General features: G+C 70.0%; 51 protein-coding genes and 2 pseudogenes (1 of these 53 only partly in view). 25 read left to right on the top strand and 28 right to left on the bottom strand.

Annotated features, from left to right (window positions below; translation table 11 throughout):
* Positions 1-130, bottom strand: the 5' end (the start) of a protein-coding gene (locus ACWD6R_RS19855) for a WhiB family transcriptional regulator (RefSeq protein ID WP_030927001.1). The gene continues 134 nt to the left of window position 1, outside the view; 130 of the gene's 264 nt are visible here — the first part of the coding sequence; the start codon lies at positions 128-130; its stop codon lies beyond the left edge, outside the window.
* Between the two features lie 735 nt (positions 131-865).
* On the opposite strand from ACWD6R_RS19855, the gene ACWD6R_RS19850 reads away from it, so the two are divergent.
* From ACWD6R_RS19850 to ACWD6R_RS19840, 3 genes are all read left to right on the top strand, one after another.
* Positions 866-1405, top strand: coding sequence for a cysteine dioxygenase (locus ACWD6R_RS19850; protein ID WP_451819878.1), 540 nt, complete (start codon positions 866-868; stop codon positions 1403-1405).
* A 91-nt stretch (positions 1406-1496) separates the two neighbouring features.
* Positions 1497-2453 carry a 2-phospho-L-lactate transferase gene (cofD, locus tag ACWD6R_RS19845; RefSeq protein WP_451819877.1) on the top strand — a complete coding sequence of 319 codons (957 nt, stop codon included), beginning with the start codon at positions 1497-1499 and terminating at the stop codon, positions 2451-2453.
* Positions 2450-3772, top strand: coding sequence for a coenzyme F420-0:L-glutamate ligase (locus ACWD6R_RS19840; RefSeq protein WP_451819876.1), 1323 nt, complete (start codon positions 2450-2452; stop codon positions 3770-3772). The genes cofD and ACWD6R_RS19840 overlap by 4 nt, the downstream gene beginning before the upstream one ends.
* Positions 3773-4341: 569 nt before the next feature.
* On the opposite strand, the gene ACWD6R_RS19835 is transcribed toward ACWD6R_RS19840, so the two are convergent.
* The 3 genes from ACWD6R_RS19835 to ACWD6R_RS19825 form a co-directional block, all read right to left on the bottom strand.
* Positions 4342-5340: a DNA-3-methyladenine glycosylase family protein gene (locus ACWD6R_RS19835; RefSeq protein WP_451819875.1), complete on the bottom strand. Its 999-nt coding sequence runs from the start codon at positions 5338-5340 to the stop codon at positions 4342-4344.
* 58 nt (positions 5341-5398) lie between these two features.
* Positions 5399-6490: a sugar phosphate nucleotidyltransferase gene (locus ACWD6R_RS19830; protein ID WP_451819874.1), complete on the bottom strand. Its 1092-nt coding sequence runs from the start codon at positions 6488-6490 to the stop codon at positions 5399-5401.
* 113 nt (positions 6491-6603) lie between these two features.
* Entirely contained in the window at positions 6604-7950 is a 1347-nt protein-coding gene (locus ACWD6R_RS19825) for a peptidoglycan recognition protein family protein (RefSeq protein ID WP_451819873.1), read from the bottom strand.
* Between the two features lie 138 nt (positions 7951-8088).
* Here ACWD6R_RS19825 and ACWD6R_RS19820 point away from each other — a divergent pair, with 138 nt between their 5' ends.
* From ACWD6R_RS19820 to ACWD6R_RS19805, 4 genes are all read left to right on the top strand, one after another.
* Complete coding sequence (locus tag ACWD6R_RS19820; protein ID WP_451819872.1) at positions 8089-8853, top strand: TIGR03089 family protein; 765 nt, start codon at positions 8089-8091, stop codon at positions 8851-8853.
* A 165-nt stretch (positions 8854-9018) separates the two neighbouring features.
* Positions 9019-10287 carry an LCP family glycopolymer transferase gene (locus ACWD6R_RS19815; RefSeq protein WP_451819871.1) on the top strand — a complete coding sequence of 423 codons (1269 nt, stop codon included), beginning with the start codon at positions 9019-9021 and terminating at the stop codon, positions 10285-10287.
* Positions 10288-10510: 223 nt separating this feature from the next.
* Positions 10511-12286, top strand: coding sequence for an LCP family glycopolymer transferase (locus ACWD6R_RS19810; protein ID WP_451819870.1), 1776 nt, complete (start codon positions 10511-10513; stop codon positions 12284-12286).
* A 49-nt stretch (positions 12287-12335) separates the two neighbouring features.
* Positions 12336-14009: an LCP family protein gene (locus tag ACWD6R_RS19805; RefSeq protein WP_451819869.1), complete on the top strand. Its 1674-nt coding sequence runs from the start codon at positions 12336-12338 to the stop codon at positions 14007-14009.
* A 70-nt stretch (positions 14010-14079) separates the two neighbouring features.
* Here the strand turns inward: ACWD6R_RS19805 and ACWD6R_RS19800 are convergent, their stop codons facing one another.
* The gene (locus ACWD6R_RS19800; RefSeq protein ID WP_451819868.1) at positions 14080-15093 is read right to left on the bottom strand and encodes a glycosyltransferase family 2 protein; all 1014 of its coding nucleotides are present in this window, start codon (positions 15091-15093) and stop codon (positions 14080-14082) included.
* A gap of 177 nt (positions 15094-15270) precedes the next feature.
* On the opposite strand from ACWD6R_RS19800, the gene ACWD6R_RS19795 reads away from it, so the two are divergent.
* The gene (locus ACWD6R_RS19795; protein WP_451819867.1) at positions 15271-16731 is read left to right on the top strand and encodes an LCP family protein; all 1461 of its coding nucleotides are present in this window, start codon (positions 15271-15273) and stop codon (positions 16729-16731) included.
* 70 nt (positions 16732-16801) lie between these two features.
* On the opposite strand, the gene ACWD6R_RS19790 is transcribed toward ACWD6R_RS19795, so the two are convergent.
* Complete coding sequence (locus ACWD6R_RS19790) at positions 16802-17350, bottom strand: acyl-CoA thioesterase (protein ID WP_451819866.1); 549 nt, start codon at positions 17348-17350, stop codon at positions 16802-16804.
* Between the two features lie 120 nt (positions 17351-17470).
* Here ACWD6R_RS19790 and ACWD6R_RS19785 point away from each other — a divergent pair, with 120 nt between their 5' ends.
* Positions 17471-18757, top strand: a complete 1287-nt coding sequence (locus ACWD6R_RS19785) for an LCP family protein (protein WP_451819865.1) — start codon at positions 17471-17473, stop codon at positions 18755-18757.
* Between the two features lie 413 nt (positions 18758-19170).
* Here ACWD6R_RS19785 and ACWD6R_RS19780 read toward each other — a convergent pair whose 3' ends face one another.
* Both ACWD6R_RS19780 and ACWD6R_RS19775 read right to left on the bottom strand, forming a co-directional pair.
* The gene (locus ACWD6R_RS19780) at positions 19171-19380 is read right to left on the bottom strand and encodes a DUF397 domain-containing protein (RefSeq protein ID WP_451819864.1); all 210 of its coding nucleotides are present in this window, start codon (positions 19378-19380) and stop codon (positions 19171-19173) included.
* A complete protein-coding gene (locus ACWD6R_RS19775) occupies positions 19377-20255 on the bottom strand; it encodes a helix-turn-helix domain-containing protein (protein WP_451819863.1) in 879 nt (292 codons plus the stop codon). Before ACWD6R_RS19775 ends, ACWD6R_RS19780 begins: the two co-directional genes overlap by 4 nt.
* A gap of 163 nt (positions 20256-20418) precedes the next feature.
* Here ACWD6R_RS19775 and ACWD6R_RS19770 point away from each other — a divergent pair, with 163 nt between their 5' ends.
* From ACWD6R_RS19770 to ACWD6R_RS19755, 4 genes are all read left to right on the top strand, one after another.
* Entirely contained in the window at positions 20419-20856 is a 438-nt protein-coding gene (locus ACWD6R_RS19770; RefSeq protein ID WP_451819862.1) for an ATP-binding protein, read from the top strand.
* A gap of 278 nt (positions 20857-21134) precedes the next feature.
* Positions 21135-22172 carry a helix-turn-helix domain-containing protein gene (locus tag ACWD6R_RS19765; RefSeq protein ID WP_451819861.1) on the top strand — a complete coding sequence of 346 codons (1038 nt, stop codon included), beginning with the start codon at positions 21135-21137 and terminating at the stop codon, positions 22170-22172.
* 33 nt (positions 22173-22205) lie between these two features.
* Positions 22206-23090, top strand: a complete 885-nt coding sequence (locus ACWD6R_RS19760; protein WP_451819860.1) for a hypothetical protein — start codon at positions 22206-22208, stop codon at positions 23088-23090.
* Positions 23091-23190: 100 nt separating this feature from the next.
* The gene (locus ACWD6R_RS19755) at positions 23191-23385 is read left to right on the top strand and encodes a phospholipase D-like domain-containing protein (RefSeq protein WP_451819859.1); all 195 of its coding nucleotides are present in this window, start codon (positions 23191-23193) and stop codon (positions 23383-23385) included.
* 86 nt (positions 23386-23471) lie between these two features.
* Here ACWD6R_RS19755 and ACWD6R_RS19750 read toward each other — a convergent pair whose 3' ends face one another.
* On the bottom strand, positions 23472-24629 hold the full coding sequence (locus ACWD6R_RS19750; RefSeq protein WP_451819858.1) for an acyl-CoA dehydrogenase: 1158 nt from the start codon (positions 24627-24629) through the stop codon (positions 23472-23474).
* A 189-nt stretch (positions 24630-24818) separates the two neighbouring features.
* On the opposite strand from ACWD6R_RS19750, the gene ACWD6R_RS19745 reads away from it, so the two are divergent.
* Positions 24819-26162, top strand: coding sequence for a UDP-glucose dehydrogenase family protein (locus ACWD6R_RS19745; protein ID WP_451819857.1), 1344 nt, complete (start codon positions 24819-24821; stop codon positions 26160-26162).
* A 52-nt stretch (positions 26163-26214) separates the two neighbouring features.
* On the opposite strand, the gene ACWD6R_RS19740 is transcribed toward ACWD6R_RS19745, so the two are convergent.
* The 3 genes from ACWD6R_RS19740 to ACWD6R_RS19730 are packed head-to-tail and all read right to left on the bottom strand — an operon-like array spanning position 26215 to position 29172.
* Positions 26215-27447 (bottom strand): dipeptidase, encoded by a 1233-nt coding sequence (locus ACWD6R_RS19740; RefSeq protein WP_451819856.1) that lies wholly within the window; start codon positions 27445-27447, stop codon positions 26215-26217.
* A gap of 49 nt (positions 27448-27496) precedes the next feature.
* Positions 27497-28036, bottom strand: coding sequence for a 5-(carboxyamino)imidazole ribonucleotide mutase (purE, locus tag ACWD6R_RS19735; protein ID WP_266984915.1), 540 nt, complete (start codon positions 28034-28036; stop codon positions 27497-27499).
* Positions 28033-29172 (bottom strand): 5-(carboxyamino)imidazole ribonucleotide synthase, encoded by a 1140-nt coding sequence (locus ACWD6R_RS19730; RefSeq protein WP_451819855.1) that lies wholly within the window; start codon positions 29170-29172, stop codon positions 28033-28035. The genes purE and ACWD6R_RS19730 overlap by 4 nt, the downstream gene beginning before the upstream one ends.
* A 175-nt stretch (positions 29173-29347) precedes the next feature.
* Here ACWD6R_RS19730 and ACWD6R_RS19725 point away from each other — a divergent pair, with 175 nt between their 5' ends.
* Positions 29348-29866: a GtrA family protein gene (locus ACWD6R_RS19725; RefSeq protein WP_451819854.1), complete on the top strand. Its 519-nt coding sequence runs from the start codon at positions 29348-29350 to the stop codon at positions 29864-29866.
* Positions 29867-29923: 57 nt separating this feature from the next.
* Here the strand turns inward: ACWD6R_RS19725 and ACWD6R_RS19720 are convergent, their stop codons facing one another.
* Positions 29924-31189, bottom strand: a complete 1266-nt coding sequence (locus ACWD6R_RS19720; protein ID WP_451819853.1) for an ATP-binding protein — start codon at positions 31187-31189, stop codon at positions 29924-29926.
* Between the two features lie 15 nt (positions 31190-31204).
* A complete protein-coding gene (locus ACWD6R_RS19715) occupies positions 31205-31882 on the bottom strand; it encodes a response regulator transcription factor (RefSeq protein ID WP_389669823.1) in 678 nt (225 codons plus the stop codon).
* Positions 31883-32373: 491 nt separating this feature from the next.
* Between ACWD6R_RS19715 and ACWD6R_RS19710 the strand changes: the two genes are divergently transcribed.
* Positions 32374-33864: an oligopeptide:H+ symporter gene (locus tag ACWD6R_RS19710; protein ID WP_451819852.1), complete on the top strand. Its 1491-nt coding sequence runs from the start codon at positions 32374-32376 to the stop codon at positions 33862-33864.
* A gap of 72 nt (positions 33865-33936) precedes the next feature.
* On the opposite strand, the gene ACWD6R_RS19705 is transcribed toward ACWD6R_RS19710, so the two are convergent.
* The 6 genes from ACWD6R_RS19705 to ACWD6R_RS19680 form a co-directional block, all read right to left on the bottom strand.
* Entirely contained in the window at positions 33937-35283 is a 1347-nt protein-coding gene (locus tag ACWD6R_RS19705; protein WP_451819851.1) for a hypothetical protein, read from the bottom strand.
* A gap of 14 nt (positions 35284-35297) precedes the next feature.
* The gene (locus ACWD6R_RS19700; RefSeq protein WP_451819850.1) at positions 35298-36425 is read right to left on the bottom strand and encodes a hypothetical protein; all 1128 of its coding nucleotides are present in this window, start codon (positions 36423-36425) and stop codon (positions 35298-35300) included.
* Positions 36422-37420 (bottom strand): COG1470 family protein, encoded by a 999-nt coding sequence (locus tag ACWD6R_RS19695; protein WP_451819849.1) that lies wholly within the window; start codon positions 37418-37420, stop codon positions 36422-36424. The genes ACWD6R_RS19700 and ACWD6R_RS19695 overlap by 4 nt, the downstream gene beginning before the upstream one ends.
* Positions 37421-37490: 70 nt before the next feature.
* The gene (locus ACWD6R_RS19690; RefSeq protein WP_451819893.1) at positions 37491-38150 is read right to left on the bottom strand and encodes a peptidase; all 660 of its coding nucleotides are present in this window, start codon (positions 38148-38150) and stop codon (positions 37491-37493) included.
* Positions 38151-38339: 189 nt separating this feature from the next.
* Complete coding sequence (locus ACWD6R_RS19685) at positions 38340-38843, bottom strand: ATP-binding protein (protein WP_451819848.1); 504 nt, start codon at positions 38841-38843, stop codon at positions 38340-38342.
* A 236-nt stretch (positions 38844-39079) separates the two neighbouring features.
* Positions 39080-39448 (bottom strand): STAS domain-containing protein, encoded by a 369-nt coding sequence (locus tag ACWD6R_RS19680; protein ID WP_451819847.1) that lies wholly within the window; start codon positions 39446-39448, stop codon positions 39080-39082.
* Between the two features lie 306 nt (positions 39449-39754).
* Here ACWD6R_RS19680 and ACWD6R_RS19675 point away from each other — a divergent pair, with 306 nt between their 5' ends.
* Entirely contained in the window at positions 39755-40717 is a 963-nt protein-coding gene (locus ACWD6R_RS19675; protein WP_451819892.1) for an RNA polymerase sigma factor SigF, read from the top strand.
* 253 nt (positions 40718-40970) lie between these two features.
* Here the strand turns inward: ACWD6R_RS19675 and hutI are convergent, their stop codons facing one another.
* The 4 genes from hutI to hutU form a co-directional block, all read right to left on the bottom strand.
* Positions 40971-42143 carry an imidazolonepropionase gene (hutI, locus tag ACWD6R_RS19670; protein WP_451819846.1) on the bottom strand — a complete coding sequence of 391 codons (1173 nt, stop codon included), beginning with the start codon at positions 42141-42143 and terminating at the stop codon, positions 40971-40973.
* 32 nt (positions 42144-42175) lie between these two features.
* Positions 42176-43561 (bottom strand): formimidoylglutamate deiminase, encoded by a 1386-nt coding sequence (locus tag ACWD6R_RS19665; protein ID WP_451819845.1) that lies wholly within the window; start codon positions 43559-43561, stop codon positions 42176-42178.
* Positions 43552-44766: an allantoate amidohydrolase gene (locus ACWD6R_RS19660; RefSeq protein WP_451819891.1), complete on the bottom strand. Its 1215-nt coding sequence runs from the start codon at positions 44764-44766 to the stop codon at positions 43552-43554. The genes ACWD6R_RS19665 and ACWD6R_RS19660 overlap by 10 nt, the downstream gene beginning before the upstream one ends.
* 107 nt (positions 44767-44873) lie before the next feature.
* Positions 44874-46532 (bottom strand): urocanate hydratase, encoded by a 1659-nt coding sequence (gene hutU / locus ACWD6R_RS19655; RefSeq protein ID WP_451819844.1) that lies wholly within the window; start codon positions 46530-46532, stop codon positions 44874-44876.
* 266 nt (positions 46533-46798) lie between these two features.
* Between hutU and ACWD6R_RS19650 the strand changes: the two genes are divergently transcribed.
* The 4 genes and pseudogenes from ACWD6R_RS19650 to ACWD6R_RS19635 all read left to right on the top strand — a co-directional run bounded on the left by ACWD6R_RS19650 (position 46799) and on the right by ACWD6R_RS19635 (position 48535).
* Positions 46799-47227: a hypothetical protein gene (locus tag ACWD6R_RS19650; RefSeq protein ID WP_451819843.1), complete on the top strand. Its 429-nt coding sequence runs from the start codon at positions 46799-46801 to the stop codon at positions 47225-47227.
* An 87-nt stretch (positions 47228-47314) separates the two neighbouring features.
* Positions 47315-47619: pseudogene (locus ACWD6R_RS19645) on the top strand (hypothetical protein); the annotation flags it as partial.
* On the top strand, positions 47619-48083 hold the full coding sequence (locus ACWD6R_RS19640; protein ID WP_451819842.1) for a roadblock/LC7 domain-containing protein: 465 nt from the start codon (positions 47619-47621) through the stop codon (positions 48081-48083). The pseudogene ACWD6R_RS19645 and the gene ACWD6R_RS19640, both read left to right, overlap by 1 nt.
* Before the next feature lie 77 nt (positions 48084-48160).
* Positions 48161-48535, top strand: coding sequence for a hypothetical protein (locus ACWD6R_RS19635; protein ID WP_451819841.1), 375 nt, complete (start codon positions 48161-48163; stop codon positions 48533-48535).
* Positions 48536-48551: 16 nt separating this feature from the next.
* On the opposite strand, the pseudogene ACWD6R_RS19630 reads toward ACWD6R_RS19635, so the two are convergent.
* The 3 genes and pseudogenes from ACWD6R_RS19630 to ACWD6R_RS19620 form a co-directional block, all read right to left on the bottom strand.
* Positions 48552-48809: pseudogene (locus ACWD6R_RS19630) on the bottom strand (hypothetical protein); the annotation flags it as partial.
* 131 nt (positions 48810-48940) lie between these two features.
* Positions 48941-49792 carry a MurR/RpiR family transcriptional regulator gene (locus ACWD6R_RS19625; RefSeq protein WP_451819840.1) on the bottom strand — a complete coding sequence of 284 codons (852 nt, stop codon included), beginning with the start codon at positions 49790-49792 and terminating at the stop codon, positions 48941-48943.
* A 9-nt stretch (positions 49793-49801) separates the two neighbouring features.
* Positions 49802-51361 (bottom strand): aromatic amino acid ammonia-lyase, encoded by a 1560-nt coding sequence (locus ACWD6R_RS19620; protein ID WP_451819890.1) that lies wholly within the window; start codon positions 51359-51361, stop codon positions 49802-49804.
* 141 nt (positions 51362-51502) lie between these two features.
* On the opposite strand from ACWD6R_RS19620, the gene ACWD6R_RS19615 reads away from it, so the two are divergent.
* From ACWD6R_RS19615 to ACWD6R_RS19600, 4 genes are read left to right on the top strand one after another with little or no spacing between them, the layout of a single operon-like run.
* Complete coding sequence (locus ACWD6R_RS19615; protein WP_451819889.1) at positions 51503-52633, top strand: ABC transporter ATP-binding protein; 1131 nt, start codon at positions 51503-51505, stop codon at positions 52631-52633.
* Complete coding sequence (locus ACWD6R_RS19610) at positions 52630-53271, top strand: ABC transporter permease (RefSeq protein ID WP_451819839.1); 642 nt, start codon at positions 52630-52632, stop codon at positions 53269-53271. Before ACWD6R_RS19615 ends, ACWD6R_RS19610 begins: the two co-directional genes overlap by 4 nt.
* A gap of 1 nt (position 53272) precedes the next feature.
* The gene (locus ACWD6R_RS19605) at positions 53273-53935 is read left to right on the top strand and encodes an ABC transporter permease (protein WP_451819838.1); all 663 of its coding nucleotides are present in this window, start codon (positions 53273-53275) and stop codon (positions 53933-53935) included.
* Between the two features lie 11 nt (positions 53936-53946).
* The gene (locus tag ACWD6R_RS19600) at positions 53947-54903 is read left to right on the top strand and encodes an ABC transporter substrate-binding protein (protein WP_451819837.1); all 957 of its coding nucleotides are present in this window, start codon (positions 53947-53949) and stop codon (positions 54901-54903) included.
* An 80-nt stretch (positions 54904-54983) separates the two neighbouring features.
* Here the strand turns inward: ACWD6R_RS19600 and ACWD6R_RS19595 are convergent, their stop codons facing one another.
* Positions 54984-56651 (bottom strand): IS200/IS605 family accessory protein TnpB-related protein, encoded by a 1668-nt coding sequence (locus tag ACWD6R_RS19595; RefSeq protein WP_451819836.1) that lies wholly within the window; start codon positions 56649-56651, stop codon positions 54984-54986.
* Positions 56652-57171: the final 520 nt, after the last annotated feature.

The raw sequence follows: 57171 nt of genomic DNA, 5'->3' as shown, positions 1-57171 counted from the left end.
CCTCGCGGGTCGATCCGCCCTTCTCGGGGAAGAAGGACTCGGGATCGGTCTGGGCGCACAGTGCGCGCTCCTGCCAGCCGAGTTCCTCGTCCGCGTCCTCGACCAGCAGTTGCTGGAACAGCTCGGTCATGTGCGCCCCTCGTCTGTCTCTTGCGTCCCCGTGATGCAGCCGTTATCGATTCGGCCGAACGACACGAGTGAAATTACAAGTGTGTGGATCCGAGCCAGTCAAGCGGAGATCTGCTATTGGGCCCGGTATTCACTCTGCGGAACCAAGCCTATGCGGAAAGTGTGCAAATCACCAAAAACCTGACATATGCCATGGGCTTCATCACGCCCCCGTCCATCGCAGAGTCAGACTCCCGGGAGGGCGGCCATGTTTCGATTCGATCACCGAAGCGATCAAGATCACAGTCGGATCACGAGGCCGCTACGACGTTTGGGGGCGCCGTTGTTGCGCCACATCTCCGGCGCGGTGGGTGCGCAAACCTTTCCCCGACCGGAGTAACCGGATGAGGTGAAACATTACCGCCAAATCGGGCATCAGGTTGACAACGGGAGCTTTGCTCGGTTCCCTTGCTGTCATGCCAGCGACCTCCGTGATGCGCGTGACCCACCTCCGTGGGTTCCGCACCGCTGTCCAGGCTCGCTGTTGCTGTTCCAGCTGTCTCAGCTGTTGAGGCCTTCGCGCTCCAGCTAGTCGCAGCTCTTCTCCGGACCTCGACCTTCTCCGGACAACCCCGTCGAACGGCTTCTCGCCCGGCGACTGCCCGGTCCCTCCCCGGTCCCCGGTCCTCGCGACACCCCTGGATCTCTGCATCTGCACTCTTGCCCTGCACTCACTTGCCGAGGAACCACCGCACCCATGAACAGCGACAGCGACCTCCAGATCGCCGGCGACATCCTTGAGGTCCAGCACCTCCTCCGCCCTGCCCGCCAGCACCCCTCCACGGTGGCCGAGTTCGTCGGGCTCGCCCGCAGCATCGCCGGCGACCGCTCGCAGTGGGCGCCGCTCGTCCAGTACGACGCGACCACCCGCTGGTACCACCGGCTCCGCACCGTTCCCCAAACTCTCGGCTCCGCTCGAGCAGGGGAGACCCCACTCGGTTACGAGGTGTGGCTTCTCAGCTGGGTCCCCGGTCAGGGCAGCGGGCTGCACGACCACGGGCTGTCGTCCGGCGTACTGACCGTCCTGGAAGGCGAATTGACCGAGCGTACGGAGCGCGGCATGCGGTCGCTGGACCCCGGCGCTCAGCGCGTGTTCGCGCCCGGATACGTCCACGAAGTGGTCAACGACTCCCTCGAACCGGCCGTCAGCCTGCACATCTACTACCCGGGGCTCACCGAGATGCCCATGCACGCGGCGCAGTGCGCCTCGGAGACTGCCGACGCCGTACACGCCTGACAGCACAACGATCAGGCTGCGCCTGACAGACCCACCCGTCGCCCACCACCACCCCCACAACGATCAGGCTGCGCCTGACAGACTGGTCTGCATGCGCATTGTGGTTCTGGCCGGCGGTATCGGTGGTGCTCGTTTTCTGCGTGGCCTCAAGCAGGCCGCGCCCGACACGGACATCACGGTGATCGGCAATACCGGCGACGACATCCATCTGTTCGGACTCAAGGTCTGCCCCGACCTCGACACCGTGATGTACACCCTCGGCGGTGGCATCAACGAGGAGCAGGGCTGGGGCCGTACCGACGAGAGCTTCCACGTCAAGGAGGAACTCGCGGCGTACGGCGTGGGACCCGAATGGTTCGGGCTCGGCGACCGTGACTTCGCGACCCACATCGTCCGTACGCAGATGCTGGGCGCCGGCTACCCGCTGAGCGCCGTCACCGAGGCGCTCTGCGCACGCTGGAAGCCCGGGGTCCGGCTGCTGCCGATGTCCGACGACCGGATCGAGACGCATGTCGCCGTCGACATCGACGGCGAGCGGAAGGCGATCCACTTCCAGGAGTACTGGGTGAAGCTGCGCGCCTCGGTCCAGGCGCAGGCGATCGTGCCCGTCGGTGCCGAGCAGGCGAAGCCGGCGCCCGGTGTCCTGGAGGCCATCGCCGACGCCGACGTCATCCTCTTCCCGCCGTCCAACCCCGTCGTCTCGGTCGGCACCATCCTCGCCGTGCCCGGGATCCGGGAGGCGATCGCCGAGGCCGGGGTGCCGGTCGTCGGCATCTCCCCCATCGTCGGGGACGCGCCGGTACGCGGCATGGCGGACAAGGTGCTCGCCGCGGTCGGCGTCGAGTCCACGGCGGCCGCCGTCGCCCGGCACTACGGCTCCGGGCTGCTCGACGGCTGGCTCGTCGACACGGTGGACGCAGGCACGGTCGACGAGGTGGAGGCCGCGGGCATCCGTTGCCGCGCCGTGCCGCTGATGATGACGGACGTGGACGCGACCGCCGAGATGGCGCGGCAGGCGCTGGCACTGGCCGAGGAGGTACGGGCGTGAGCGGCGCGGCCGCCGGTGGGACGCCCTCGTACCGGGTGTGGGCGCTGCCCGGGATGCCCGAGGTACGGGCCGGTGACAACCTCGCGAAGCTGATCGCCGCCACCGAGCCGGGGCTGGCCGACGGTGACGTCCTGCTCGTCACCTCGAAGATCGTCTCCAAGGCGGAGGGCCGGATCGCCGAAGCCACCGACCGGGAGGCGGCGATCGACGCCGAGACCGTACGGGTGGTGGCGCGCCGCGGCACGCTGCGGATCGTCGAGAACCGGCAGGGACTGGTCATGGCCGCGGCCGGGGTCGACGCCTCGAACACCCCCGCCGGGACGGTGCTGCTGCTCCCCGAGGACCCGGACGCCTCCGCGCGGACGATCCGGGACGGGCTGCGGGACACCCTCGGCGTCGAGGTCGGGGTCCTGATCACGGACACCTTCGGGCGGCCGTGGCGCAACGGGCTGACCGATGTCGCCATCGGGGCGGCCGGGGTCCGGGTGCTGGACGATCTGCGGGGCGGGACGGATGCGCACGGCAATCCGCTGAGCGCCACCGTGGTCGCCACCGCGGACGAGCTCGCCTCGGCCGGTGATCTGGTCAAGGGCAAGACGGAGGGGCTGCCGGTCGCGATCGTGCGGGGGCTCTCGCATGTGGTGGACCCGGCGGACGCGGAGGCCGGGGCCCGGGCGATGGTGCGGGTCGCCGCCGAGGACATGTTCCGGCTCGGGACGTCCGAGGCGGTGCGGGAAGCCGTGACGCTGCGGCGTACGGTCAGGGAGTTCACGGACGAGCCGGTGGACCCGGCGGCGGTACGGCGTGCCGTGGCCGCGGCGGTGACGGCGCCGGCGCCGCATCACACGACACCGTGGCGGTTCGTACTCCTGGAGTCCGAGGAGTCGCGGACCCGGCTGCTCGACGCGATGCGGGACGCGTGGATCGCGGATCTGCGCCGCGACGGCAAGAGCGAGGAGTCGATCGCCAAGCGGGTACGGCGGGGCGATGTGCTGCGCCGGGCGCCGTATCTGGCGGTGCCGTGCCTGGTGATGGATGGCGCCCATACGTACGGGGACGCGCGACGGGATGCTGCGGAGCGCGAGATGTTCGTGGTCGCGGCGGGCGCGGGCGTTCAGAACTTCCTGGTGGCGCTGGCCGGTGAGCAGCTCGGGTCGGCGTGGGTGTCGTCGACGATGTTCTGCCGCGATGTGGTGCGTGAGGTGCTGGATCTGCCGGCGGAGTGGGATCCGTTGGGTGCGGTGGCGGTCGGGCGTCCGGCGGTTGCGCCGGCGGCCCGGGCGGAGCGGGGTGCGGAGGGGTTCGTCGCGGTGCGGTGAGGTGGGCCGGGGTGGGATTTCCCCTGCCCGCCCCTTCCCGGGGCCCGGGGGCGACCCCGGGGCCCCCGTTGTCCTCGATCGCCGGACGGGCTCAACAGTGGTGCGGCTTGTCGCGACCCGCGGGCTCGGTTCGTCCTCAGGCACCGGACGCGCTCGCATGTGACGCGGCTGGTCGTGGAGTGCGAGGCCGGGTCGGGTGTTTGAGGGGGTTGACAGCTGCTTGGCTGGGAGCATGCACGAGGTCGTTTTAGCTCGATCGTGTGAGGGTCGGTTGATGGGCTTGCGGTGGGCCGGGAAGACCGCGCTAGCCTGACTGGGCGAGCTGGGACACCGGGTGCGGTGCCGGCGTGCGGGGCCCTTGCTCCACCAGCGAGATGGTTCAGGGCCTCCCCGTCGCCACTGACCGCACCCATCTGGCCAGGTCGTGAGGGACTCCGCCCTTCCGGGACCGGACCACGGACAGGATCCGTGTCGCCGCCCGGAGGTGAAAGCGGACGACCAGTGCGCCCAAGACCGTTCGGGGCGCGCCAGTGCGCGGACTCACTTCCGCTCACTGCCAAGGAACGGTCTCAGAGGCGGGCGATGTCGCCTCTTGTCATGCGCGGAGCTCTGCGCGGCGGGGTGTGGCCCGAGAGCAGGATGAGGCGTGTGGCTCGGTGGCGCTGGCCCTCGTAGGGGGTGAGGAGCGTCAGCATTTCCGCGTCGTCTGCGTTTCTGTCGCCTGCCAGGGCGTGCCCGATGATGCCGGGGAGGTGGAGGTCGCCCACGGTGACCGCGTCGGGGGCACCGTTGGCTCGTTGGAGGGTTTCCGCCGAGGTCCAGGGGCCGATGCCGGGGATCAGTTCCAGGCGGGCAGTGGCCTCGGGGAGGGGCATCGTCGCCGCTTCCTCCAGGCGGCGGGCGACTCGTACCGCGCGCAGGATCGTGGCCGAGCGCTTGGCGTCGACGCCGGCGCGGTGCCACTCCCAGGACGGGATCAGCGACCAGGTGCGCGGGTCCGGCATGACGTGCAGGCCGTGCGTGCCGAACAGGGCCGCTGCCGGACCGGGGGCCGGAGTGCCGTACGTACGGACCAGGAGGCGCCAGGCACGGTAGGCCTCGTCGGTGGTGACCTTCTGTTCCAGGATCGACGGGATCAGCGACTCCAGCACCAGACCGGTGCGCAGCAGGCGCAGTCCGGGGCGGCGGTGCCGGGCCGCGGCGACCAGGCGGTGGCGGGGGCGGAATGCTTCCGGGTCGTCCTCCGCGCCGAGCAGGGTCGGGAGCTGGTCCAGCAGCCAGGACGCGCCGGGGCCCCAGGCCGTCGCCTCGATCCGGCCGCCCCGGTCGGTGATGTGGAGCGTGCCGGGGCCTGCCGGGGTGCGGGTGGCCCGCCAGACCGAGCCGTCCCGGTCGATGCGGAACGTGGGGTCGGCGGGGCCGCGGCGCAGCGGGCCGAGGACGAGGCGCAGGTCGAGCGGGCCCGGCGGGGTCCAGTCCCGGGTCAGTGCCTCCGGTGCAGGACCGGTCAGCGCCTGGCATGGGACGGGCGTGCGCGGGGCGCTGCGGGGAGCGAATCGTCCTGCCACGGGTGAGGTCCTCGGTCGTCGGGGGTGCCTTTCGAGGGTACGCGCCGCAGCGAGCCCGTCATTCGTCCGACGAGAAACGGACCGACGCGTCCGGCAGGACCGCACCGCACCAGACACGGACGCCGTCTCGCAGTTCGTTGTCGGCGCCGACGTGGGCGCCGTCGCCGATGACGGCGCCCACCAGGACCGTACGGCTGCCGATCCGGGCACCCGCTCCGACCAGGGAGTCCGTTATCACGGCGCCGGGTTCGACAACCGCTCCGGCCAGTACCGCGGAGCCGTCGATCCGGGCGCCCTCGCCGATCAGGGCGTCCTCGCCGATGACCGTACCGCCGGTGAGTTTGGCGTCGGCGGCGACGGATGCGGTCGGCAGGACGAGCCGGTCGCCGCACCGGCCGGGGATGGCCGGGGACGGGGCCCGGCCGAGGACGAGGTCGGCGGAGCCGCGTACGAATGCCTGCGGTGTGCCGAGGTCCAGCCAGTACGTGGAATCGACCATGCCCTGGAGGTGCGCGCCGGAGGCGAGCAGTCCGGGGAAGGTCTCGCGCTCCACGGAGACCGGTCGGCCGGCCGGGATCGTGTCGATGACCGAGCGGCGGAATATGTACGTTCCCGCGTTGATCTGGTCGGTGACGATCTCCTCGGGCGTCTGCGGCTTCTCCAGGAACGCGGTCACCCTGCCCGCGGAGTCCGTCGGTACGAGTCCGAAGGCACGGGGGTCCTCGACCCGGGTGAGGTGGAGCGAGACATCCGCGCCGGAGGTGGCGTGCGAGGTGACCAGCGCCCGGATGTCGAGGCCGGTGAGGATGTCGCCGTTGAAGATGAGCACGGGTTCGTCCGGGCCCGAGGTGAGGCGGGACGCCACGTTGCGGATGGCGCCGCCGGTGCCGAGCGGTTCGCGTTCGGTGACGTACTCGATGTGCAGGCCGAGCGACGAGCCGTCGCCGAAGTACGGCTCGAAGACCTCCGCCAGGTACGAGGTCGCGAGCACGATGTGCTCGACCCCGGCGGCCCGCGCCCGCGCCAGTTGGTGCATGAGGAACGGGACACCGGCCGCCGGAACCATGGGCTTGGGGGTGTGCACCGTGAGCGGGCGCAGTCGGGTGCCCTTGCCGCCGACCAGGAGAATCGCTTCTTTTGCCTCTGTCACGGCACGTCTCTGCTTCCTGCTGGGGCCGGGCCTGGTTTTGGCCGGCCAGTGTATGCAGACCGGGCGGTTCACCACCGTCCGGCAGCCCCGCAGGAGTCCGCAGCGGCGGGTCGTCAGCGGCCTTGCAGACGGGCGGAGCTGGTCCGGGCCGTGCCGAGCTTCTCGTAGAGGCGTTCTCCCGGGCATTCGGTGACGAAGCCGTCCCGGTGGCCGGAGATGACGTTGAGTTTGACCTTCGCTCCCTTCTTGAACCGGTTGCCGCCGCCGGAGACGAGCGTGGTGCTGCCCCTGGGGTCGGCGCCGAACAGGCCGAGCTTCCAGGCGGTGAGCTCGGCGACGGCGTTCACCACTGCGGTGGGCGGCTTGGACGTGGTGAAGGTTCCGAGCACCGCAATGCCCATGCTGTCGGCGTTGAAACCGAGAGTGTGCGCGCCCTGGACGGCCTTCGTCACGCCTCCGGCGCGTCCTTCGTAGATATTTCCGCACTTGTCGACGGCGAAGTTGTAGCCGATGTCGCGCCAGCCGCTGCTCTCGACGTGGTAGCGGTAGATACCGCGAAGGACCGAGGCCGCTTGCGAACACGTGTAGCTGTTGCCCGTGGCGGAGTGGTGGATGAAGGCGGCCTTGACGGACTTTGTGTACACGAAGGTGCTCTCGCGGAGCTCCTCGTCGGCGCCCCAGCCCTTGCGGGTGATGATGCTCGGGCGGGGGCCGATGTACGGCTTGGAGCCCGGGGCGACGTCGTCCTCGGCCTCGCTCTCCGCCTCGGTCTGCGCCTTGCTCAGCGCGGGGAGAACCAGGGCTTCGGAGGACGGGGCACGGCTGTCCCCGCCGCCGGCTTCGGCTCCCGGGCCGGCTGCGGGGAGTTGTTGAGGGTCCTTGCCCGGGTCGACGAGTTCGAGCCGCAACCCATCGGGCAGCGGGACGCTGGCGCCGCTGCCCCGGTCCCGTACGTCGGTCACTTCGGGGCTCACCCGGACCTCGACCCCGTCGGAGTCGCCGACCCAGAGCGGAGCGGTGGAGCCGCGGACGGTCCCGGAGTCGCGCTCGGCGGTGCCGGGGTCGGCGCCGTGCTCGGCGTTGTGGGTCTCCAGCTCCTGCCAGTCCGACCAGTGGGTGGTGCCGGTGGCACGGGTGCGGACCTGGACGGTGCCGTTGAGTTCCACGTCGGCGTCGTCCCAGACGACACCGACCAGGGAGAAGGGGTGGACGTCGCGTCGCGGCAGGCCCTGTTCGGCGGTGGCGGCGGCCTCGGTGGGGGCGCCGGTCACCCGCGTGGACGCGGTGGGCAGCGCAGTGAGTGGCAGGGACTGGGTCGACCCGGGCACCTCGACGGGGTCGGCGGCCTCGGTCTCTGCGGTGACGGTGGTGTCGGGGGCGGCGCCCGCAGGCGCGGCGAGCGGCAGTACGAGGGCTGCCGAACAGGTGACACCAATGGCGGATGCAATGAAGGCACGCATACGAACGATCCTGGGCACAATCCGATAACTCCGGCTACTGGGGCATCTCCCCACAATTGACGAGCCGTCTGCCGAACCGGTGTACGCGACACCTGTGACACCCGGTCCCGTCCGGCGCGGCCGCGTAGCCTTGCGCAGATGAACGCCAGCGACCGCACCCCTGCCGACCTGCTGCGTTCCGCGCTCGCCGCGGACCCGGCCCGCCCCATGGTCACTTTCTACGACGACGCCACCGGAGAACGGGTCGAACTGTCGGTGGCCACCTTCGCCAATTGGGTGGCCAAGACAGCCAATCTGCTGCAGGGCGACCTGGCCGCGGAACCCGGCGACCGGCTCGCCCTCCTGCTGCCCGCGCACTGGCAGTCCGCGGTCTGGCTGCTCGCCTGTTCCTCGGTCGGCGTCGTCGCCGATGTGCAGGGCGACCCCGCCGCCGCCGACCTCGTCGTGACCGGTCCGGACACGCTGGACGCGGCGCGCGCCTGCCGCGGCGAGCGCGTCGCGCTGGCCCTGCGTCCGCTGGGCGGCCGGTTCCCGCAGCCGCCCGAGGGCTTCACGGACTATGCCGTGGAGGTGCCGGGCCAGGGCGACCGGTTCGCGCCGTTCGCACCGGTGGACCCGGACGCGCCCGCGCTGACCGTCGGCGGTGTCGCGCTGACATCGGCGCAACTGGTCGCGCGCGCCCGCGAGGACGGAGCGGAGCTGGGTCTGACGCCCGGGTCGCGGCTGCTGACGGGGCACACCTACGACACCTGGGAAGGGCTCAGCGCCGGGCTGTACACGCCGCTGGCCACCGGTGGCTCGGTGGTGCTGTGCCGGCATGTGGACCGGCTGGACGAGGACGGGCTCGCCAAGCGCATCGAGAGTGAGCGGGTCACCAACACCGTGGTACGACCGGCACTCTGAGAGCACTCGTACGGCCCACAGCAGGCCGAGCCCCCGGGCCTGCGCCTCAACTCCGGTACATGATCAGCGGTACAGGCCCTGGGCACAACCAAGCGTGGGGTTCAGCCGTCTACTCCTGCGACCGGCGGCCCAGCGCGCTGCCGAACGTGAAGGATGGACGCAGACGTGACCGAAAGTGCCGGCACGCCGCCGGACCCCGACCACTCGGCCGCGGACAAGGACGAGGACACGTCGAGGGGCGAGTCGCAGGACAAGTCGCAGGACGGGCCGGACGGGGAAGCCACCCGCGCGCGGTGGCGGGCCGGGGCCGTCCCCGCCCGGCGCAGGCGCCACTGGCTGCGCTGGGCCGCGCTCGCCGCCTCGTTCCTCGTCCTGGTGGCCGCCGGCGTCGGCTGGTGGCTGTACCGGAAGCTCGACAGCAACATCAGGACGGACACGTCCGCGGCCGCCGAACTGCGCGCGTACGAGAAGGAGCGCCCGCCGTCCGTCGTGCACAAGGCGCAGAACATCCTGCTCATCGGCTCCGACAGCCGCGCCGGTGACAACCGCAAGTACGGTCGCTCCTACGGTGGCAGCCAGCGCTCGGACACCACGATCCTGCTGCACCTCCCCGCGGACCGGAAGAGCGCCACCGCGATGTCCCTCCCGCGCGATCTGATGGCAGAGATCCCCAGGTGCCGCACATCGGACGGGAAGCGGACCAACAAGCAATTCGCCCAGTTCAACTCGGCCTTCGAGTTCGGCGGCACTGCCTGCACGATCCGTACGGTCGAGCGGATGACCGGGATCCGCATAGACCACTACATGGTCGTCGACTTCAACGGCTTCAAGGACATGGTCGACGCGGTGGACGGTGTCGAGGTCTGTCTCAAGGAGCCGATCGACGACCCCGACGCGCACCTGAAGCTGCGCGCGGGACGCCAGAAGCTCGACGGCGAGGCTGCACTGGGTTACGTACGGGCCCGCAAGTCCCTCGGCAACGGGAGCGACACCGACCGGATGGACCGCCAGCAACGTTTCCTCGGCGCGTTGGTGAACAAGGTGCAGAGCGACGGCGTCCTGCTCAACCCGACCCGCCTCTATCCGGTGCTGGACGCGGCCACCAAGTCGCTGACCACGGACCCCGGCCTGGACAGCCTCAAGGACCTGTACGCGCTGGTGCGCGGCGTGCGCAACGTACCGACCGACAAGGTGCAGTTCCTGACCGTGCCACGGCAGCCGTACGCCGCCGACCCGAACCGGGACGAACTCGTCCAGCCCGACGCGGCCAAGCTCTTCAAACAGCTGCGCCAGGACGCCCCTGTCACGGTGATCCCGGCGGACGAGCTGGCACGCAGGAAGAACGGGAAGGGGCACGCCTCGGAGTCCACGAGTCCGACCCCCACACCCACCTATTCGGGCAACAACGCGGCCGCGGACCTGTGTCAGCAGTAAAGCAATGGCCAAGGAGTTGTCGACGATCGGCGTGCAATGAGCAGAATGACCGGTTGTAAGGTCCGTGGAATTTGTCACGCCCGTCGCTCAACGCCGAACTTGGCGGATAGTGTGACGCGATCCGGTGCTTCCGGCCGTCAGGTCGCGCACTGCTGGAGCGAAAGAACGAGCGCCTTGTCGGGGGAGGCGCCTCGCGTGGCACCGACGGAGGACTCAAGCAACCGTGGATGCGCAAAGCCGTGGACGGGCGGACGAAATCGATCCCGCAGACCAATGGGTTCTCAACCCGCAGACCGGCGATTACGAATTGCGACTGACCCGATCCGGAGGGGAATCGAGCCACATGCCGACCCCTCCGGGGCAGCGTGGTTCCAGGCGTGCAGGTGCAGTTCGTGAGGGCGGTGGCGAACGCAGAAGCGGTGCGCGTGACGACGGCGGGCGGGGCAACGGGCCGCGCCGCGAGGTGCCGGCACAGCGTGGCCGCCGTGCGGCCAATGGCCCGCGCGGGCCGGAAGATTCCGGTCCGGACACCGCGGGCCGGCGCAAGCGCAAGCAGCCCAAGTCCCGCCGCAGGAAGGCGCTCATCTGGACGGGCGGCGTGATGGCCTTCGTACTGGTCGGCCTGTCGGTGGGCGGATACGCGCTGTACCAGCACTTCAACAGCAACCTCAACACTGTCGACGTCGGTGACGCCGGAAACAAGAACGTCACCTCCGACGCCCCCCTCAACATCCTGATCATCGGCACCGACAAGCGGACCGGTAAGGGCAATGAGGGGTACGGCGACAAGGGCAGCACCGGCCACGCCGACACCAACATCCTCTTCCACGTCTCCAAGGACCGGACCAACGCGACGGCGCTGAGCATCCCCCGCGACCTGATCACCAACATCCCGGACTGCGAAACCACGCTGCCGGACGGTACGAAGAAGGTCATTTCGGGGACGCAGAACATCCGGTTCAACGTCAGCCTGGGCCAGGACGGGCGCGACCCGGGCTGCACCATGCGTACCGTCGAGGAGATCACCGGCCTGAAGGTCGACCACTTCATGATGGTCGACTTCAACGCGGTGAAGGAGCTGTCCACGGCGGTCGGCGGTGTCAAGGTCTGCCTGGCGCACGCGGTCAAGGACAAGGACTCGCACCTGGACCTGCCGGAGGGTGAGAGCACGATCCAGGGCGAGGACGCTCTCGCGTTCGTCCGCACCCGGCACAGCTTCGGCAACCAGAGCGACCTCGACCGAATCAAGGTGCAGCAGCAGTTCATCGGCTCGATGATCCGGCAGATGAAGTCGGACGACACCCTGACCAGCCCGACCAAGCTGTACAAGCTGGCGAACGCGGCGACCAGGGCGCTCACGGTCGACAAGGCCATCGGCTCGGGGACGAAGCTGGTGTCGCTCGCCAAGGAGCTCAGCAAGGTCGACACCAAGAACATCACCTTCGTGACGGCCCCGGTGATAGACAACCCGGCCGAGCCGAAGCCCATCACGGTGGTGCTGCGTCCGGAGAAGGCGGACCAGCTCTTCGCAATGATGCGCGAGGACACCTCGCTGACCGAGGTGAAGAAGCAGAAGCAGGCCGCCAAGAGCAAGCAGGACGCGCTCCTCAAGGGCTCCAAGGCCGCCGCGGCCGACGTACGGGTCGATGTGTACAACGGCGGCGAGATCGACGGTGGCGCGCAGAAGACCGTCGCCTGGCTGCAGAACAACCAGGGCGTGCTCAAGTCCACGAACAAGGCCAACGCCCCGGCGAAGCTCGACAAAACGACGCTGGAGTACGCGCCGAACCAGGCGGACCAGGCCCGCGCACTCGCCGCCATGATGGGGCTGCCCGGCTCGGCCCTGAAGAAGGGCACCACCGACGCAGAGGGGCTTCAGGCGATGGTCCTGACCCTGGGCGCGGACTTCAAGGGCGTGGGTGTGCCCATCACCGGACCGGCAAAGGCGCCGGCAGACATACCGCTAGCAAACGCCGCCAAGGCAGAGTGCGCCAAGTGACACCGGGTCACTGCGCCAAACCACGAGTCTGAGCAGCAGGGGGGTCCTGGTGGGACGGAGCAGCACGCCCGGGGAGGGGACGCGACCACGTGTCCGGCATGCCGGCCAACTCGGCTGGGACGACGACCTGTACACGGACGGCCCGGCCCCAGGCCGGGACGGCCAGGGCGCCGGTGCGGGCCGGGAGGGGCCGGGTCACGGCGGGCGCCGCCGCAGCACGTCGCACCGGCACGGGAAACGCGGAAAGCGCCGCATACTGCGCTGGGTCGCGTACGTACTCGCACTTTTCATACTCGGCGGCGCGGGCGCCGGATACCTCTATTACGAGCACCTCAACGGGAACCTCAAGAAGGCGGACCTGACGCTCGGCGACAAGAAGATGGCCGATCACAAGGCCAATGCCGCCGGTCAGACCCCGCTGAACATCCTGCTCATCGGCTCGGACGCGCGGGACTCCAAGGAGAACCAGAAGCTCGGCGGGGCCAAGGACACCTTCGGGGCGCCGCCCCTGGCCGATGTGCAGATGCTGCTCCACCTCTCCGCGGACCGCAGCAACATGTCCGTGATCAGCATGCCGCGCGACACACTGCTGAAGATCCCGAAGTGCACCGACCCCAAGACGGGGCACGTCTACCCCGCGACCACGGGCGTGGCGATGACCAACGAGACGCTCGGTCGCGGCGGTCCTGGGTGCACCGTGGCCACCTGGTACGAGCTCACCGGCATCACCATCGACCACTTCATGATGATCGACTTCGCCGGTGTGGTCTCGATGGCCGACGCGATCGGCGGCGTCCCGGTCTGCGTCAAGGGCAACGTCTACTCCCACACGCGCAACGGCAAGGGTTCCGGGCTGAAGCTGGAGGAGGGCACCACGAAGGTCAAGGGCAAGCAGGCCCTCCAGTGGCTGCGGACCCGCTACGGCTTCGGGGACGGCACCGACCTCGGCCGTACGCGCGCCCAGCACATGTACATGAACTCGATGGTCCGTGAGCTGCGCAAGGGCACCAAGCTCACCGACCCGGGCAAGCTGATGGGCCTCGCCAACGCGGCGACCAACGCGCTGACGGTCGACAAGGGCCTCAACACGGTCAAGAAGCTCTACGACCTCGCAGGCGAGCTCAAGAAGGCACCCACCAAGCGCATCACGATGACGACGATGCCGAACGTCTACGGAACGGGTGTGAACAAGGGCCGGGTGTTCCCCATGCCCGTCGACGCCGATCAGCTGTTCCAGATGGTTCGCGACGACATCCCGCTCGACGGCAAGGCGTCCAAGCGCAAGGCCCCTACGGCCAAGGAGCCCACGTCGCCCGTCGCCGAGATCCCGGTCAGCGTCCGCAACGGAACGCGCACCGACACCGAGTACCCGGTCAAGGGCCGCGCCACGGCGGTCCAGGAGCTGCTGGCCGGGAAGGGCTTCACGCAGGCCACGGTCGACACGCAGAACACCGACGCGACGGCGAGGACCGGGGTGCTCTTCCCCAGCGTGGACATGGAGGGCAATGCCCAGGCCGTCGCCAAGGCACTCGGTATCCCGCTGACGGCGGTGAAGAAATCGACCGCGGTCTCGGGCATCACGCTGACCGTGGGTGCTGACTGGCGCGAGCGCGGGGACTACCCCGCGTCCAGCGCCGATGGGAAGACTCCGAAGACCGCACGCGCCCTGAATGGCGACGACGAAACGGCCTGCATGGACGTCCAGCCGGGCTTCGGCTGGTAGCTCCGAAACGGGCACAACGCACTGTGGGGGCCTTCCGGCACATCGGAAGGCCCCCACACCGTGTCGGCTGCTACACCGTGACGGCCGGGCGCCGGCTGGCGATGACGTTCTTCGCCAGCGAGCGCGGGCTGGTCAGGAAGCCGTACCCCCACGACATGTGCATGGTCGCGAGCGCCACCGGGATCTGGGCCCGCGCCTTCAGCGACAGGCCCTTGCCTGCCGGGAGGGACCCGGCAACGATGGCGGCGACATAGCCGGCCGGGACGACGAACGCCCACGGGATGACGGCCGCGCCGACCACGAGGCCCGCCGCGATCGCGCAGACGGCGGTCGGCGGGGCGAGGTAGCGCAGGTTGATCGAGCCGGAGTGGTAGCGGGCGACGACATGGCGCCAGCGGCCGTAGTCCTTGTACTGCTTGGCCAGCGCCTTCACCGAGGGACGCGGCCGGTACTGCACCTTCAGCTCCGGCGAGAACCAGATCAGTCCGCCCGCCTCGCGGATCCGGAAGTTCAGCTCCCAGTCCTGGGCGCGGATGAACTCCACGTTGTACCCGTCCGCCTTCTCCAGCGCCTCGCGGCGGAACACGCCGAGGTAGACGGTCTCCGCGGGGCCCGCCTGGCCGCCGGTGTGGAAGGCCGCGTTGCCGACGCCGATCTTCGATGTCATGGCCGCGGCGACGGCGTCCTCCCAGGCGTTCTCGCCCTCGGCGTGCATGATGCCACCGACGTTCTGCGCGCCGGTCTCCTCCAGGAGGCGGACGGCGGTCGCGATGTAGTTCGGCGAGAGCATGCCGTGGCCGTCGACCCGCACCACGACGGGGTGCGAGGAGGCCTTGATCGCGGCGTTGAGCGCTGCCGGGGTGCGGCCGGTCGGGTTCGGCACGGTGTGGACCCGGGAGTCCTCCCGTACCAGTTCGGCGGCGATCTCGTCCGTACGGTCCGTGGACGGGCCGAGCGCGATCACGACCTCCATCTCGCCGGCGTACTCCTGCTCCAGGATGTGCCGGACGGAGTTCCTGAGATGGCGTTCCTCATTGAGCACCGGCATGATCACGGAGACGGCGGGGTACTGCGCGGCAGACATGTAGTCCTCGGGGGGTCCTCGGGGGCGCCGGGGGTTCTCACCCCAGGAGGCGGCGTTTCGGCCGCCACGTTACCGCGAATGGGGGACACGGGCGCGCGCCGCAAGGCCGCTTCCCGGTATGGAGATCGTACGGGCCTACTGTGCGAACGATCCCCCTTGCACCGCGGAGGTCCCCCCGTGCCCACACCGCACCGCTCCCCCCGTCCGCCGCGCCCCCGCGCCGCTCCCCCGCAGCTCAGGTCGAGAAAGCGGGACGAGAGGCCCCGCTGGGGCATGCGGGTCGCGACCGGTCTGTCCGTGCTGGTGCTCGGCGCCGGCGGGATCGGTCACGCGGTGGTGACCAATCTGGAGACCGGGATCGACCGCATCGATCCGTTCAAGGACATGAAGAACCGGCCACGGGCCGGGAACGGCACGAATCTGCTGCTCGTCGGCACCGACGGCCGCGACAGCATCAGCAAGGACGAGAAGAAGAAATACCGGCTGGGCGGTGCGCCCTGCTACTGCACCGACACGCTCATGCTGGTGCATCTGTCGGCGGACAAGGAACGCGCGAGCATCGTCTCCCTGCCGCGCGACAGCTACGCCGAGATCCCGGAACACCGCGACCGGAACACCGGCGCCGAGCACGCCGCCCACCCGGTGAAGCTGAACGCCGCCTACGCGGAGGGCGGGCCGAATCTGACCGTGCGGACCGTCGAGGACATGACCGGCATCAAGATCGACCACTATCTGGAGGTCGACTTCACCAGTTTCATGAAGACGGTCGACACCCTGGGCGGGGTGCAGATCTGCACCACCCGGCCGATGAAGGACTCGTACACCGGTCTCGATCTCGCCGCGGGCACCCACCGGCTGAACGGCGGGCAGGCGCTCCAGTACGTGCGCTCGCGCCATGTCGACGCGGCCGCGGACCTGGGCCGGATGCAGCGCCAGCAGCGATTCCTCGCCTCGCTGATCAAGCAGACGACCAGCAGCGGTGTGCTGCTGAACCCGGTGAAGTTCCGGGACATCGCCTCGACGATGCTCCATTCGGTCCGGGCCGACGAGGGGTTCGGCACGGAGCAGATGCTGGACCTCGGCCAGGCGATGCGCGGCTTCACCGCGGCGTCGTCCGAGTTCACCTCCGTACCGATCAGCGATCCCTCCTATCCGGTCAAGGGCATCGGCTCGACGGTCAAGTGGGATCCGGAGAAGTCGACGAAGCTTTTCCAGGCGCTGCGTGACGACAAGCCCCTCGCGGCGAAGCGGCCGGAGCAGGCAGCTGCGAAAACCGTCGATGTCGCGCCGCAGCAGATTCGGGTCCAGGTCTACAACGGGACCCCGATGGACGGCCTCGGCAGGACGGCCGATGACGCGCTGCGCGCCACCGGGTTCCGTACGACGCGGGCCCCGCTCGACGGGGCACCGCGGGAACTGAAACACACCCTGGTCGAGTACGACCCGAGGTGGGACCAGTCGGCGAAGTCGCTGGCGGCGGCGCTGCCGGGGGCCGAGCTGCGGGCAGTCAAGGGGCAGGGCGCGACGATGAAGGTGACGACGGGCACGGACTTCGGCAAGGTCGAGCGGGTACGGGCCGAGGACACGCACCGGGGCGCGTTCGCCGCGGTCACGGGCGACCAGGTGGCCTGCCCGTAGCGAGGCGCCCCGCCGACGGAGCCCCGGGGCGGTGGTCCGCCCCGGGGCGGCCGGGGAGGACGCCCTGCCGTCAGTCCTCGATGCCGTCCGCCGCGCGCTTCTCGCGCAGTTCCTTGATCGCGCGGCGCCGGGCCAGCCGGTGCGTGCGCCGGATCTGCGCCTCCTGGTAGCGCCGCTTGTCGCGCTCCGTCTCGGGGATCACCTGCGGTACGGGGCGCGGCTTACCGTCCCCGTCGACCGCCGCGAACACCAGATACGCGCTGCCGACCTGCTGGGCCGGGGTCGATTCGTTCCACCGCTCGGCCATGACCCGGACGCCGACCTCCATCGAGGAACGGCCGGTCCAGTTCACCTGGGCACGGACATGAACAAGGTCACCGACGCGTACCGGCTCCAGGAAGACCATCTCGTCCATCGAGGCCGTGACCGCGGGTCCGCCGGAGTGCCGGCCGGCCACGGCGCCCGCCGCGTCGTCGACCAGCTTCATGATCACGCCGCCGTGCACCGTACCCAGCAGATTGGTGTCGCTGCCGGTCATGATGTGACTGAGGGTGGTCCGGGACGCCGCAGTCGGCTTGCCGGGAATGTCGCCCTCTGGGCGTGGGGCCTGATCTGTCATACCGTCCACCTTATGCGGGGGGCCCTGGGCCACGGACATTGCATCAGCTTCGCAACATCCCAGGCCCGATAGCTCACACCCCCTGTAATACCGGCACGCCCGGACTGCACACTGGACCGCATGAGCGACAGGCCCGGTGGATGGACCGACGACGACCGCAACGACCGCTACGGGCGGGGCAGTGACAGCGCCCAGCCCGAGGGCGCCCGCGCCATGCGGCACGTCCAGCGGCGCCCCGCGCCGCCGCAGCAGCGACCGACGACGCCGCGACAGCGTCAGCCCGAGGCACCGCAGTACTCCGGCGGCTATGACGACGGCGCAGGGTACGACGGCAGTTACAACACGGGACGGGTCTACGGCGGCGGCAACGGCGGTGGCTACGGTCACGGCGGCGGCCGGGGTGACGGCGGTTACGTCCAGGGCAGGCCCGCGCCGGACTGGCGCCGCCGGATAAAGATAGGCACCCTGACCCTCGTGGTCGTGGTGCTGGCCGTCTCCATCGGCACGTACTTCTGGGCCGACTCCAAGCTCAAGCGTGAGGTCGACCTCTCCCAGGTGATCGAGCGACCGCACGCGGGCGACGGCACCAACTATCTGATCGTCGGCTCCGACAGCCGCGCGGGCATGACGGCCGAGGACAAGAAGAGGCTCCACACCGGCTCGGCCGAGGGCAAGCGGACCGACTCGATGATGATCCTGCACGACGGCTCGAACGGCCCGACGCTGGTCTCGCTGCCGCGTGACTCGAACGTCGAGATCCCCTCGTACAAGGGCTCCGACTCCGGCAAGCTCTACCCGGCCAGGGGCCGCTTCACCAAGCTGAACGCCGCGTACGCCGAGGACGGGCCCGAACTGCTGGTCCGTACCGTCGAGTTCAATACCGGGCTGCACATCGACCACTACGTCGAGATCGGCTTCGGCGGCTTCGCCAAGATCGTGGACGCGATCGGTGGCGTGGAGCTCGACATCCCCAAGGCGTTCAAGGACAAGTACTCCGGCGCCGACTTCCAGGCGGGCAAGCAGACCCTCGACGGCCAGCAGGCCCTCGCCTTCGTCCGCACCCGGCACGCGTTCACGTCCGACCTGGACCGTACGAAGAACCAGCAGAAGTTCCTCGCGGCGCTGGCGAGCCAGACGGCGACGCCGTCCACGATCCTCAACCCGTTCAAGCTGTACCCGACGATGGGCGCCGGTCTCGACACCCTGGTCGTCGACAAGGACATGTCGCTGTGGGACCTGGGCCAGATGTTCTTCGCGATGAAGGGCGTCACGGGCGGTGACGGCACGTCCATGAACATGCCGATCTCCGGCTCCACACGCGGGAATCTGGTCTGGGACAAGGCCAAGGTCAAGCAGCTGGTGGAGCAGCTCAACAACGACGAGAAGGTCACCGTCTCCGGTAACTGACGGCAGGCCGCCAGGAAAGGTCCGGACGGTGAACCGTCCGGACCTTTCCATTTCTCCGGCGCCCCTGTTTTCTCCCCTTAAGCTTCCCGGAGGAGTTGGCAGCGTGGCGCACTCGCCCGCAGCCGAGGGACGAGAGCAGGAGTGCCATTTTTCTTGGAGCTGAACCTCAGGCGGTACGAGGAAGAGGCGCAGCGCGGCATGCACACTACGGAAGCCAAGAAACAGCGGGCGGCCGCACGGAAGGCGAAGGCCAAAGCGCGGGCCGTGGCGCACGTCCGAGTGGGCGACGCGGAAACGGACTCGTCGGCAAGCGGGGACTTCACGGACGGGCTCTTCCCTCAGCCTGACGCTCTGTTCTCAACCCACCGCACAGCGCGCCCGAGCCTGGACCAACTGGGCGCGCCCACCAGGAATCAGCTCCTGGACGCGTACGTCACGAAGTCAACCCACGCGCCCGGCGCGAACCCAAGCAGCGGCCCCCGCGCATCCTTGGAGTCACGGACGTGGACCGAACCGGGGGCGGACGCGACCTCGATGCAGTCGTTCCCGTCGCCACTGCTGCTGTAGCTGCTCTTGAACCACTCCAACTCGGAAGCGTCCCCGGCAGAGGGCTTGTGGATCATGTCTCTCCCAGAACTTGCTCGATGAAGGCCAGCGACTCCCGTGGCGTAAGAGCCTGGGCCCGGATCATCCCATAGCGCAACCCAAGGATTCTGAGCTGCTTCGGGTCGGAGACCGGACGGCCGCTGAACGCGCCCTCGGAACGCCCCACCGCACTGCCGTCGGGGAACTTCAGAACCTCGATCAGCCCACCCGTCCCGGGATGCTCCTCGCGATGCGTCGGCATCACCTGGATCACCACATTCCGCAACCGCCCTACTTCCAAGAGGCGTTCGAGCTGTCGACGCAACACCATTGTGCCTCCGACCGGACGGCGAAGCGTCACCTCTTCCTGGACAAAACTCAGCGACGGGAGAGGATCCCGATCGAAGATGGATCGTCGGGCCATGCGAGCAGCCACCACTCGGTCCATCTCGTCCAGCGTGTAAGCCGGCAGCCACGAGGCGAACAGGGCCCGCATATGTTCTTCGGTCTGCAACAGGCCGTTGATGTTGTGGTGGTGGTATGCCTCCAGCTCGACGACCTTGGCCTCCAGCTTCGCCAGATCCCGCACCTTCTTCGGGTACCGGACCTCCGCCACATCCCGCTTCATCGCGGCAAGTTTCCCGCCCGCGCCCAGCACATCGTCCGCCCTGTCCAGGAACTCCGGCCGGGGGATGCGCCGCCCGCCCTCCACCTTGTAGACCAGGTCCTCGCCGTACCCGATCGCCGCCCCGAACTCGCCGGCCCGCAGCCCCGCCGACTCCCGCCACGCCTTGATCTGACGGCCCACCGCGGCGACCACCGCAACCCCCGACTCGTCGTCGGGATCGACGTCCCAGCCGGGCTCGTCCGCCCCGCCGCCCCCGCGCTCCGTACCGGTCCCATCCACGCTCATCCGTGCCCCACTTCCGACGCGCATGTCGTTCCTGCTCAACCCTGGTCATCCCCAGCACGTCACCCCGGACAGCCGGGACAGCACTGGACAAGCACGGGACAATGACCGTACGTAAGGGCCTCGTCACCGTTCACGGTACGCACGCGCAGCCACGCTGAGTGACGTGACCCAAGAAATCACTCGAACCGAACGTTCCGCTCCCACCCGGCAGTTCACCGTGCTGCTCTCCCCCACTCGCCGAGGTGCCAGGCTTGCCCGTCTCCTCACCACGGCGCATCTGGGCGACTGGGGCCTGCCCACGGAGCACGCCGCGCACATCGTCGCCGAACTGGCCACCAACGCCACGGTCCACGGCCGCGTACCGGGCCGGGACTTCCAACTGCGCCTCGCCGTCCGCCGCGACGCACTCCTGCGGATCGAGGTGACCGACGCCCGGGGCGAGCAACTGCCTCCCACGCCCGGCACCACGTCCGCCCCCGCCGACGACGCGGAATCAGGGCGCGGCCTGCTGATCGTCGAGGCACTCGCCGACCGCTGGGGCATCGACCTCGGGCCCGTCCCGCGCAAGACGATCTGGGCCGAACTCAGCCTCGTACCGTGACCGCTCCACCGGGTCGCGGAGACCCACGACCCGGTGGATCACGTCGCCGCGTCCTACGACGCATAAAGCTTTAAAGAACCTGGGGAAATTACCTTCCCCACCCAAACCCGACCCCACCCGCCCCCGTCACTCGCGCGGGTGACATAGGGCAACTGGGCTGGATTTCATACGGGTTGGCAGGCATATGCTCGCCGCGACAACTACAGACATGCGACGGCCCCCGACGAGACGCCAATCTCGGCCGAGGGCCTGACCACCGAGGAAGAGACACCTTCCCGATGGATACCCAGCAGATTACCGCGCGCCCGTGCGCCCCGCCCTCCACATCCGGGGGCGCCGCACCGTCGTCTGGTGTCATCCACATCAACGTCCGGCACGCCGCACGCTTCACGGTCCTCGGCAACCACCTCACCCAGCACCGCGGACTCTCCCTCACCGCCATCGGGCTCGCCGCACACATCCAGTCACTGCCCGCCGGAACGAAGATCGGCATCAAGGTTCTCGCCGAACGCTTCCCCGAGAGCGAGACCCGCATCGCCGCCGCCCTGCGCGAACTCGAAGCAACCGGCTACCTCCACCGCAGCCGCGTACGCCTTCCCAACGGCCGCGTCGTGACGCGCACGGTCTCCTACAACCAGCCGGGAGCCACCGCGTCCACCGTCCCGGCACCCGAGCCGCGGACCGGGCGCAGCAAAGCGGGAGCCCTCCTGCCCACACCGCCGCCACCGGCATGCGGGACCGCTCCCGAACCGCGCCCCAACCCGTCCCCCGTACCGCACTCCCCCACCGAGGCGCCGCAGCCGCCCGCGCCCCAGCCGGCGCCCGCATCACCCCCGACACCCGCACCGCAGCCGCAGCCCGCCCCCTCTCTCGTACCGGCTCCCACCGCGCACAGGACGCCGCCCCCGCCACTCCCTCAGCCGCGGGCGCTGACCCCGGAGCTTCAGCACACGGCCTCCGCGCTCCTCGCCGATCTGCGCCGCCACGCGCCCCTGCTCGTCCTCTCGGAGCACGACATCCACACCCTCACCCCCGGCGTCGCCGTCTGGCTCGAACGCGACGCCCACCCCGACACCATCCGCCACACCCTCACCACCGACCTCCCGAACCCCCTGAAGCACCCGGCCAAGCTCCTGCGCCACCGGATCACGACGCTCCTGCCGCCGCCGCTGCCGGAAGCCCAGGACCTCGCACTCGCACGCCCCGGCGCCATCGTCATCCCGCTTCGGAACTGCGACCGCTGCGACCGCGCCTTCCGCTCCCGTGACCCCGGCCACTGCCGCGACTGCCACACCGAACTGCACACAGCCGCCTGACCGGAACATCACCCACAACCCGAACGGACCTCCATGGTCAGCTCGCCCCACGAGGCAATGCACCGCATCTTCCAGGAGTACCCGGGCCTCTTCTCCCGCGTCTCCGAAGTACTCGGAGTCGACATCCCACCACCCACCTCAGCCACCCTTATGCCCACCGACCTCACCGAGGCCCGGCCGGTCGAACGCCGCGTGGACACCCTGCTGCGGATCGAAACCGAGGACGACGGACCCTTCCTTCTCGCCATCGAGGCCCAGGGCAAGAAGGACCCCGACAAGACCGTCAGCTGGCCGTACTACGTCACCTACCTCAACAACAAATACCGGCTGCCCACTCTGCTACTGGTCGTCTGCCAGGACCACGCCACCGCCGAATGGGCCGCACGCCCGATCTCCATCGGCCTCCGCCAATGGCAGACGTTCGCCCTGTACCCCCTCGTCGCGGGACCGCACAACATGCCGGTGATCACGGACGTGGCCAAGGCCCGCAAGGACCTCGCGCTCGCCACCCTGGCCGCCATCACACACGCCGACAATCCGGACGTCGGTGCCATACTGAAGACCCTGTCCGCCGCGCTGCGGGACACACCGGAAACCATCGCCGACCCCATCGTCGAACTCACCGCACAGGGCTTGGGCAACCGCCCGGCCGCACAACAGTGGAGGAACCTGGTGGCCGTGGACCTTTCTTTCTACAAGTCGCCCCTCTCGGAAGAAATCCGGGACGAAGGCCGTGCCGAAGGCCGAGCCGAAGGCCGAGCCGAAGGACTCCTGCTCATCCTCGACGTGCGCGGTATCGCCATCACCGACGAGACCCGCGAGAAGATCACCGGCTGCGACGACCCCCAGCTCCTGCACCAGTGGCTCAACCGTGCCGCCACCGCCGCCTCCGCCGAGGAAGTCTTCGCCGGGGAGTAACCCCGCCCCGGTGGCTGCGCCCCCTCCTGTCCACAGGCCCGCATCCCGTTCACGGCTCCCCCACGTCCGAGGGGCCAGAGCAGGACGCGGGCCGCGGTGCGTGAGCCTGCACGCCAAGGTGATAGCCGCCGATCGGCAGATCGCATTGCTGGGCAGTGCCAACCTCACCGGCCGCGCCCTCACCGACAACCTGGAGATCGGCGTCATCCTGCGCGACACGAGGACAGTCGGTCGGCTGGTCGACCACCTGCACTGGCTCACGGGCCCGGAAGCCCGTTATCTGCGGCGCGGCTGACTCATCTCGCGCGGTCTCTTGGCCGCCACATACACACGTCCGGCCCCCGATGTGCCATCGGGGGCCGGACGCCAAGGCAATAACCGTTACGGAAGGTTCCTCGCCATGACGATCCGCTGGACCTGGTTCGTGCCTTCATAAATCTGCGTGATCTTGGCGTCGCGCATCATCCGCTCCACCGGGTAGTCCCGCGTGTAGCCGTAGCCGCCGAGCAGCTGGACCGCGTCCGTGGTGACCTCCATCGCGACATCGGAGGCGAAGCACTTGGCCGCGGCGCCGAAGAAGGTGAGGTCGCTGTCGAGGCGCTCGGACTTGGCGGCGGCGGAGTAGGTGAGCTGGCGGGCCGCCTCCAGCTTCATCGCCATGTCGGCGAGCATGAACTGGATGCCCTGGAAGTCGCCGATCGGCTTGCCGAACTGCTTGCGCTCCTGGACGTAGCCCTTGGCGTAGTCGAGGGCGCCCTGCGCGATGCCGAGGGCCTGGGCCGCGATCGTGATGCGGGTGTGGTCCAGGGTCTTCATCGCCGTGGCGAAGCCGGTGCCCTCCTCGCCGATCATGCGGTCGGCGGGGATCCGGACGTTGTCGAGGTAGACCTCGCGGGTCGGGGAGCCCTTGATGCCGAGCTTCTTCTCCGGGGCGCCGAAGGAGACGCCCTCGTCCGACTTCTCGACGACGAACGCCGAGATGCCCTTGGAGCGCTTGGTCGGGTCGGTGACGGCCATCACCGTGTAGTAATCGGAGACGCCCGCGTTGGTGATCCAGCGCTTCACGCCGTTGAGGACCCAGAAGTCGCCGTCACGGACGGCCTTGGTCTTCATGCCGGCGGCGTCGGAGCCTGCGTCGGGCTCGGAGAGGCAGTACGAGAACATCGCGTCGCCCTTGGCGAGCGGGCCCAGGTACTTCTTCTTCAGCGCCTCGGAGCCGGAGAGGATCACCGGGAGCGAGCCCAGCTTGTTCACGGCCGGGATCAGGGAGGAGGAGGCGCAGACGCGGGCCACCTCCTCGATCACGATCACGGTGGCGAGGGCGTCCGCACCGGCGCCGCCGTACTCCTCGGGGACGTGCACGGCCTGCAGCTCCGAGGCGACCAGGGCGTCCAGCGCCTCCTGCGGGAAGCGGGCCTCCTCGTCGACCGCAGCCGCGAACGGGGCGATCTTCGCCTCGGCGAGCGCACGGACCGTCTCGCGGAGCATGTCGTGCTCCTCGGCCGGACGGTACAGGTCGAAATCGGTGGAACCCGCCAAGACTCTCACTCCCCAGGGATGCTAACTACCGTTAAGTAACCCAATTTTAGGTTCCCTGGCCCACAAAGACCTATGGGAGCTGCACGTGAGCTTCGCGACAAGGGTCCCCCGGGCCCGCAAATCCCGGTCTTCAGAGGCACGACTATGCTCGTTCACCGCATGTCTGTCCGCATCTCTCAGGAGCACTCCATGGCCCTCAGGATCACTGTGATCGGCACCGGCTACCTCGGCGCCACCCACGCCGCGGCCATGGCGGAACTCGGCTTCGAAGTGCTCGGGCTCGATGTCGTGCCCGAGAAGATCGAGATGCTCAGCAGAGGCCGGGTCCCGATGTACGAGCCGGGGCTGGAGGAGCTGCTCCACAAGCACGTCGCGGGCATCGAGGGATCCAGCGGGCGGCTGCGGTTCACCACCTCGTGGGAAGAGATCGGCGCCTTCGGTGATGTGCACTTCGTCTGCGTGAACACCCCGCAGAAGCACGGCGAGTACGCCTGCGACATGTCGTACGTGGACTCCGCCTTCGAGTCGCTGGCGCCGCAGCTCACCCGGCCCGCCCTGGTCGTCGGCAAGTCGACCGTGCCGGTGGGCTCCGCGGCCCGGCTCGCGGCGCGGCTGGCCGAGCTGGCGCCGGTGGGAACCGATGCGGAGCTGGCCTGGAATCCGGAGTTCCTGCGCGAGGGCTTCGCGGTGAAGGACACCCTGCACCCGGACCGGGTCGTCGTCGGGGTGGAGAGCGAGCGGGCCGAGAAGCTGCTGCGCGAGGTGTACGCGGTGCCGGTCGCGGAGGGGTCGCCGTTCGTGGTGACGGACTTCCCGACCGCGGAACTGGTGAAGACCTCGGCGAACTCGTTCCTGGCGACCAAGATCTCCTTCATCAACGCGATGGCGGAGGTCTGCGAGGCCGCCGACGGTGATGTGGTGAAACTGGCCGAGGCGATCGGTCACGACGAGCGGATCGGAGCCAAGTTCCTGCGGGCCGGGATCGGCTTCGGCGGCGGGTGTCTGCCGAAGGACATCCGGGCCTTCATGGCGCGCGCCGGTGAGCTGGGCGCGGACCAGGCGCTGACCTTCCTCCGTGAGGTCGACTCGATCAACATGCGGCGCCGCGGTCACATGGTGGAGCTGGCCCGGGAGGCCGTGGGCGGGGGCTCGTTCCTCGGCAAGCGGGTGGCCGTGCTGGGTGCGACGTTCAAGCCGGACTCGGACGACGTACGCGACTCGCCGGCCCTGAACGTCGCCGGGCAGATCCACCTCCAGGGCGGCCAGGTCACCGTCTACGACCCGAAGGGCATGGACAACGCCCGGCGGCTCTTCCCGACGCTCGGGTACGCCGAGTCGGCGGTGGACGCGGTGCGCGGCGCGGACGTGGTGCTGCACCTGACGGAGTGGCGCGAGTTCCGCGAGCTGGACCCGGCGGCGCTGGGCGAGGCCGCCGCGCACCGGATCATTCTCGACGGCCGCAACGCGCTGGACAGCACGCTGTGGCGCGAGGCGGGCTGGACGTACCGGGCGATGGGCCGGCCCCGCGCCTGACCCGCCCCCGGAGTTCGGGGACCGGAGGGGCGTCCTCCCGTCCCGTGGGTCGTCAGGACGCCGGGGCGTCGAGTTCCTCGATCGTGGCGTGGGACGGGCCGCGTCGCGTCCGCAGGTCGCGCGCGACGGCCTCGGCGTCGCGCAGCACCCGTACCGCGTTGCGCCAGGTGAGCTTGGCGAGGTCGGCGGCGGACCAGCCGCGGCCCAGCAGTTCCGCGATCAGGTTCGGGTAGCCCGAGACGTCCTCCAGACCTGCGGGGAGGAACGCGGTGCCGTCGTAGTCGCCGCCGACACCGATGTGGTCGATCCCGGCGACCTCACGCATGTGGTCGAGATGGTCGGCGATCGTCGCCACGGTGGCCATCGGGCGCGGGTGGGCGGCCTCGAACTCCGCGTGGATCTTCATGGCCTGCGCGGTGGTGTCGAGGTGGTGCAGACCGTGGTCGCGCATGTTCCGGTCCGCCGCGCGGGTCCATTCGACGGCTTCCGGGAGGACGAACTTCGGTACGAAGGTCGCCATGGCGATGCCGCCGTTGGCCGGGAGCTGCGCGAGGACGTCGTCGGGGATGTTGCGGGGGTGGTCGCAGATCGCCCGCGACGAGGAGTGCGAGAACATCACCGGCGCGGTGGAGGTGGCGAGCGCGTCGCGCATCGTCGTGGCCGCCACATGGGAGAGGTCGACCAGCATGCCGGTGCGGTTCATCTCCCGTACCACCTCATGGCCGAACGGCGAGAGACCGCCGACGCCGGGCTCGTCCGTCGCCGAGTCCGCCCACGCGATGTTGTCGTTGTGGGTGAGCGTCATGTAGCGGACGCCGAGGGTGTGCAGGGCGCGCAGGGTGCCCAGCGAGTTGTTGATGGAGTGGCCGCCCTCGGCGCCCATCAGGGAGGCGATCCGGCCCTCGGTGCGGGCCGTCTCCATGTCGTCGGCGGTAAGGGCGCGCCGCAGGTCCGCGGGGTAGCGGTCCAGCAGCTCGGCGACCACGTCGATCTGTTCGAGGGTGGCGCTGACGGCGTCCTCGCCCGCCATGTCGGACCGTACGTAGACGGACCAGAACTGCGCGCCGACGCCACCGGCGCGCAGCCGCCCGATGTCGGTGTGGAGGTGGGCGGACTGGTCGGTGGCGATGTCTCGGGCGTCCAGGTCGTACCCGACCTGTTCGCGAAGTGCCCAGGGCAGATCGTTGTGACCGTCGACGACCGGGTACTCGGCGAGGAGTTCCGCAGCCTGTGCGAGGTGGTCCCCGGAGTGGTCCGTGGTCCGGTCCGCGATCTGGTCCGTCATGGTCGCCCGCTTCCGCTCGTTGTCCGCTGTGTCTACTTGCCGAATGTGTCTACTTGCCGAAGCCGAAGGAGTCGCTGCCCTCGACCTTGCTGCGCAGCCGCTTGCCCTTCTCGGTCGCCTGGTCGTTCAGCTCCTGCTGGAACTCCCGCATGCGGGCCAGTAGCTCGCTGTCGTGGGCGGCGAGGATACGGGCGGCGAGCAGACCCGCGTTACGCGCGCCGCCGACCGACACGGTCGCGACGGGCACACCGGCCGGCATCTGCACGATGGACAGCAGGCTGTCCATGCCGTCCAGGTACTTCAGCGGAACCGGGACGCCGATGACGGGCAGCGGGGTGACCGACGCGAGCATGCCGGGCAGGTGGGCCGCGCCGCCCGCGCCCGCGATGATCGCCTTGAGGCCGCGGTCCGCGGCGTTCTCCCCGTACGCGATCATTTCGTGCGGCATGCGGTGGGCGGAGACGACATCGACCTCGTACGGGATCTCGAACTCGTCGAGGGCCTTGGCCGCTGCTTCCATGACGGGCCAGTCGGAGTCCGAACCCATGACGATGCCGACGACCGGCGCGGCGGAGGCGGGGGAAGTCATTCGGTGATCGTTCCTCGCAGGTAGTCGGCCGCGTGCCGGGCGCGCTCACGCACGTCCGCCAGGTCGTCGCCGTAGGTGTTGACGTGTCCGACCTTGCGGCCGGGCTTCACATCCTTGCCGTACATGTGGATCTTGAGCTGTGGGTCGCGGGCCATGCAGTGCAGGTACGCCTGGTACATGTCCGGGTAGTCGCCGCCGAGGACGTTGCACATGACCGTCCAGGTGGCGCGCGGGCGCGGGTCGCCGAGCGGCAGGTCGAGAACGGCCCGGACGTGGTTGGCGAACTGGGAGGTGATCGCGCCGTCCTGGGTCCAGTGCCCGGAGTTGTGCGGGCGCATCGCGAGCTCGTTGACGAGAATGCGGCCGTCACGGGTCTCGAAGAGTTCGACGGCGAGGTGGCCGACGACACCGAGCTCGGCGGCGATCCGCAGGGCCAGCTGCTGGGCCTCGCCGGCGAGCTGCTCGCTCAGCTCGGGGGCCGGGGCGATGACCGTGTCGCAGACGCCGTCGACCTGGATCGACTCGACGACCGGGTACGCGACTGCCTGGCCGTGCGGCGAGCGGACGATGTTGGCCGCCAGCTCCCGTACGAAGTCGACCTTCTCCTCGGCGAGGACCGGGACACCCGCCCGGAACGGGTCGGCCGCGTCCGCCTCGGAGCGGACCACCCAGACGCCCTTGCCGTCGTAGCCGCCGCGGACCGTCTTCAGGATGACGGGGAACCCACCGGCCTCGGCCGCGAACGCCGCGGCGTCCGCCGGGTCCGTCACGATGCGGTGGCGGGGGCAGGGCGCGCCGATCTCGCTGAGCTTCGCGCGCATCACCCCCTTGTCCTGGGCGTGCACCAGCGCGTCGCGGCCGGGGCGTACGGGAATGCCGTCCGCCTCCAGGGCCTGCAGATGCTCGGTCGGGACGTGCTCGTGATCGAAGGTGATCACGTCACAACCGCGCGCGAAGGCGCGCAGCGTGTCCAGGTCGCGATAGTCGCCGATGACGACTTCGCTCACCACCTGGGCCGCCGAGTCCTGAGGGGTGTCGCTGAGGAGCTTGAATTTGATGCCGAGGGGGATGCCCGCCTCGTGGGTCATACGGGCGAGCTGACCGCCGCCGACCATGCCGACTACCGGGAACGTCACGCCTCCAGGGTATCGGGCGTCCCGGGGGCCGCCGGACGATGCCCCTGAGGGCGGCGGCCCAAGGCTCCGTGTCACAGGCTCGCCACGCCTCGATGAATGCTCACAGGTATCTCACAGGAGGCCTGGATAGCATGACCGGGTTGACCGAATCGACGGACGGGGCTGAGCGATCACCATGAACGAACGGGGCGTGCTACGGACCCGGCTGGATGCGCTGGCCCGGGAGGTCGCCAAGTTCGGCGTGGTCGGTGCGATGGGTCTGCTGGTCAATATGGCGGTGTCCAACCTGCTGTGGCACACCACGGACCTTCAAGTGGTGCGGGCCAGTCTGCTGGCCACGTTCGTCGCCATCCTCTTCAACTACGTGGGCTTCCGCTACTGGACGTACCGGGACCGCGACAAGACCGGGCGGACCCGGGAACTGACGCTGTTCCTGCTGTTCAGCGCGGTGGGTGCGGCGATCGAGAACGGTGTGCTGTACGCGGCGACGTACGGGTTCGGATGGAACGGCCCGATCCAGAGCAACGTCTTCAAGATCCTGGGAATCGGGATCGCGACGCTGTTCCGGTTCTGGTCCTACCGGAGCTGGGTGTTCAAGGCGCTGCCTGCCAAAGACGGCGTAGGCGTGGTGGCACAGGGACGCGAGGCCGCGGGGCGGGTGCCGGTGGAGCCGGCGGAGCCCGTACGACGTTGAGGCACCGGGGGCGTCCGATTGCCGCTTCGCCCTCGGTCTCCCCTCGGCGGGCTTGATTCAGCGGACCGGTCGTTCCGGTTCCTCGCGGTTCAGGGCCACCCGGCTCAGGAACAGGGCGAAGACCGCCGGTTGCTGCTGGAGCAGTTCCAGGCGACCGCCGTCCGCCTCGGCCAGGTCGCGGGCGACCGCGAGGCCGATTCCCGTCGAGTTGCGGCCGCTGATCGTCCTCTCGAAGATCCTGGCGCCCAGATCGGGCGGGACGCCGGGGCCCTCGTCCGTCACCTCGATGACCGCCTGGTTGCCGGTGACCCGGGTGCGCAGGGCCACCGTGCCGCCGCCGTGCATCAGTGAGTTCTCGATCAGCGCGGCCAGCACCTGGGCGACCGCGCCCGGCGTGCCGACGGCCCGCAGACCCTGTTTGCCGGAGCGGACGATGGCGCGGCCCTCGCCGCGGTAGGCGGGGCGCCACTCCTCGATCTGCTGCTTGACGACCTCGTCGAGGTCGAAGGCGACCGCCGAGCCGGTGCGCGGGTCGCGGGCGTTGGTCAGCAGCCGCTCCACCACGTCGGTGAGGCGCTCGACCTGGGTGAGGGCGATGTTCGCCTCTTCCTTCACCGTGTCCGGGTCGTCGGTGACGGAGATCTCCTCGATCCGCATGGAGAGCGCGGTCAGCGGCGTGCGGAGCTGGTGGGAGGCATCGGCTGCGAGCCGGCGTTCCGCGGTCAGCATCCGGGCGATCCGTTCGGCGGAGGAGTCGAGGACGTCCGCGACCCGGTCCAGCTCCGGCACCCCGTACCGCTTGTGGCGCGGCCGCGGGTCACCGGAGCCCAGGCGTTCCGCGGTCTCGGCGAGGTCGGTGAGCGGCGAGGTCAGTTTGTTGGCCTGGCGTACGGCGAGGAGCACCGCGGAGACGATCGCGAGCAGCGCCACCGCACCGATGATCATGAGCGTGCGCCCGACCTCGCGGGTGACGGCGGAGCTGGACTCCTCGACGGTGACCTTCTCGCCCTGCTCCCCCTTCGCCGTACTTCTGATCACACTGCCGGTGGGACGCGTGCCCACTTCGATGCGGGTGCGGCCGGGGATCTCGACCAGGGCGTACCGGTTGTGGTCGACCTGTTGGGCCAGCACACCGGGGTTGATCCGTTCCGCCCCGAGGAGCCGGCTCTCGACCACGCTGATCAGCCGCAGCGCCTCGGAGTCGACACTCTCCTGGGCGCTGTTACTGATGGTGCGGGTCTCGACGATGACGAGGGAGACACCGAAAACGGCGATCACCACGAGCACCACGGCGAGCGTGGAGTTGATCAGTCGGCGGCGCATGACGGTTTCTGTACGTCAGCTCTTCTCGAACCGGAAGCCGACGCCCCGGACGGTCGCGATGTAGCGGGGGTTGGCGGCGTCGTCGCCGAGCTTCTTGCGGAGCCAGGAGATGTGCATGTCGAGCGTCTTCGTGGACGACCACCAGGTGGTGTCCCAGACCTCGCGCATCAGCTGGTCGCGGGTGACGACCCGGCCGGCGTCGCGGACCAGGACCCGCAGCAGGTCGAACTCCTTCGCGGTGAGCTGGAGCTCCTCGTCGCCCATCCAGGCCCGGTGCGATTCGACGTCGATCCGTACCCCGTGCGTGGCGGGCTGCGGGGCCGGGTCGGTGGCGCCGCGCCGGAGCAGCGCCCGGACCCGGGCGAGGAGTTCGGCCAGGCGGAACGGCTTGGTGACGTAGTCGTCGGCCCCGGCGTCCAGGCCGACGACGGTGTCCACCTCATCGGCGCGGGCGGTGAGCACCAGGATCGGCACGGCGTGGCCCTCGGCGCGGAGCCGTCGGGCTACTTCGAGGCCGTCCATCCCGGGCAGGCCCAGGTCGAGCACGACCAGGTCGATGCCGCCCTGGAGGCCGGCGTCGAGAGCGGTCGGACCGTCTTCGCGGACCTCGACCTCGTAACCCTCCCGACGCAGGGCGCGAGCCAGCGGCTCCGAGATGGAAGCGTCGTCCTCGGCGAGCAGTACACGGGTCATGGAGTGATGGTAGTCCGCATGGGGCGGCCACCGGGAGGTGATCCACAAGGCCTGTAAATCTGCACCCCATTCGGAGGGCTGCCTTGGAATATGCGATTTGGTTGCAGCTGAACCTGTGATCCATCTCTCAAGTCCTTCCATATCGACCACCGTCGTGTCGTATGGTGACTCGACGCCTGTTGCACTACTCAAAGACCTTTGGGCAGCTTTAAGCGCCAAGGGTCTCTTTTGTGCACGGACTGGTAACTGCCAGCCCTGACTTCAGTGAATGACCTGTGGCCGGGCCCGGAGCGCAAGGATGTGCGCCGGGCGTGGATCCCGATGCAGCTGGTCCCCCGACTCCGGTACCCGCTCCGCACACCGTGCGGAGTCCGGAGCGAATCCCTTCTCAGGCGTGAGGGGTGGGGCGTTTGCCGCGTCGGTGCCGGCCTCCCCCCACCGGGCGCGTCACGCTCACGAAGCGCCGCGTCCCGAGCAAGCAAGGATCGACCATGGCGTCCAGCCTGACGAAGGACTCCGCCGGCACGGCTGGCTCGGAGAAGACCTTCTTCGGCCACCCCCGCGGCCTGGCCACTCTCTTCATGACCGAGATGTGGGAGCGCTTCAGCTACTACGGCATGAGGGCCCTGCTTCCCCTCTACCTGATCGCTCCCAACGGGCTTCACCTGAACCCCGCCACGGCCACGGCGATCTACTCGGTCTACGTGTCGCTGGTGTACCTGCTCGCGATGCCCGGCGGCTGGTTCGGCGACCGTGTCTGGGGCCCCCGCAAGACGGTCGCCATCGCCGGTGCGGTCATCATGATCGGCCACCTGACGCTGGCGCTGCCCTCGCAGGGCACCTTCTTCGCCGGTCTCGGACTCGTCGCCATCGGCTCCGGTCTGCTGAAGTCCAACATCTCCACGATGGTCGGCCACCTCTACGACGGACCGGACGACCCGCGCCGCGACGGTGGCTTCACGGTCTTCTACATGGGCATCAACGTGGGCGCCTTCGCCGCCCCGCTGGTCATCGGCACCATCGGTGAGAGCGTCAACTGGCACCTGGGCTTCGCGCTCGCCGCGGTCGGCATGGGGCTGGGCCTCGCCCAGTACCTGCTCGGCACCCGCCACCTGAACGAGCGCAGCCTCGTCGTCCCGAAGCCGCTGTCGGCCGCCGAGCGCGCCGGCACGCTGCGCAAGGGCATGATCTGGCTGGCCATCGCGGCCGTCTTCTACATCGTCACGGTCGTCACCGGCGTCTACACGCTCAACTGGATCCTGGTCCCGATCACCATCGCGGGTCTGGTCATTCCGGTGATGGTCCTGACGCGCATCAAGCGCGACAAGGAGCTCAGCGCCGCCGAGCAGTCGAAGATGTCCGGCTACATCTGGTTCTTCGTCGCCGCCGCCATGTTCTGGATGATCTACGACCAGGGCGGTTCGACCCTGGCGATCTTCGCCGCCGGCTCGGCCGACAACAGCGTCCTCGGGTGGGACTTCCCGGTCTCCTGGTACCAGTCGGTCAACCCGGTCCTGATCATGGCGCTGGCCCCGGTCTTCGCCACCTTCTGGCTGGCGCTGAACCGGCGTGGCAAGGAGCCGAGCACGATCGTGAAGTTCAGCTCCGGTCTGCTGCTGGTCGGTGCGTCGTTCTTCCTCTTCCTGATGCCGCTGACGATCGCCACGGACGGTCACAAGGCCGCCGCGATGTGGCTGGTCGCGATCTACTTCGTGCAGACCGTCGCCGAACTGACGCTGTCCCCGGTCGGTCTCTCCGTCACCACGAAGATGGCTCCGGCCAAGTACGCGAGCCAGATGATGGGTGTCTGGTTCCTGGCCGTCACCGCCGGTGACTGCACCACGGGTCTGCTCTCCATCGCGGGTGTCGGCCTGAACGGCACCGGTATCGTCGCTCTGCAGGCCACCCTCGCGGCGGCCGCGGGTGTCGCGATCTTCATGTACCGCAGCAAGGTCAAGCAGCTCATGGGCGACGTGCACTGAAGCACTGAAGCGCTGAAGGGCCGCTGCACCGGATCGTCGGTGCAGCGGCCCTTCGCGTTTCCGCGGCTCAGCTCACCGGGTGCCGCGCAGCCTGCGCCACGGGGTGAACGTGAACACGGCGCCGCCCAGCAGGATCGCCGTACCGGCGACCAGGCCGAGTGCGCGCAGGGTGCCGTTGTCCTCGGCCCCGGTCTCGGCCAGTCCGCCTCCGGAGTCCGTACCGCCGCCGGTCATGGCGCCGCCCGTGTCCGAGCCGCCCACGGCCCCGCCGGGCTGGGACGAGGTGTCCAGCTCCAGGGAGACCGCGACACCGGCGGGCGGGGTGCAGGTCGTCGTCGTGCCGAGCGCCTTCACGGTCAGCACGCCCGGGCTGAGGGTGGACCTACCGCTCGCGCCCGGCTTGTACGTACCCGTGAGATCGGGGATCCCGATCGGTTTGCCGGGCTTGATGGGCTCCTTGTTGGTGGGGCCCTCGACATGGACCGTGCCCTTGTCGGCTCCGCCGAGCTTGACCTCCATGGAGGGCTTCACCGAATCGGCCGGGATGTCGGCGGGGCTGTCCATGACCGACTTGCTGAACTTCACCGTGAGGTCGAAGCTGCCGCCGTTCTTCTTCGCGTCGATCTTCACCGGGGAGGTGGCGTTCTTGTCACCGATCGGGGTCTTGCAGGCGTACGCGACAGACACCTCCTTGCCCTCGAAGTCGGTCTGACCACCGCCGCCGCTCGACCCGGCCGTGGTGCCGCCGGAGTCAGTGCCTCCGGTGTCCGTACCGCCGGCCGTCGTGCCCGCCGTCGTGCCGCCCGCCGTGGTGGAGCCCGCCGTGGTGGAGCCGGTGGTCGTGCCGCCCGCTGTCGTGCCGGTGGTCGTGCCGCCCGCTGTCGTACCGCCGCCGTCCGTGACCTTGATCGTCGCGCCCGGCTGGACGGTCTCCTTCGGGGAGCACTTGGTGTCGGTGGAGATCGGCTTCGACACGTTGATGTTGTACGCGTCCGGCGTCAGCGTGATCTCACCGGCCTTCTCCAGCTTCAGCGTGCCCTTCATGTCGGGCAGCACCATGGCGCTGTTCCTGGGGATCGGCGGGTTCTGCCGTGGCCCTTCCATCTGGAGCGTTCCCGTGGCCGCACCGCCGACCTCGATGGTGCCGGTCGGCTTGACCGTGTCCTTCTCCAGGTCGAGGACGTCGGGGTTCCTGGAAGCGGCCTCGACCGTCTTCCACACCACCTCGACGCTGTCCCCGACCTTTGCCTCGGCGGGCGCGGTCAGCTGCACCTCGGTCGTGCCCTGCACGGGAGGCAGTCCGGAGATGGACGGCGGTATGCACTCCGTCCTGTACGAGACGTCGGCAGCCAGGGCTGGGCTCGCGGCCAGCAGGATCCCCGCGCCGCCGAGCATCAGCGCGACTCCGGCCGCGCTCATCCTCCGTTGCGTGCTCACGAATGTCCCTTCGTCGTGGGTCTGTTCTCCGACGGTGCGGAATCCGGTGTGAACCACGGCAGCGCGGCCGTGGTGGTCGCGCCCGGGGCGGGTCCTGCCGCGGACGCTGTCGAGGGGGTCGCCGGGGTGCGCGGTCCCCGGCGCAGCCCCGGCAGCTTCGCCGTCACGTCGGCCGGCAGCGGATGACGGTGACGACCGGCGCGGGCCGGGGTGTACGCGGCGCGGGGCCGCACCTTGTCGACGATCGCCATGCCGATACGGAACACCGCGGCCGGTACGACGACGCAGAGCAGGATCCAGAAGAGCGTGACGCCCCAGGGGCGGCCCACCCCCCACGGCTGTTCGGCCAGTGTTTTCGCCCCGTACCGCAGGGAGATCCGGTAGTCGCCGTGGGCGCCCGCCGTCAGTTCGACCGGCAGTCCGATCTGTGCCTTGCGGCCGGGCGCGATGGTGCCGCGCCACTGCCGCTCCTCCCACTGCGGGGCGAAGACGCCGTGCGCGGTGCCGACCCGGAAGACCGGGTCCTTGACCGGCGCCGAACCGAGGTTGCCCACGGTGAAGACGAGCTGCCGGGAGGGCGGGGCGCCGAACCAGGTGAGGATTCCGCTGTCGCCCTCCAGCCGGGTGGTGGCGAGCACCGCGAGCTTTCCGCCATCCGTCTGTTCCGGCAGTGGGGCGACGGGGTGTCCGGCGACGACGAACCCGGCGTCGGCGGCTGCCTGTTCCCCGGTGACCGTCGCGACATGCACCACGCAGGGACACGGCTTGGGCGGTTCGGAGACCGGCATCTTCTTGCTGAAGGCGCCCTTGGCGTCGGTGGTGACGGCGCGTCCGTCGGCGTTGGCGCAGGAGTTGGTGGAGCCGATGACGCCCGTGCCGGGCGCGGACTGTCCGCAGATCAGCATCATCAGCAGGGTGTTCGGCCGCCATCCGGTGCCCTTGACGGTAATGTCGCCGCCGTTGCCCGCCTGCTGCTCGGAGAGGGTGACCGCGGGCTTTCCGTCCGCCGCGCGGGCGCCGGGCGCGGGCAGAAGCAGCAGGGCGGGCAGCAGCGCGACAAGGAGCGCGGCGGCCCACCGGTGGCTGCCGCGCCGGAGGGACGCCGGTCCGGTCTGTCGTCTCACGATTCCGCTCCCGCCTTCACCAAGTGCCTTCTCTCTGCCGTGGTTCGAGCTGCGTCGCCATGGTCCGGGCCGTCGCCGCGCGGTGGCCGGCGGTGGCTGCGCCGGAGCCGGTACGCGTACGCGCCTGCGGCGGCCGCGGCCAGGACCAGCAGGGAGCCGCCGGTCACCGGCGCCCAGGGGACGAAGACCGCCGGGGCGGTCGCCTCGCTGTGCGCTCCGCCCGCGGCGGTGACGCGGAGCCGGACGGTGGCGGAATCGAGGGCGGGGGCGTCCCGCCACGGTTCGGTGAGTTTCACCCGCTGTCCGGGCAGCAGGTCCACCGGCAGGTTCCGCGCCTCGCGCCGCAGCAGGGTGCCGAAGACCCCGTCCGCGCTGACGGCGAGGCGTGGGGCGAGGGCCGCGTTGCCCCGGTTGACGAGGGTGTAGTGGATGGTCCGCCCGGACACGCTGACCTCCTCGACGGTCAGCGCGGTCAGCGTGGGCCCGCTGACCCGCAGATGGACGCGTACGCCCACCGAGCGCCCGGAGCTCTCGGCGACGACCGCCCCCGGGTGGTCGCCGGGCGACGCACCTGCCGGGACGGTGACGGAGAACGGCACTTCGGCGCGGGTACGGGCGGGCACGGTCACCCGGTCCGCGGCGAGTCGGAGCCAGGCGCCGGTCCCGGTGGAGTCCTTCGTTCCGCGTACGGCGAAGTCACCGCCCTCGGCGTTGTACGCATCCGCCCCGCGCAGTCGCACGGTGACCGGGGCGGTGCCCGGGTTGGCGACGGAGAGCCGGTCCTGCAGCACAGTGCCGGGCAGTCCCTCCAGATAGAAGTACGGTCTGCCGCCGTCCTCGCCGCTCCGGGTCCCACCGCCCGCCGCGGGCTGTGCCGTCCAGTCCGCGCCGCTCCGGTCGGCGGCGGTCGCCGGGGTCGCGGAGAAGGCGCAGACGAAAGCGCACAGCAGGGCTGCGAGAACGGCTCGGGCGGCGTGACCGGTCGACGGTGGCATAGGGGCGGGCTCCCTGCTGCGTACAGAACGGGCGTGTACGTACGGACGGGGCGCGGCGGCTCCGTAGAGCTCAGCCCGCGGCCCGCTGTCCGCGCCGGGTCAGCCACAGCACCCCGGCCGCACCGGTCAGCAGTACCGTGCCGCCGAGTGTCCCGAGCGCCATCGCCGAGTCGAGCGGTCCGGTCTTCGGGAGGGTCGTTTCCGAGGTGTCCTTCGAGCCGCCCGCCGCCGTCACATCGAGTTCGAGCGACGGATTCGGACTGTTGCCCGGGGTGCAGGTCGTGGTCGTACCGAGCGCCTTGATGGTGAGCACTCCGGCGGTGAAGCCGACCTTGCCGCTCTTCTCCGGGGTGTACGTACCCGACAGGTCGCTGATCCTGATCGGGGTGTTCGCGGGGATCGCCTCGGCGTTCGCCGGTCCCGAGACCTGGACCTGGCTCGATTCGGCGCCGCTCAGCCGGATGACGGCGCTGGGCTTCATGGCGCCCTTGCCCAGCTCGACGGGGCTGGACGAGACGCCCTTCTGGAAGGACATCGTGAGCGTGTAACTGCTGCCGCTCTTCACGCCCTTGATGTCGATGGGCGACACCGCGCTCTTGTCGCCGATCGGCGTCCTGCACTTGTAGTCGACGTCCACGACCGTGGCGTGGGCGGCGGGCGCGGCCAGCAGCACCACCGAGCCGGCCAGCGCGGACGCCAGCGCGAGAGCTGTTCGCTTCGGGTACGGCACCTCAGTTCCCCTCATGCCGGAAGTCGCCGCGCGCCGCATCACTCGGACGCAAGTTACTGACGACGCATCAGATTGGGCGCTCAAGGTACGCCTGGGGCCGTATGGAGGGAAGACAAAGAGCGCGCCGATCCGGCGCGCTCTTCGGGGGCAAGAAGGAGGGGCCGCACGGCTCGACGGTTCGGGTGGTGACTACGCGGGGGCGGCCAGCTCCGCCCATACGGTCTTGCCGGGCTCGCCCGGCACCCGCTGGACACCCCAGTCCAGACAGAGCCGCTGCACGATGAACATGCCGTGCCCGCCGGGCCGGGCCGCCCGGTGCGGGGTGCGCGGCGCGGGCTGTCCCGCACCGCCGTCGACGACCTCCACCCGCAGCACCTTCGAGGTGCAGGCGATGCGAAGTTCCTCGGGTCCTTCCGCGTGCAGGCAGGCGTTCGTGACCAGTTCGGAGACGACCAGCAGGACGTCCTCGGCGGCTGCGCGCCGGTCGGCGCTCGACGCGGGGAGCCAGCCCCAGTCGTGGAGTGCCTGACGGGCGAAATCGCGGGCTGTCGGCACGATGCCGCTGACCTCCCGCAGGGGCAGCGTGCGCCACCGCCGGCCGACGGGCCCGGAGGAGGCTGCGTCGGCGCCGTCGCCCGCGCCCTCCGGCTCCCGGCCGAGGTCGCCCGGCGGATGCTGCCGGGTGGTGCTCATCAGCGCTTCACCTCACCGATTCACCATGTCGCCATTGAACAGTTACAGATACAGATAGGGGCGCAGCTGCCGATACGGATACCGGCCGCATACAGAGTGTGCGGGCCACCCGGGTCACAAGAGGTTCGCCGGGATGTCTCCTGCCCGGCCGTATCGCGACAACACCGACTTCGCCCATGCGGAATGCGTGAGGCAGGCCACACCCGGGACGGGTGAGGCTGCACTCCGGGTCACGATCAGGCGTCCAGCGCCGATTCGAGGGAGTCGTGGACGGTGAAGACCGCCTCGGCCCCGGTGATCTCGAAGACCCTCGCCACCATCGGCAGCATTCCGGCCAAATGGACCCCTCCCCCGGCCGCCTCCGCCTTGAGGCGGGCACCGAGCAGCACATTGAGCCCGGTGGAATCACAGAATTCGAGTCGCGAACAGTCGACCACCAGGCGGGTCCGCCCTTGTTCGACCGCGCTCTCCAAGGGTTCGCGGAGCAGATCGGCGGTGTGGTGATCCAACTCACCCACCGGCGTCACTACCTCACTGCGCCCCTCGGTCCGGGCCTCGACCTGAAGTCGACCCCGGTTCGCACTGCCGACCGTCTGGCGGTCCATGCCCGTCCCTCTTCGCCGTTCGTCACTGCCTGCGTCACCGTGCGCGCCACCCTCTGTGATGGCGCGTGCGGTTGCGTGTGTAGCTGTCGCTGACGTTCGTAAAACACTACGCGTTCCGTGCGGCACACGGTAGCCGAAGACCCCAACAAATCGGACATATGGCCTCAATTGGCGGTTGTATCTGCACGTCAGGACCGGGTAAGGGTAGAGGGACACCCGAAACACGACCGGCTTTGGAGGCGCCGCTTCACCGCAGGAACACGTATGGGCATCGGCAGCCATATGCCGAGAACGATGGAGGAGACCATGTCACCCCGGCTCGACGGACCGCGTACCCACATCGCGACGTCAGCATGTCCTCAGGGACTGACCGAATCAGACTCCCCCGCCGCGGTCGCCGTACCCGCTCCGCGCCGCAGCACCAGCAGCACCAGCGACATCGGCAGCGCCAAGGGCAGCGACGGTCTCGAAGGACTTCCCGAGATCCCGCCGTACGACGAAGTGGGCGCACTGGACGCCAGAGCGCTGTCGAAGACACTCTTCGCGCGGCTCGAATCCCTCGAAGAGGGCACCCACGAGTACGCGTACGTACGCAACACACTCGTCGAACTGAACCTGGCCCTGGTCAAGTTCGCCGCCTCACGGTTCCGCTCCCGCAGCGAACCGATGGAGGACATCATCCAGGTCGGCACCATCGGCCTGATCAAGGCGATCGACCGGTTCGAGCTGAGCCGGGGCGTCGAGTTCCCGACCTTCGCGATGCCGACCGTCATCGGCGAGATCAAGCGATTCTTCCGCGACACCAGTTGGTCCGTGCGCGTCCCGCGCCGACTGCAGGAGCTGCGGCTCGACCTGGCCAAGGCGGGCGACGAACTCGCCCAGCAGCTCGACCGGGCGCCCACCGTGGGCGAACTCGCCGACCGCCTCGGACTCACCGACGACGAGGTCGTCGAAGGCATGGCCGCGAGCAACGCGTACACCGCGAGCTCGCTCGACGCCAAGGCCGAGGAGGACGAGACCGAGAGCGCGCTGGCCGACCGGATCGGCTACGAGGACCACGGCCTCGAAGGCATCGAGTACGTCGAGTCCCTGAAGCCGCTGATCGCCTCGCTGCCCGGTCGCGACCGGAAGATCCTCTCGCTCCGCTTCGTCGCCAATATGACGCAGTCGGAGATCGGCGACGAACTCGGCATCTCCCAGATGCATGTTTCGCGGCTGCTCTCCCGGACGCTGGTCAAGCTCAGGAAGGGCCTGACGCTGGAGGAATGATCCCGCCGTCACCCGCGCCCCCGCGGGACCACTTGCGGAAGGACCTGTCCCGGCAAAGGGCAGGTCCTTCCGCATTGTTGACGAAGTGCCACGGACTGGGCCACATGGGGCGAAGGTTCCGGGGGGAACACACATGGTTCATATGGCTCCATCCGGTCCCATGGCTCATGGGGAGAGCGGACCGACGGCCTGGTCGGCGGCCTGCGCCATCCACGGATGGAGGACGAGTCCGGGACGAGGCCGGAGATATCGCTCAGAGGGCGCGTTCGCCGCGCTGCCGGACCGCCTGGACCAGGGGGACGCCCGGCCGGTAGGCGAGGTGGACATGGCTGGGGGCGTCGAGGAGGACCAGGTCGGCGCGGGCACCCGGGGAGATGCGGCCGATGTCCGTGCGGCGCAGGGCCGCTGCGCCGCCCGCGGTGGCGGACCAGAGGGCCTCATCCGGAGTCATACCCATGTCGCGTACGGCCAGGGCGATGCAGAAGGGCATGGACGAGGTGAACGACGAGCCCGGGTTGCAGTCCGTGGACAGCGCGACGGTGGCGCCCGCGTCGAGGAGGCGGCGGGCGTCGGGCCAGTTCGCGCGGGTGGAGAACTCGGCGCCGGGGAGGAGCGTGGCGACGGTGTTGCCCTGGGCGAGGGCGTCGACGTCCGCGTCGGTGAGGTGCGTGCAGTGGTCGGCGGAGGCGGCATCCAGCTCGACGGCGAGCTGGACGCCGGGGCCGTGGGTGAGCTGGTTGGCGTGGACCCGGGGGTGCAGGCCCTTGGCCATGCCCGCGGTCAGGATCGCGCGGGCCTGGTCGCCGTCGAACGCGCCCTTCTCGCAGAACACGTCGACCCAACGGGCGTACGGGGCACAGGCGTCGAGCATCGGCCCGGTGACCAGGTCGACGTACCCGGCGGGATCGTCGGCGTAGTCCGGGGGGACGACGTGGGCGCCGAGGTAGGTGACCTCGTCGGTGTGGCGGGCGGCGATGCGCAGGGCGCGGGCCTCGTCCTCGACGGTGAGCCCGTAGCCGGACTTGGTCTCGAACGTGGTGGTGCCCTGGCGGAGCGCCTCGGCGAGATAGCGGACGACGTTGGCGTCCAGCTCGTCGTCGGTGGCGGCGCGGGTGGCGGCGACCGTGGTGCGGATACCGCCCGCGGTGTAGGGGCGGCCGGACATCCGGGCGTTGAACTCCTCGGTGCGGTCGCCCGCGAAGAGGAGGTGGGAGTGGGAGTCGACGAATCCCGGGATCACCGCGCGGCCGCCCGCGTCGACGGCGTTGTCAGTGGCGGGTGCTTTGCTTGATTCACCGGTCCAGACGACCCGGTCGCCCTCGATGACGACGGCCGCGTCCAGGATCAGGCCCAGGGGGGAACCGTCACCGAGGGAGGGGTCGTTGGTGACCAGACTGGCGATGTTGGTGATGGCGGTCGTCGTCATCGGGGGACTGCTCTCCTTGCGAGGGTCCGGGGTCAGCCGTGCAGGACGGCGATGGCCGAGGCGAGTACTGCGGGGACGTCCTCGACGAGCGTGTGCTGCCCGTCGCGGACGATGTGCCGGCCTGCCACGACCGTATGACGCACATCGGCCGCGGAGGCGGCGAATACGACTGCTTCGGCGGCCAGTCGGGGCACCGGTCCCGCTGTTCTGACGGAGTCCAGGGCGACGGTGGTGAAGTCGGCGAGCGCGCCCGGTTCCAGGGTGCCGGCGTCGGACCGGCCGAGGGCGGCGTGCCCGTCGACGGTGGCGGCGCGCAGCAGTGCGGCTGCCGTCCAGTGGCCGCGGGTATGGGTGCGCAGACGCTCGTTGAGCTCCATCGCGCGGGCCTCTTCGAAGAGGTCGATCACGGCGTGGCTGTCGCTCCCGAGGGAGAGCGGCGAGCCGGCCCGCTGCAGGGCGACGGCGGGTCCGATGCCGTCGGCGAGGTCGCGTTCGGTCGTGGGGCACATGCAGGTGCCGGTGGCCGAGACGCCGAGCAGCGCGATGTCCTCACTGCTGAGGTGGGTGTTGTGGATGCCGGTGGTGCGCGGGCCGAGGACCCCGTGGTCGGCGAGGAGCCGGGTGGGGGAACAGCCGTGGGCGGCCTGGCAGGCGTCGTTCTCCGCGGTCTGTTCGGAGAGGTGGACATGGAGGGGCGCCTGCCGCTCCTCGGCCCACTTCGCCACGGTCGCGAGCTGCCCGGCGGGCACGGCGCGTATGGAGTGCACCGCCGCGCCGATCAGGGCGTGGTCGCTGCCCTTGAGCAGGGAGGCGCGTTCGGCCCAGGCGTCCGCGGTGGTGTCGGAGAAGCGCAGCTGGTGCTGGTCGGGCTTCCGGTACTGGCCGGCCCGCTGCCCGAATCCGGCGGCGAGATAGGCCGTGTCCAGCAGGGTGATCCGGATCCCGGCCGCGTCGGCGGCGGCGATCAGGGCTTCGCCCATCGCGTTGGGGTTGTTGTACGGGGCTCCGCCCGGCGCGTGGTGCAGATAGTGGAACTCGCCCACCGCGGTGATGCCTGCCAGCGCCATCTCGGCGTACACGGCACGGGCCAGGTCGTAGTACGTATCGGGGGTGAGCCGGGACGCGACCTGGTACATGAGCTCGCGCCAGGTCCAGAAGGTGCCGGAGCCGACCTGGACGGTGGAGCGCAGGGCGCGGTGGAAGGCGTGCGAGTGGGTGTTGGCGAGACCGGGCACCGTGAGCCCGCGCAGCACGGTGGCGCCCGGCGGCGGGGCGTCGACGCCGGTGCGGATCCCGGCGATCCGCCCGTCGGCGACGTCCAGGGTGACGCCCGGCTCGACATGGGTGCCGAGCCAGGCGTGGGACATCCAGAACGTGGCGGTGCGGCGCGCGCCCGTCGGTGTCGTTGTCAGCTGCACGCGAGACCTTCCAGTACATCGGCGAGTGCGATCACCCCGGCGGTGCAGTCGTCCTCGGCGGCGTACTCGGCCGGCGAGTGCGAGATCCCGGTGGGGTTCCGTACGAACAGCATGGCGGTAGGGACCGAAGCGGACAAAATGCCCGCATCGTGTCCGGCGCCGGTGCCGAGGACGGGCACGGCGCGGCCCGCGTCGCCGCCGCCCCGGCCGGTCAGGATCTTGCCGAGTTCGTCGCGCAGGGCGTGCTGGAACTCCACGACGGGCGTGAAGGACTCCCGTACGACATCGAGGTCGATGCCCGCACGCTCGGCGTGCTCCCGGGCGGCCCGCTCGATGCCGGTGACAACGGCGTCGAGGGTGTCCTGGTCGGCGGCGCGCGAATCGAGCCAGCCACGGACGAGGGAGGGGATGGCGTTGACGCCGTTCGGCTCGACGGCGATCTTCCCGAAAGTGGCGACGGCGCCGGTGAGCTCCGCCTCGCGGCGGGCGGCCAGCACGGTCTCGGCGTACGTGAGCATCGGGTCGCGCCGGTCGACGAGCCGGGTGGTCCCCGCGTGGTTGGCCTCGCCCCGGAAGTCGAACCGCCAGCGGCCGTGCGGCCAGATCGCGGAGGCGATACCGACGGGGTCACCGGTGAGGTCGAGGGAGCGCCCCTGCTCGACATGGAGCTCGACGAACGCGCCGATACGGGCCAGCCGTTCGGGGTCCGGGCCGATGGCGTCGGGGTCGTACCCGGCCGCCTCCATGGCCTGCGGCAGTGTGATGCCGTCGCCGTCGCGGAGCTGGTGCGCCTTCTCGACGGTCAGCTGACCGGCGGCGAGCCGGGACCCGACACAGGCGAGCCCGAACCGGGCCCCTTCCTCGTCACCGAAGTTGGTGATGGCGAACGGCCGGGTGAACTCGGCTCCTCTGCAGCGGAGTTCGTCGAGCGCCGCGAAGGAGGAGACCACACCGAGCGGCCCGTCGAACGCGCCACCGTCGGGCACGGAGTCGAGGTGCGACCCGGTGACGACGGCGTCGTCACCGAGCGGATCCCCGAGCCAGGCCCACTGATTCCCGTTCCGGTCGACCTCGTACCCGAGCCCACGCGCTTCGGCCTGCTCCCGGAACCAGACCCGGCAGTCGGCATCGGCACCGGTCCAGGCGTACCGCCGGTATCCACCGCTCTCGGGGTGGCGTCCGATGGGGGCAAGTTCCTTCCACATGGCCTGGAAGGACGGCTGCCCGGCCCCTCCCGGTCCCTGCGGACCATGGGGGAGGGCGGGCGCCGGGGAACCCTCGGCGCCCACGGAACCGCTTCCGCCCGGCAGGCTCACTGCCCCTCCGTCATGGGAACCCGCACGCCCTTGTCCGCGGCAACGGACTCCGCGATGTCGTACCCCGCGTCGACGTGCCGGATGACCCCCATCCCCGGGTCGTTCGTCAGCACCCGGCGGATCTTCTCGCCCGCCAGCTTCGTACCGTCGGCCACGGTCACCTGACCGGCGTGGATGGAGCGCCCCATCCCGACGCCGCCGCCGTGGTGGATGGAGACCCAGGAGGCGCCGGACGCCACGTTGACCATGGCGTTCAGCAGGGGCCAGTCCGCGATCGCGTCGGACCCGTCGAGCATCGCCTCGGTCTCGCGGTACGGGGACGCCACCGACCCGCAGTCCAGGTGGTCGCGGCCGATCGCCAGCGGTGCGGCCAGCTCGCCGGAGGCCACCATGTCGTTGAACCGCTCACCGGCGCGGTCGCGCTCGCCGTAGCCGAGCCAGCAGATCCGGGCGGGCAGCCCCTGGAAGTGGACGCGCTCGCCGGCCATCTTGATCCACCGGTGCAGCGACTCGTTCTCCGGGAAGAGTTCGAGCATCGCCTTGTCGGTCTTGTGGATGTCCGACGCCTCGCCGGACAGCGCGGCCCAGCGGAACGGGCCCTTGCCCTCGCAGAACAGCGGCCGGATGTACGCGGGGACGAACCCGGGGAAGTCGAATGCCCGGTCGTAGCCAGCGAGCTGGGCCTCGCCTCGGATCGAGTTGCCGTAGTCGAAGACCTCGGCCCCGGCGTCCATGAAGCCGACCATCGCCTCGACGTGCTTGGCCATCGCCTCGCGTGCCCGCTGCGTGAAGTCGGCGGGCTTCTCGGCGGCGTACGAGGCCATGTCGTCGAAGTCGACGCCGATCGGGAGGTACGCGAGCGGGTCGTGCGCGCTGGTCTGGTCGGTGACGATGTCGATCGGGGCGCCCTCGGCGAGCATCCGGGGCAGCAGCTCCGCCGCGTTGCCGAGCAGCCCGATGGAGAGCGGCTTGCGCGCGTCGCGCGCTTCGGTGGCGAGCTGGAGCGCGTGCTCCAGGGAGTCGGCGCGCACATCGAGGAAGCGGTGCTCGATGCGGCGCTCGATGGCGCGCGGGTCGCAGTCGATACAGATCGCGACGCCGTCGTTCATGGTCACGGCGAGCGGCTGGGCGCCGCCCATGCCGCCGAGCCCGGCGGTCAGGGTGATCGTCCCGGCCAGCGTCCCGTTGAACTTCTTGGCGGCGACGGCGGCGAACGTCTCGTACGTGCCCTGCAGGATGCCCTGCGTACCGATGTAGATCCACGACCCGGCCGTCATCTGGCCGTACATGGTGAGCCCGAGCGCCTCCAGGCGGCGGAACTCCTCCCAGTTCGCCCAGTCGCCCACCAGGTTGGAGTTGGCGATCAGGACGCGCGGCGCCCACTCGTGGGTCTGCATGACACCGACCGGGCGCCCGGACTGGACGAGCATCGTCTCGTCCTGCTTGAGCGTCTGCAGCGTGCGCACCATCGCGTCGAACGAACGCCAGTCGCGGGCCGCCTTGCCCGTGCCGCCGTAGACGACGAGCTTGTCGGGGTGCTCGGCGACCTCGGGGTCGAGATTGTTCTGCAGCATGCGGAGGGCGGCTTCCTGCTGCCATCCCAGGGCGCTCAGTTCGGTACCGCGCGGTGCCCGTACGGGGCGGGGTCCTGACATGGCAATGCCTCCTCGCGACTGTGTTGCTTCTATTCACATCCTGCTGCTCTGAATACTTGTAGTCAACAGGCGCGCCCGAAAGACCTGCCCCGAAGACGGGATGCGGCACCGCACGCGGACAGAACATGACAGGGGCGGCAGCGGGTCCGACCGTTTCCGATCGCCTTCCGCATGTACCAATGGAAAATGCCAGAACTCCCAACTGGGGCGGGCACGTTGCGTAGCCTCTGGGTCACAGCCGCACGTCAGGTCGGGAGGGAGTCCGCGTGCCCGGAATCGACGAGTGCCTGCTCGAAGTCATGAGGCTGCCCGGTGCCCGCGGCGCCGCGGTGGTCGACTGGACGAGCGGTCTCGCCCTAGGCACCATCGGCGACTCGCCCAACGGCGATCACGAGGCGACCGCCGCCGAGACGGCCGAGGTGGCGCGCATGGCGGTGGAGCAGCCCGTGTTCGCCCTCTCCGTCCCGGAACCCTTAACAGGCCCGGCCGGGAACGACGTTACCGCGACGGGCACCGCGCCACCGGTGGAAGACGTCATCGTCACCACCCGCGCCGGCTACCACATCATCCGATTCGTCGAGACGGCCTTCGACAGCAGCGTCTTCCTGCATCTGTGGCTCGACCGCTCCGACGGCAACCTGGCGCTGGCCCGGATGAGGCTGGGCGAGATGGCGGAGCGGCTGGTCCTGGCATGAGAACCACCGCGCCCGAGAGAACACCTCCCGCGAGAACCTCACCCGAGAGAACGTTCCCCGTGAGAGCAGCCTCCGCCCTCTCCCCCGGCCCCTGTCCCGTCGCGCCGGCGCCGCGTACTCGACCTGGTGGACGGAGTACGTACGGCATCCGACATCGCCCAGCACCTGGGCCGCTCGGCGTTCCACATCCTTGTCGACCTTCGGCGGCTCACGGCCGCGGACTGGTCGAAGCGGTCCGGCAGACGGCGGCCCCGTCCGCCTCCGCTCCCGGCCGGATCACACTTCCCGAGGTCACGGCCGACCCCGACGTCGCCCTGCTGCGCCGGCTCAGAGACGCATTGGAGGCCCTGCGATACGCGCGCTCAGACAGCGTGCCGGGAGGAGACAGCTGATGGTTCCCGAGGCCGAAGTCCAGGACGTCCTGGACGAACTCCAGCGGCTGCGGGCCCGGGTGCCGCTCCTCGCGGGCGCGCTGGCGGCCAGCACCGACGGCCTCGTCCTGGCGCAGGACACCCCGGGAGTCGAGGCGGAGGGCGTGGCCGCGCTCACCGCGGCCGCGCTCGGCGTCGCGCTCCGGATGGCGGAGGCGACCGGCCGGGGCGGCTTCCGCGAACTGCCCGTACGTGGTGATACCGGCTACATCGCCACGTACGCGGCGGGCTCCTCCGCCGTCCTCACACTCCTGGCCGAGGACCGGATCAACGTCGGCCGGCTCCACCTGGAAGGCCGCCGGGCGAGCGCCCGGATCGGCGAACTGGTCGACGCCGCACTGACACGCACCGCACAACCCGTGCCGGCGCCGCATGCCCCGCGCCCACGGACCCCACCCCCCGGCCCCCTCCCGCACCGCATGTAGCACCAGTCGCCCCGCACCAGGAACGCCAGAAAACGGAGCCGGTCACCTCGGCCTGCAAGGAAAGGAAACGAGCGCTCATGGCCAACACCGAAGCGTCACTCAAGGAAGCAATGACGTCCATCGAGGGCACCCTCGGTGTCGCACTCGTCGACTACACCAGCGGCATGGCGCTGGGCACCCTCGGCGGCAGCAAGGACTTCAACCTGGAGGTCGCTGCCGCGGGCAACACGGATGTCGTACGCGCCAAACTCCGCACCATGGAACATCTCGGCATCAAGGATGAGATCGAGGACATCCTGATCACCCTCGGCGCCCAGTACCACCTGATCCGGCTGCTCAAGGCGCGCGGCAACAACGGTCTCTTCCTCTACCTGGTGCTGGACAGCGGCCGCGCCAACCTGGCGATGGCCCGCCACCAGCTGAAGCGGATCGAGACCGAACTGGAGGTCTGACCTCCGCGGGACGCCCTCAGCGACGCCGCGCCCCACCGGGCGCGGCGTCGCCCGCCACCGGCCCGGTCGTCCGGTACGCCGCGACCTGCTTGCCCGCGGGCCGCCCCTTCTCCACCCAGTCGGTCCGCATCCAGTACAGGACGTCGTCCTTCCGCTCCCGCTGCCCGATCCGGATGGACTTGGCCCAGAGGCCGGCCCCCGCACCCGCAAGCATCAGCCCACCGGCGCCGGGCAGCAGGAATCCGCCGGCGATCGCCACGAGAAACCCGTCCAGCCGCAGCCCCGGCGTCGGCGTTGCCGTCACCGTCGGCACGACCTTCCGCCCGCTCCCCCGGGCGCCGGCGACAGCCTCCGGGCGCTCACCCCGCCGGGCAGCCCGGCAGCCACATCCCGTGCGTCACGCCCTCATTCCACGAACAGCCCGCGCGCCGCCGCCCGCGCGTCGAACTCCTCCAGCCGCACCTGCGCGTCCGGCAGGTCGTCGCACATCGCCTCCAGCAGAACCCGCCCCAGCAGCATCGGCGCGCACGCCGTGTCGAAGGCGAGTCCGGTGCCGACTGCGGCGGGAATCAGCAGGTCGCTGTGTTTGGCCACCGGGGCGAACGCCGAATCGGCGACCGACACCACGGTCAGTCCCTGCTCCTGGGCGTACGCGAGCGCGTCCACGACCTCCTTGGGATGGCGCGGCAGCGCGAAGCAGACCAGTGCGCTCGCCCCCGCCCGGCACGCGGCGTCGATCCGGTCGTGCAGCATGCTGCCGCCCTCGTCGAGCACTCGCACATCCGGGTGGACCTTGGCGGCGAAGTAGCCGAAGCCCCGCGCCTGCGAGGAGGCGGCGCGCAGCCCGAGCACCGGCAGCGGGCGCGACGCGGCGAGCAGCCGCCCCGCCCGCTCGACCGGAGTGGGGTCGGCGAGGAGTTCGGCGAGGTGCTGCAGGTTCTCGATCTCTGCGCGGACGGCCTGCTGGTACTCGTTGTACGTGTCGGCGGCGGTGCCCGCACCTCCCTCGACGGGTCCGGGCGCGACCTCCCGCAGATGCCTGCGCAGCGCCGGATATCCGTCGAACCCGAGCGCGACGGCGAACCGGGTGACGGACGGCTGGCTGACCCCGGCGAGCTCGGCGAGCTCCACACTCGACAGGAACGGGACGTCCCCGGCCCTGCGCACCATCGAGTGCGCGATCCGCCGCTGGGTGGGCGTGAGCCGGTGCCCCTCGAAGAGCTGCTGCAACCGCGCGGCCGGGCTGCTCCCGTTCATGCTGTCCCCCTAGGTGCTCGTACTGGTGAGATCGGTGTTCCACAGGTCCGTGCAGCGGTCGAGCAGCTCCCCGGCCGCCGCCTTCACATCATCGGTGAGCGGCCGGTCCGCGAACTCCCCTTCGAGCAGCGAATCGGCCAGCGCGAACGCCCGCCCGACCGGCAGAGCGGGATCGGGCCGCAGATCGCGCAGCTGCAACGCCCGTACGGCGGAGACGAGTTCGCAGGCGACGACCTGCCGGTAGGCGCCGCACACGCGCAGCGTCTGGCGGGCCGCCAGCGAAGCGAAACTCGCCTGCTCCTCCACGCCCCGGGACAGCACGGCGTGGCCGAGCGAGGCGGGCGCGGCGTACGCCCGCAGATCTCCGAGGGCGGCTCCGGCCGCGTACTCCAGGATCATCACGCCCGAGGAGGCGGGTTCACCGTCGGCGAGGAAGGGCCTCAGCCGGGTGAAGGACGGCTCGTTGAGCGCCGAGAGCCGGGAGGTCGAAAGCCGTGCGACCTGCACGACAGCGAGCCTGAAGTGATCCAGTGCCAGGGCGAGTTGGGCCATGTAGAAACCGCCGTGGTGGTAGGCGGCGGGGCTGTCGTTGAGACCGGCGTCCGGGCAGATCAGCGGGTTCTCGGCGGCGGCGTTGATCTCGATGGCGAGGACCTGTTCGAGCGCGTCGGCGGCGTCCTGCGCGGGCCCGTGGATCTGCGGCAGACAGCGGAAGCCGTACGGGTCCTGGATCCGGCCGAGCGGGGGTCCCGGGCGGTCGGGGGCACCGAGCAGCTGCCGCATCCGCGCCGCGACCCGGTACGAGCCGGGGTGCGGACGGGCGGCGTGGACCGGTTCGGCATACGCCTCGTACGAACCGTCGACCGCGAGCAGTGAGAGCGCGGCGACCACCTCGGTGGCGGTGACGAGCCGGCGCAGCTCGTCGAGCGCGAGGGCGGCCTGACCGAGGGTGAGGGCGTTGCTGCTGATCAGGGCGAGGGCGTCGTTGTTGTCGAGCGGCTGGGGTTCGGGGGCGGCGCCGGGCCCCTGCCAGGGGTGTTCCCCGGCCAGCGCGAGGCCGGCCTGGGCGAGGGCGGCGATGTCCCCGGTGCCGACCGAACCGAACTCGTTGACCACCGGGTGCGCCCCCGCCTCCAGCGCCTCACAGAGCGCGGTGACGACGGTGGGCCGCAGCCCGGCGCCGCCCGCGAGCAGCTGATTGGCGCGCACGGCGAGCATCGCGCGGACCTCGCGGGCGGGCAGCGGTTCGCCGATGGCCCCGGCGTGGCTGCGCAGCAACCGCAGCCCGTGGTCGGCGGCGGCCTCGGTCGGGACCTCCTCGTTGCGATTGGCACCGACCCCGGTGGATCGCCCGTACACCCGCCCGGTCGCGGCGAGCTCCCGGGCGGCCGCCCAGGACCGGTCGACCCGCTTCATCGCGTCGGCGCCGGGCACGGGCCGGGCGGCGCCGCGGGCAATCCGGACGACATCGGCGACGGGGAGGGTCTCTCCGTCGAGCTCGACGACGGAGACGACGTGGTCCGCGGCCCAGCCACCGAAGGGCGAGGAGTCCATCATGTGGGACGACATCATGCGCGAACCCTCCTCAATCAGACACTGCGTCTCGTCGCTCGGGCTTCTGTAACCAGTGTTTTACCCCGAGGCATTGACAATCTATTCAGTCAAAGAGAACTCTGCATGACTATATGCAGCCGGGGCAAGGGACGACTGATGATCAAATTCGACGCAGTGAACAAGCGATTCCCGAACGGCACGACAGCAGTTCATGAGCTCAGCCTCACCATGCCGGAGGGCGGCATCACCGTCCTGGTCGGTTCGTCCGGCTGCGGCAAGACCACCACTCTCCGGATGATCAACCGGATGGTCGATCCGAGCTCCGGCACGATCACGCTCGGCGGCCGGAACATCCTCGAAGCGGACGCCGCCGAGCTCCGGCGGGGCATCGGTTATGTCATCCAGCAGGCGGGGCTCTTTCCGCACCGCACGATCCTCGACAACATCGCCACGGTCCCGCTGCTGCTGGGCCACGGACGGGGGCGCGCCCGGGCCCGCGCGGCCGAGCTGCTGGAGACGGTCGGGCTTCCGGCCGACGCCGCCAAGCGCTACCCGCACCAGCTCTCCGGCGGCCAGCAGCAGCGCGTCGGCGTGGCCCGCGCGCTCGCCGCCGATCCGCCGGTCCTGCTGATGGACGAGCCGTTCGGCGCGGTCGACCCCGTCGTGCGGACCCAACTCCAGGACGAGTTGCTCCGCCTCCAGCAGGAGCTGAACAAGACCATCGTCTTCGTCACCCATGACATCGACGAGGCGGTACGGCTCGGCGACCGGATCGCCGTCTTCCGTACCGGCGGCCATCTCGTGCAGTGCGCACCGCCCGCCGAACTCCTCGCCCGCCCGGCCGACGACTTCGTCGCCGACTTCCTGGGAGCCGAACGCGGCCTGAAACTGCTCTCGTTGAGCACGCTCGCGGACCTCCCCCGGCAACCGGCGACAACGGTGCGGGCCGACGAAACCGCCCCCGCCGGGCGCACCGACTGGCAACTGGTCGTCTCCGCCAAGGGCGAACCCCTCGGCTGGCTCGACCCGGCAGCCACCCCGCCGGGCCGGGCAGGGGACGCCGCGCTCCTCCCCGTACGGCCGCTGCGCGACACGGACTCGCTGCTCTCCGCGCTGAACGAGTCGGTCGCCTCACCGGCCGGACTGATAGCCAGGATCGACGACGCGGGCGTCCTGACCGGGGTCACCGCACGCGAGGCCGTGCACGCCCGGGCGGGCGCCGCCCACTCCGCAGCGGTCGAGTCCCCTCGGCCCGTGACGGTCCCGGCCGGAAAGAGCAGCGCATGACCATCGACTGGTCGTGGATATCCGACCACGCGAGCGACCTCGCCACCCTGACCGTCTCCCACCTCCAGGCCGCCCTGACCGCCGTACTCCTCGGCCTGCTGATCTCGCTCCCGCTGGCCGTCCTCGCCCACCGGGTACGCCCCCTGCGCGGCTTCCTCCTGGGGCTGTCGAACATCCTCTTCACGATCCCGTCCATCGCGGTCTTCGTGCTCCTGCTGCCGGTCTCGGGCCTCACCCGCACCACCACGGTGATCGGCCTGACCGTCTACACACTGGTCGTCCTCCTCCGCAACACGGTCGAGGGCCTCGACTCCGTCCCGGCGCGCACCCGTGAGGCCGCCAAGGCGATGGGGACCCGCCCCCTGCGCATCCTGCTCACCATCGAGCTCCCCCTCGCCCTCCCCGTGATCATGGCGGGCGTACGGATCGCCACGGTCATGTCGATCTCGCTGGTCAGCGTGGCCACATACATCGGCGACGGCGGTCTCGGCCAGCTCTTCACCGACGGGTTCCAGCGCAACTTCCCCACCCCGGTGATCGTCGGCATCGCCCTGACCCTGCTGCTCGCACTGGTCGCGGACGCCCTGCTGGTCGCCGTGCAGTACGCGCTCACCCCCTGGAAGCGGAAGAGGGCCTGACATGTACGAACTCTTCGCGGACCTCGGCACCTGGCTGACCGACGCCGAGCAGTGGCAGGGCCCGGACGGCATCGCCCACCGCCTCACCGAGCACCTCCAGTACTCGCTCCTCGCCACCCTGATCGCAACGGTGATCGCCCTCCCGATCGGTCTGCTCATCGGCCACACGGGGCGCGGCGCCTTCCTCGCCATCAACCTCTCGTCGTTCGGCCGGGCGCTGCCCACGGTCGGTCTGGTGGTGCTCGTCTTCCTGGCCAGCGGGCTGTCGATGACCCCGGTGTACGTGGCACTGGTCGCGCTCGCCGTCCCGTCGATCGTCACCAACACCTACGCCGGCATGACCGCCGTCGACCCGGAGGTCAAGGACGCCGCCCGCGGCCAGGGCATGCGCGGCCACCAGATCCTGTGGCAGGTGGAACTCCCCCTCGCCCTCCCCCTGATCATGACCGGCCTGCGCCTGGCCCTGATCCAGGTCGTCGCCACCGCCACGGTCGCCGCGTACGTCAGCTTCGGCGGCCTCGGCCGGTACGTCTTCGACGGCCTGGCCCAGCGCGACCTCGTCCAGGTACTGGGCGGCGCGGTCCTGGTGGCGGTCGTGGCCGTCGTCCTGGACCTGGCCCTGTCCGGGCTGCAGCGCATCCTCTTCCGTCACCGCACCGCCTGAGGAGACCACCCATGACCCGCACTCCCCGCAGCACCTCCCGTCGCTCCCTGCTGGGCGGCCTCCTCGCCGCGGCCGCAGTCCCCGCACTCGCGGCCTGCGGCAGTGGCATCACCTCGCTGGACGGCCAGGGCGGCGGTGGCACCGGCAGCGGCTCCAGCGCCGGCGGCATCACCATCGGCACAGCCAACTTCACCGAGAACCAGGTGCTCGGCCACCTGTACGCCGAAGCCCTGCAGGCCGCCGGAGTGAAGACGAAGGTCCGCGCCAACCTGGGCACCCGTGAGATCCTCATCCCCGCCCTCGAGGGCGGCGACATCGATCTGCTCCCCGAGTACCAGGGCGCCCTCCTGCACTACCTCGACCCGAAGGCGAAGGCCACCGAGGAGGGCGAGATGCAGAACGCCCTGGCCATCGCCCTCCCCAAGGGCCTCCAGATCCTCCCGTACGGCATGGCGGAGGACTCGGACGCCTTCGTCGTCACACCGGGCACCGCCAGGAAGTACGGCCTGACCTCCCTCGCCGACCTGGCGAAGCAGAACGGCAAGCTGGTCATCGGCGCGGCCCCCGAAGTGAAGAAGCGGACGGTCGGGGCGGTCGGCCTGAAAGACGTGTACGGAGTCGAATTCAAGGAGTTCAAGTCGCTGGACTCCTCCGGCCCGCTGGTCAAGGGAGCCCTGAAGAAGGGCGATGTGGACGTCGCCAACCTCTTCACCACCGACACGGACATCACCGCCGAGGGCTGGGTGGTCCTCACCGACCCCAAGAACCTGATCCCCGGCCAGCACGTGGTCCCCCTGATCGCGGACCGCGCGGCGGACTCCACGGTCCGCAGGGCACTGGCCCGCCTGGGCGCCACGCTCACCACGAAGGACCTCACGGAGCTGAACCGCCTGGTGGACAAGGACAAGAAGGACCCGGAGGACGTGGCGCACGACTGGGCCGCGGCGCACGGTCTGGCAGAGAAGTAAGAGAAAACCCACGACCCGGTCACCCGCGACGCGGTCGCCCACGACATCAAAAGCTTTAAGAACCAGGGAAATTACCGTTCCTAACCAGTGTGCGTGAGTGAGTCTTGGACCCACTGTTGCGTACTGGGTGCATCCCGAACGGTTGTGGATGCACTGGGTTCCCGCGTTCGCTTCCCGCTCGGCACCGGCCCTCCAGGGGGCCGGTCCGTTGTGGGTGGGCGGGTTCCCTCACGCCCCCGGGCGTCCGGTCCGGCCTGGACGGTCCGATGCCCCGCACGATCGCTCTGGTCGTGCGGGGGCGGTGCCGTCCTTCCCCAAGCTCTCAACTCCGTTCGAGCAGGGGATACCCCATTCCGGATCGGGTGCCCGAGGGCGCGTCGTCCGATCGCGATACTGGCGGCGTCGTGACGGGACATTGTGCGGTGCGGGGTGGCCAGCGGTTTCTGCCAGTGCTGGGCACCCCACTGGGAGGTGTAGGCGGGGTCGACCGCGACAATGCTCAGGCCGTGTTCGGCGGCCATGGACACCAGCCGGGCCTTGAGTTTCCCGGTGGGCATGCCGGAGATGAGCTGCCGGAACGGCTTCCGGCGGCCGTGCTTCTCCCGAGTCTTCTCGGCGGTGAAGTCGAGGTCTTCGATCCCGATCGCGGCGACCCCGACACGCCTGGCCCAGTTGATCAACCGGGTCAGGGCGTGGCGGATCTGTGCGTCGCGGTGGCCGGCGGTGCCGGACAGGTCGTAGGGGAAACGGTGCGGCCCGCCGATGGGGTTGCCGTGCCGGTCGAGCCGGTAGGCGGCGAAGTGGTCGGCGTTGGTGTCGACGCCGACCATGCCCCGGGCACGGGCGGTCTCCAACGGGATGGTCCGGACGACGGGGCGCTGCCAGGAGGCGGTGAGATACCAGCGTCCGCGATCCGTATCGAGGTGGATGCGGTAGGCCACAGCCCGGTTCGCGGCGATGCGGTCGGCCCACTCCGCACCCCGGTGCGCGAACGCGATACGGCCGGTGAGGGTGTACCGGCCGTGCCTGGCGTTGGCCAGGTGCGCGAGCGGGGCAGGCAGTTTGATGCTGACCTCGCCGTCCGGGGTGACCCGGATCGTCTCGTTCCCGAACCGCTTGCCCGACTCACCATCAGCGGCAAGAAACCAGCGTTCCGCCTCCCACCGTTGCCGCCACTGCTCCTCGGTGAGCTGGGCCTGGGCGAGGTGGTGGCGGGTGTTGAGGAGACGCTTACCGCCCCGTACCACCCGCACCCGCCCGGCCTGCCATTCGGCAACAGCAGCCGTGTGCCGCGCCTCCAGTGACGCGAGACGGCGAGATTTGCGGAACCACTCGTTCCTCGACCGGTAGCCGCCCGCAGCCCGCTTCGTTCCGGGCGCACCGATCGGGAGGGACAGGCGGTGCCGCAACGTCTTGATCCCAGCATCCAGCCTCTGGACGTGCGCCGCCTGACAACGGCGGGCGAGTGCCCACTGATCGTGCGTGGCCTTGGTGATTGCCCCCGCGATCCGCGACGACGACACCCCGGTCAGCTCCCGCTTGCGTGCCGCCCACGTGTCCGCACCGTGCTCCAGACCGTCCGCACAGCGGGCCTTGAGATCACGGGAAGCAAGCGCACCCTGATGCTCACCGACCGCACGCAGCACCCTCTCGTCCTGCGGCGTGAGGTGCCCCAGACGGTCCCGGACCGCCACCCCGCAAGGCCCGGGCACCACGAACGAGGCCGTCAGCTTCCGTAATCCATCCACCGCATCACCCCCGCCCTCAAGGCCGGACACCTGCCACCCAGCCCAACGAGCCACAGCCACCAAGGTCACCCATTCGCCCCCAGAACTCCCGTTCCCACCCCCGCAAACCCACCGCCAGGACTCACTCCCGCACGCCACCGCTCACTTCAACTCAGTAAACCGACAGCAGCTCACAACTCTTCCCAACCCCTCCAGCCTCCCACTCACTCACTCGGGTGAAGTTGGCCAACCGGGCTGGATTAGAACCGGCATCGCACCCGCCCCCGGCCCGGCAACGCCACGCCCGGTTCCCCTTCAGAACTGCGACGGCTGCGACCGCGCCTTCCGCTCCCCCACGTCCGGCCATTGCCGCAACTGCCGACCCCTTCTCGCCGGGGCCGCCTAGTAGGGCTTTGTTAGGTCCTGTGGTGGGGTTCGGGGGTTGCTGCGGGTTGGCCGCATATCGAGCAGGCGCCGGTCCAGGTGGCCAGGAGGGCCTGGAGTTCGCGGAGGACCGCGTAGAGGGTCAGGCCGGCGCAGG

It is taken from the genome of Streptomyces sp. NPDC005151 (genome assembly GCF_053599875.1).
This window is presented reverse-complemented; position numbering and strand designations above follow the sequence as displayed.

Bases quoted from the DNA above. Each gene is read 5' to 3' on its own strand.
- ACWD6R_RS19850 (WP_451819878.1), top strand. From the start codon at position 866: ATGAACAGCGACAGCGACCTCCAGATCGCCGGCGACATCCTTGAGGTC.
- cofD (WP_451819877.1), top strand. From the start codon at position 1,497: ATGCGCATTGTGGTTCTGGCCGGCGGTATCGGTGGTGCTCGTTTTCTG.
- ACWD6R_RS19825 (WP_451819873.1), bottom strand. From the start codon at position 7,950: ATGCGTGCCTTCATTGCATCCGCCATTGGTGTCACCTGTTCGGCAGCC.
- ACWD6R_RS19820 (WP_451819872.1), top strand. From the start codon at position 8,089: ATGAACGCCAGCGACCGCACCCCTGCCGACCTGCTGCGTTCCGCGCTC.
- ACWD6R_RS19800 (WP_451819868.1), bottom strand. From the start codon at position 15,093: ATGTCTGCCGCGCAGTACCCCGCCGTCTCCGTGATCATGCCGGTGCTC.
- ACWD6R_RS19790 (WP_451819866.1), bottom strand. From the start codon at position 17,350: ATGACAGATCAGGCCCCACGCCCAGAGGGCGACATTCCCGGCAAGCCG.
- ACWD6R_RS19785 (WP_451819865.1), top strand. From the start codon at position 17,471: ATGAGCGACAGGCCCGGTGGATGGACCGACGACGACCGCAACGACCGC.
- ACWD6R_RS19780 (WP_451819864.1), bottom strand. From the start codon at position 19,380: ATGATCCACAAGCCCTCTGCCGGGGACGCTTCCGAGTTGGAGTGGTTC.
- ACWD6R_RS19775 (WP_451819863.1), bottom strand. From the start codon at position 20,255: ATGAGCGTGGATGGGACCGGTACGGAGCGCGGGGGCGGCGGGGCGGAC.
- ACWD6R_RS19765 (WP_451819861.1), top strand. From the start codon at position 21,135: ATGGATACCCAGCAGATTACCGCGCGCCCGTGCGCCCCGCCCTCCACA.
- ACWD6R_RS19760 (WP_451819860.1), top strand. From the start codon at position 22,206: ATGGTCAGCTCGCCCCACGAGGCAATGCACCGCATCTTCCAGGAGTAC.
- ACWD6R_RS19745 (WP_451819857.1), top strand. From the start codon at position 24,819: ATGGCCCTCAGGATCACTGTGATCGGCACCGGCTACCTCGGCGCCACC.
- ACWD6R_RS19740 (WP_451819856.1), bottom strand. From the start codon at position 27,447: ATGACGGACCAGATCGCGGACCGGACCACGGACCACTCCGGGGACCAC.
- purE (WP_266984915.1), bottom strand. From the start codon at position 28,036: ATGACTTCCCCCGCCTCCGCCGCGCCGGTCGTCGGCATCGTCATGGGT.
- ACWD6R_RS19725 (WP_451819854.1), top strand. From the start codon at position 29,348: ATGAACGAACGGGGCGTGCTACGGACCCGGCTGGATGCGCTGGCCCGG.
- ACWD6R_RS19720 (WP_451819853.1), bottom strand. From the start codon at position 31,189: ATGCGCCGCCGACTGATCAACTCCACGCTCGCCGTGGTGCTCGTGGTG.
- ACWD6R_RS19715 (WP_389669823.1), bottom strand. From the start codon at position 31,882: ATGACCCGTGTACTGCTCGCCGAGGACGACGCTTCCATCTCGGAGCCG.
- ACWD6R_RS19710 (WP_451819852.1), top strand. From the start codon at position 32,374: ATGGCGTCCAGCCTGACGAAGGACTCCGCCGGCACGGCTGGCTCGGAG.
- ACWD6R_RS19705 (WP_451819851.1), bottom strand. From the start codon at position 35,283: ATGAGCGCGGCCGGAGTCGCGCTGATGCTCGGCGGCGCGGGGATCCTG.
- ACWD6R_RS19695 (WP_451819849.1), bottom strand. From the start codon at position 37,420: ATGCCACCGTCGACCGGTCACGCCGCCCGAGCCGTTCTCGCAGCCCTG.
- ACWD6R_RS19685 (WP_451819848.1), bottom strand. From the start codon at position 38,843: ATGAGCACCACCCGGCAGCATCCGCCGGGCGACCTCGGCCGGGAGCCG.
- ACWD6R_RS19680 (WP_451819847.1), bottom strand. From the start codon at position 39,448: ATGGACCGCCAGACGGTCGGCAGTGCGAACCGGGGTCGACTTCAGGTC.
- ACWD6R_RS19675 (WP_451819892.1), top strand. From the start codon at position 39,755: ATGTCACCCCGGCTCGACGGACCGCGTACCCACATCGCGACGTCAGCA.
- hutI (WP_451819846.1), bottom strand. From the start codon at position 42,143: ATGACGACGACCGCCATCACCAACATCGCCAGTCTGGTCACCAACGAC.
- ACWD6R_RS19660 (WP_451819891.1), bottom strand. From the start codon at position 44,766: ATGTGGAAGGAACTTGCCCCCATCGGACGCCACCCCGAGAGCGGTGGA.
- hutU (WP_451819844.1), bottom strand. From the start codon at position 46,532: ATGTCAGGACCCCGCCCCGTACGGGCACCGCGCGGTACCGAACTGAGC.
- ACWD6R_RS19640 (WP_451819842.1), top strand. From the start codon at position 47,619: ATGGTTCCCGAGGCCGAAGTCCAGGACGTCCTGGACGAACTCCAGCGG.
- ACWD6R_RS19635 (WP_451819841.1), top strand. From the start codon at position 48,161: ATGGCCAACACCGAAGCGTCACTCAAGGAAGCAATGACGTCCATCGAG.
- ACWD6R_RS19625 (WP_451819840.1), bottom strand. From the start codon at position 49,792: ATGAACGGGAGCAGCCCGGCCGCGCGGTTGCAGCAGCTCTTCGAGGGG.
- ACWD6R_RS19620 (WP_451819890.1), bottom strand. From the start codon at position 51,361: ATGTCGTCCCACATGATGGACTCCTCGCCCTTCGGTGGCTGGGCCGCG.
- ACWD6R_RS19615 (WP_451819889.1), top strand. From the start codon at position 51,503: ATGATCAAATTCGACGCAGTGAACAAGCGATTCCCGAACGGCACGACA.
- ACWD6R_RS19610 (WP_451819839.1), top strand. From the start codon at position 52,630: ATGACCATCGACTGGTCGTGGATATCCGACCACGCGAGCGACCTCGCC.
- ACWD6R_RS19605 (WP_451819838.1), top strand. From the start codon at position 53,273: ATGTACGAACTCTTCGCGGACCTCGGCACCTGGCTGACCGACGCCGAG.
- ACWD6R_RS19600 (WP_451819837.1), top strand. From the start codon at position 53,947: ATGACCCGCACTCCCCGCAGCACCTCCCGTCGCTCCCTGCTGGGCGGC.